The organism is Nocardia coubleae NBRC 108252 (genome assembly GCF_001612805.1).
GTDB lineage: Bacteria > Actinomycetota > Actinomycetes > Mycobacteriales > Mycobacteriaceae > Nocardia > Nocardia coubleae.
Window position 1 is genome coordinate 1 of sequence record NZ_BDBD01000022.1, and the last position, 47,773, is coordinate 47,773.

Consider the following 47,773-nt stretch of genomic DNA (forward strand, 5'->3'; position numbering starts at 1 on the left):
CCAATACCGTTTGGGTGCAAGACACCAAGCCCCCAACACAACCAGAGGCGAAGTCTTCGGTGGATGAGGGACACCGAAGACTTCGCCTCTACCGATGACTGTACCGGCGATTTTCGGGTGTTCCTCGGATACATAGCCAATTCTCAGATTCTTCCAAGCGGTGATCGGCGGCCGTTGTGAGTGTCTCCATCGACACGCGGAAACTGTTGTCCGACAGGCCGGTCGACGCGAACTCAGGGTGTTCACCGATTGCCGAATTGTCTGTTTTCCCGGATTCTGGAGAGGGTGACGCCTCCGCTCGATGCCAGCTCCCCTCCCGCCGATCGATCCGTGCCGTCCCGGACCGTCATTCCCGTCGCACTGCTGGACTTACGCGCGGACCACGTCGACGAATTGCGCTACCCTGCCACGGCGGTGCTGATTTTCGCCGGGGTGCCCGGCGCGGGGAAATCCACTGCGCTGCAGCGCCTTTTCGGCGCCGACCCGAACGCGGAGCTACCGGTGCGGACGGCAGCGGGTGCGCTGGTGCTCGATTCCAACCACGCCCGCAACCGATTGCGGCACCGCCTCGGCCGGGTGCCCTATCCCCTGTGGCGTCCGCTGGTGCACCTGGCGCATTACCGGGCGATCCGCGCGGCGCTGCTGGTCGCCGACGGACCGGTCGCCATCCACGACTGCGCGACGTTCGCCTGGAGCCGTCGCCTGATCGCGCGGTGGGCGCGCTCGGGTGAGCGCGAGGTGCACATGGTGCTGATCGATGTGCCCGCCACCCAGGCCAGGCGCGGTCAGGTCACTCGCGGCAGGCGGGTGAACATCGTCGCCTTCGGCGCGCACTGCCGCCGCTGGGAGCGCCTGATGCGCGACCTCGACGCCCGGCCGCTACCCGCGTCGTCGGTCGTCGTAGTCGACCGTCCCACCCTCACCGAGATCTCCCGGATCACCTTCGCGCCGCCCGCCTGATCGTGCTCGCCCGGTCGACGGTGCCGACCACAGGCATCGTCGACGGCATCGAACCGGGACCCGTCGTGCCTGATGGCGACACCGGTCACCGGGTGCCGACTCGCCAATCGTCCGCCGTCAGGGCACCAGCACCGTCAGTGCACCCGGCATCGCCTGCACGGTGACGGGAAGGGTGCCCGCCGGTTCACCGTCGGCGGTGGCATACCCACCCGACGCCGTGACGGTGATGCGGCGCGCGCGGTACCGCTTGGTGGAGGGGTGATCGATGCGCTTGCCCGCCGACAGGGCGGGCAGCAGGCGCGCCATCTCGAGTCGCGAGACCGCGCCGACCACCGTGATGTCGAGGTAGCCGTCGTCGGGCAGGGCGTCGGGGCACACCAGCATGCCGCCGCCGTAGGTGCGGGTGTTGCCGATGGGCGTCATCACGGCGTCGGTGTAGATCACCGCGTGCGCGTCGTCGGGGTTGTCGAGCGCGCCGGGCGCCAGACCGGACATCTCGATCTGGAACGGCAGCGTGTAGCCGCGCATGAGTTCGGCGGCGGCGGCGAAGGTGTAGCGCAGCGGTCCGCGCGGGCGGCGCATCGCGTTGGCGCGCAACGTGACTCGCGCGTCGAAACCAGCGCCGACGATGGTGGCGAACCAGGTGGGCGTGGCACCGGCGGATTCGATACGGCCCAGATCGATGGTCTTCGTGCGGCCGCGCAGCACGATCTCGGCGGCGGCGCGCGGGTCGCCGGTGGGGATGCCGAGTTCGCGGGCGAGGTCGTTGCCCGTGCCCGCGGGAACCAGCCCGAGCGGCACACCGGTGTGGGCGACGGCGGCGAGCAGCACGTTCATCAGACCGTCACCGCCCACACAGACGACCGCGTCGGGCCGCCTGGCCGGGTCGGCGATCGCGGCGGCCACCTGCTCCACCGATTCCGCCGCGCTCGGCGCCCGCACCTGTGCGACCTCGACGCCACCGGCCAGGGCTACCGCCAGGACCGCCTCGGCGACACCGTCACCGCGACCGGCACCGGAGTGCGGGTTGGTGACGAGCAATAATCGCTGTACCGAATGCTGTTTCACGGCACCAGCTTTCCAGGATTCAGCACGCCTGCGGGGTCGAGTTCGTGTTTCACCGCCCGCAGCACCTGTACGCCCAGGTCACCGACCTCGGCGCCCATCCACGGACGGTGGTCGGCGCCGACGGCGTGATGGTGGGTGATGGTGGCACCGGCCGCCATGATGGCGTCGCCCGCGGCGGTCTTGGCGACGCGCCACTGCGCGATCGGATCCTCGAGCTGCTTGGCGACGACGGTGAAGTACAGCGACGCACCGGTCGGGTAGGTGTGCGAGATGTGACACATCACCAGCGCGGGCGTGCCCTGGCCGGTGAGCGAATCCGACAGCGCGGCCGTCACTTTCGCCTTCAGGTTCGCCAGGTTCGACCAGCTGGTCGCGGTTTCCAGCGTCTCGCACAGCACCCCGACATCGAGCAGGGCGTCACGCAGGTAGGGCGCGGCGAAACGGCCGTGTTCCCACTGTTCGGCCGGGGCGGTCCCGAGCGCGGTTCCGCCGGCGGAGCTGAGCAGTTCGCTCGCTTCGGCGCTGCGGGCCGCGACGTGGGCGGCGGTGCCCTCAAAGGTCGTCACCGCAAGGCAGCCGGAGACCGGCGCACCGCCGATATCGCTCGAGCGGGCCAGGTTCAGGCCGGTCTCGGCCTCGTCGGACAGGCGAAGCACCGTCGGCGCCGCACCCGTCTGCACGACGGTGCGCAGGGCGGCCGCGCCGGTGGCGAAGTCGGGGAACGACCAGGCCTGGTAGGCGGTGGTTTCGGGGATCGGGTGCACCCGCACGGTGACCGAGGTGATCACGCCGAGCGTCCCCTCGGACCCGACGAACAGTTCGCGCAGGTCGGGCCCGGCCGCCGAGGCGGGCGCGCGGCCGAGATCGAGGGTGCCCCTCGGAGTGGCGACCACCAGTCGCTGGACCATGTCGTCGAAGCGGCCGTAGCCCGCCGACGCCTGCCCCGACGACCTGGTCGCGGCGAACCCGCCGATGGTGGCGAATTCGAAACTCTGCGGGAAATGCCCGAGCGAAAGACCGTGTGCCGCAAGTAGTTTCTCCGCCTGCGGGCCGGTGAGCCCGGCACCGAGGGTGGCGGTGCCACTCACCGCGTCCACGTCGGTGAGGGTGTCGAGCCTGCGCAGGTCGAGCGCGATCACGGTGGGGAATCGGCCGCGCACCGGGTCGACGCCGCCGACCACACTGGTGCCGCCACCGAAGGGCACCACCGCGATGCCGTGCGCGGAGCAGTACCGCAGTACGGCCAGCACCGCGTTGTGGTCGGCGGGCGCGACGATCGCGTCGGGCGCGTCCTGCGGGCGGGTGTCGCGGCGGCGCAGCAGGTCGAGGGTGCTCTTCCCGCCGGCATGCCGCAGCCGGTCGATGTCGTCGGTGCTGACGTGCTCGGCACCGACCAGGGCAGCGAGGTCCGCGCGGGTGCTGGCGGTGAGCGTGCTCGCGACCAGCGGCACGTCGCCCTCGTCGCGTCGTGCCGCCGGCTCACCCGAGATCCCGAAGACCTGGGTGAGCAGGCCGCGGATCTGCGCCGACAGGGGTTGATGTCCGGCGGGCACACCCCAGGCGTCCCACACCATACTCGGCCGTTCGGCCGTCGATCCGGACATTTCGCTGTTCAACTCGACCATGCGTTACATCCTGACATATAGTGTCAAGCAGTAACTACACGAGATCTCCTCGAGTCGGCCTCTACCCAGTTGTCGGATGTCACTGCCGCGAATTCGCGGCGACGAACCCACCGGCGCGCTCGATACCCTTGGGCGTTCCGGCCAGACCACGGCGCTCACCACGGCGTCGTCGACACCATGGGGGTGTACAGGATGATCGACCTCGCGGCTCGAGCCGACCAGCGGCTTTCGCCTACCGATATGGCGATTCTCGATGCCGCGCGGGCCTGCGTCGTCGATTTCGGGGTGCGCCGCACCACGCTCACCGAAGTGGCACGCCGCGCCGGTGTGAGCAGGCCGACGGTGTACCGGCGGTGGCCGGACACCGGCTCGCTCATCGCGGAACTGCTGGTGCGCGAGCTGCGCACCATCGTCGCCGAGACCATGCCCGACACCGGCCTCGGCCTCGACCGGCTGGTGCGCGGCATCGTGGCGGGTGCGGCGGCGGTGCGGGCGAACGCGGTGTTCGCCAAGATCTTCCGCACCGACACCGACCTCATGCTCACCTACGTGTTCGGCAGGCTCGGGCGCAATCAGCGCACGCTCATCGAACTGTTCGCCACCGCGATCCGGATCGGCCAGGAGGACGGGTCGATCCGGGCGGGCGAGCCCGAGCAGCTGGCCGCCATGCTGCTGCTCATCGCCCAGTCGGCGGTGCAGTCGGCGGGCACGATGGCGCCGTTGCTCGAGGGTGCGCAGTTCGACACCGAGCTGGCGAGGGCGATCGAGGGTTACCTGCTTCCCTGAACCCCGACAAGGATTGTGATGACTGCTGATTCACCCACCGCGCTCGACGCGGCTCGCCGCACCGCCGACCTCGCCGCGCTCGGCGACCACCCGGAGGTGGATGTGGTGGTGATCGGCGCGGGTGTCACCGGTGCCGGTGCCGCGCTCGACGCCGCCGCGCGCGGCCTGCGCACCCTGCTGGTGGAGCGCAACGACTTCGCCTTCGGCACGAGCCGCTGGAGTTCCAAGCTCGTGCACGGCGGGTTGCGCTACCTGGCGAGCGGGCGGGTCGGCATCGCCCACGAGAGCGCGGTCGAACGCGGCATCCTGCTGCGCACCACGGCACCCCATCTGGTGCGCCCGCTCCCCCAGCTCGTTCCGTTGCTGCCCGGTATGGGTGCGGCTCAGAGTTCGCTGATCCGGGCTGGTTTCGCCGCCGGTGACGCGCTGCGGGTGGCGGCACGCACCCGGGCCGCGATCCTGCCGCGATCGCGAAAGGTCGCCGCCGCAGAGGCATTGCGGCTGGCGCCGACCGTGCGCCGTGACGGCCTGCGCGGCGGATTGCAGGCGTGGGACGGGCAGCTCGTCGACGACGCCCGCCTCGTCGTCGCCCTGGCTCGCACGGCGGCCGGTGAGGGCGCGACCGTGCTCACGCGCATGGAAGCCGTTGCAGCCGACGGCAATTCGGTGCGACTACGCGATACGCGAACCGGCGAGGAGCTGACCGTTCAGGCCCGCGCCGTCGTCAACGCGACCGGCGTGTGGGCGGGCGAGGTCGACAGCAGCATCGAACTGCGCCCGAGCCGCGGCACCCACCTGGTGTTCGACGCCGCCGCCTTCGGCGGGCTCAGCGCGGCACTGACCGTGCCCGTGCCCGGCAGCATCAGCCGCTTCGTGTTCGCCCTGCCCGCCGCCCACGGCCGCGTCTACCTCGGCCTCACCGACGAGGACGCCCCCGGCCCGATCCCCGACGAGCCCCAGCCCACCGAAGCCGAGGTCGACTTCCTGCTCGACACCATCAACACCGCGCTGCGGGAGCCGCTGACGCGCAAGGACATCCGTGGCCGCTTCGCCGGGCTGCGGCCCCTGCTGAAGACCGCCGACGACAGCACCGCCGACATCTCCCGCGAGCACGCCGTGCTCACCGCACCCGACGGGCTCATCACCGTCGTCGGCGGCAAGCTCACCACCTACCGGCGCATGGCGCAGGACGTGGTCGACGCCGCGATCGCTCAGGCGGGCCTATCGGCCGCGCCCTGCCGCACCACCCGACTCCCCCTGGTCGGCGCGGTGTCCGGCGCTGCCCGCGACCGCATCGACGCCCCACCGGTCCTGATCGAGCGTTACGGGCACGAAGCGGGCGCCATCGTCTCGGCTTGGCTGGCCGACCCGGCCCTCGCCGAACCCGTCGCCCCCGGAATCGACGTCACCGCCGCCGAATTCGACTTCGCCATCACCCATGAGGGCGCCGAAACGGTCGACGATCTCCTCGACCGCCGCACCCGCATCGGCCTGGTCCCCACCGACCACGCCGCCGCGACCCCGGCCGCCGAAGCCGCCCTCGCCCGCAACGCCGCGATCATCGGACGTCGCTCGTAAGCCGCCCGACTCCGGAAGCGGCCTTCGACCGCGTAGCCCTGCACGAAGCGGCCACAGGCAGCCGGCCGCCTCGGGGCCGCAGGTGCTGCGTGGCCAATTCGGCTCGGCGTGCGAACGCTGATCCGCAACCGCGCCCGGCACCGGCACTTCGGAGACTCGGCCCCGCGCGGTGTAAGCCTTCGGATGAGTCGCAGTCGGCCGTAGGGACACGTCGGCACCCCAGCGCGGCCTGTGCCTTCGACCGCTACACCGACTCGAGGAGCCAGGGCCGGCGCAAGGCCACGCATTGCGAATAGGGCGCAGGACAGTCGCACACCCGCCGCCTGGACGCAGCGCCGGCGGACGGGTGGCGACTGGTGATGCGGGCCGGCACCACCGACTCGGACCCCCAACGACGGGTCAGTCGTACACCCAGCCCCTCAGATCGACGCGCATGCACGCGCGCGGCCATTCGTCGAGGCCGTTGGCGGATTCCTCGGCGCGGACAGCGCGCAGGCCAGGTGGTTCGTCGTCGACCGGGATGTAGGTGAAGCCGAGCCGCTCGTAGTAGGGACCGTTCCAGGGGACCTCGGTGAAGGTGGTGAGGGTGAGTTCGTGCAGGCCCTGGGATTTCGCCCAGGTGACGGCGTGGTCGATCAGGCTCTTGCCGATCCGCAGACCGGCGTAGGCGGGGTCTACCGACACCTGGTCGATGTGCGGTTGCCCGTCGACGATGCCGAGCAGCAGGTAACCGATCGGTTCGTCCTGCGCATCGGGCCACACCCAGGCGCGTTCGCCGACGAGGAACTCGCGCAGCAGTTCCGCCGACGGCGGCTCGTCCTCGGCGACGGCGACCATGCCGATCTCGGCGAACGGCGCACCGGCGCGACGTTCGATCTCCTGCAGCGTGGCGATATCGCGTTCGCGGGCCGGCCGGATCGGTCCGCCCGGCCGGACGAGCTCGCCGACCCGGATCGGTTCACGTCGCTGAACGGGGCCGCCCGGTGCGATGGGATAGCCGGTAACCAGCGCGGGTACGTGCTCGAGGCCGGTCATCGCACCTCCACGGGGGTGGCGAGGATGCCGTTGAGCAGCGCGTTCAGTGCCCACCGGGTGCGGGCGGCGGCGTCGCCCGCCAGGTGCTCGCGGGCGGCGGTGATGTTCGGGTAGCTCCGGGCGGGCAGGCCGGCGAGACGGCGCGAGACGGTCGTGTCGTCGTAGACGGCCCGCTCGGCGGCCGCGGCGGTGATGTGCGGGTACAGCAGGTCGACGGCCCAGGCGGCCCTGGCCGGGTCGAGCCCGCCCTCGCGCAGCAGGCCGAGCAACTGCTCGACCAGCCCGAGCGCGCGACCGGTGGACCGGGCGAACGCGACGAGCGCGAGACCTTCGTGGCGGCCGAGCGCGTCGACGGCCGAGGTGACGAGGGCTTCCAGGCGCTCGCGCCAGTCGCCGTGGGTAGGTGTCGGCACGGCGGCCAGGACGTGGTCGAGCATGCCCGTCATCAGGTCGTCGCGATTGGCGACGTAGACGTAGAGCGAGGCGGCACCGGTATCGAGTTCCTGCGCCACCCGGCGCATGGTGAGCGCGGCCGATCCCTCGGAGTCGAGGATGCGCAATCCGGTCTCGATGACGATGTCACGACTCAGTGGAGCTTTCGCCGGTCTGGCCCGGCGACTGACGGGTGCGGCATTCATGGCAGGTAATCCTACTCGCCACCCGAACGTCGTTTGCGACGAACAATGTTCGCGAGACCGTCCGGTCAGTTTGCGAAGCCTGCGACAACCCGCTTCCGAGCCCGCCGTGTCCCTCTATGCTGGCAGTGACCCCGTCCGACAAGGAGGCGTTGATGCGCGCGCATTCGTCCACCGTGGCAATCGTGCCCGGTACCGGAATCGTCGCTCGGTTCGGCGATGTCGTGGTCTATCTGGCCGGCGAGACACCGTCGACCGACCGGTTACTCGGTGCGGTCGAGACCGTCGCGCTCAACACCACAGCCTCGGCACCCGGTGCGGCACTCGCCCAGCGGCTGGCCGGGGTGGTGTTCGGCGGCGCGTCGGCGCCACCGCCGTTCGGTGTTCTCGCTCCCACCGCCGACGGGATCCTGATCTTGTTGCGCGGCACCGTGATCGCGGAGGTCTCCGGCGCCGAGGGCAACCGCCGCCTGGCCGGGGATCGCGCCTTCACCTGGGTCGACGAGATCATTCGCGAACCGGTCCGCCGCATCGCCATCGGCGCCGAGATGGCCGACCCGACCAGCGCCAACCCGCGAACGGATCTGCGCGCGGGCATCGTCAACGGCAACGGTTTCGTGCTCAACCTGGGCCGTCGGCGCGGTCCCGCACCGCGCCGGGTGGAGGCGATCGACGAACCACCACCCACCGAGGCCACCGGTTTCCAGGCGGTGCGCCCGCGCAGCGAGGGCGAGCCCGCCGCGGCTCAGCCGTCGACCAGTGGTTTCGCCGTGGCCGACGAACCGGTGACGAGCATTCCGGACGGTGAGACCGTGAGTGTGGGTGCTCGGCCCGATTCCGGCGAGGGCGCCACCGTGAGCACCGGTCCGCGCAATTCCCCCGCCGCGCATGCACCGCTGGCCTGGTCACAGGCGATCGACGCCGCCAAGCGTGCCGAGCCGGTGGGGCTGCGCAAAAACCAAGAGCACCTGGGCAATTCGACCAGTCCGCGGGGCGCCTTGGTCACCGAGGACGGTCTGAGCTATCCCCTCGACCGGCCATATGTACTGGGCCGCAACCCCTCTGGCGACAATTCCGTTCGCCAGTCCGCTGCCACGCCGATCCTGATCGAACGCGATCGGCTGGTCTCGCGGGTTCACGCCTTCGTCGACCCCGACCGGGGCAAGGTGTTCGTCCGCGAAGCGCCCGCCACCTCAGGCACCTATTTCGCCGCCCCCGACAGCGACCGGTGGTCGCGGGTCGGCACCCTCCCGATCGAACTGCAGCCGGGCTGGCGCCTGCGTATCAATGATTTCCTGCTGACCTACTGCGTCTGAGCTCCGCGAGCCCGAGACCATCCCGACGCCCGTGCGTGGTGCACCACGGGCGCCGGATCACGATCCGGCTCAGGCCTCGAGGGCGTCGAGCAGTGCCGCGCGCTGGCGTGCACCGAGACCACCGATACGACGATCCTCGGGGATCTCGGCCTGATCCATCAGCTTGGCCGCCTTCACCGGGCCAACGCCCGGCAGCGCCTTGATCACGGCCGCGACCTTGGTCTTCTTGACCAGGTCGTCGCTGTCGGCCTTCTTGAGCAGATCGGCGACGGTGACCTTGCCCTCCTTCACCTTGCCGATCAGTTCCGAGCGCGCCTTGCGCACGGCAGCCGCTTTGGCCAACGCCTCGGTGCGCTGTTCGGCGGTCATCGTAGGCAGTGCCATGTCTCCTCCGCTTCCACTCGTCACTCGAACATCTGATTGACGGACCGAGTAAACAGCACGAAATCAGCAGCATCAGTCCGACACACCGCGAGGATACGCCGATGAGTTTTGCGAGGTGAGCACGTCTTAATGGGTGAACGCCCTGCAAGGCGGACGAAAAGGACGAAACGAAAGTTTCCTAACACCAGGTAACACGCTGATGACCGGCAGCGACATCATCAACAGAAGCACCGAACGGGACAAAGGTTCAACGGCGAACCACGGAGGATCAACGAAGCTCCTCGGCAACCGGGCGCGAACGATGCGAATCGTTCGTCACCGTGTCCACGACGGCCGCTGAAACAGCTACACAGTTGTGCGCCAGAAGTTTCCGGCATCCGCATGTTCGATCGACCCGGACCTCGGATGTGCCTCGGGCGCCTCGATGCGCAACAATGACGCGACCAGGCGAACCCTTTTGCACACTGGAGTTGCGATGCGCGAGGAACACCCGCTCGATGACGAAGTCCTCGCGTTGCCCGTCCGGGTGGAACGTGCCCGGCAACGCATCACCTATCAATCCGACCCGGCCCTGACCGACGCGCTCTCGGAAGACGAACTGCGCGCCGAACGCGAGCTGGCCGAGAAGATCCGCACCTACGAGCGCGATCAGCGCTGGAAGCAGATCAAAGCCGCCTCGACGCACGCCGACCGCCTGCGCGAGACGACCGCCGAGCTCGAACGAGCCGAGATGGCCGACCTCATGCTCGCCCGCAAGGCCATCGCCGCGCAGCGCCGCGAATCCAACCCGCGCGCCCGGCTGGCCTCCCTCTACCAGCACCGAACCTGGTCGTTGCGCGCGCTGGCGGGCGTGGTGATCGCGGGCATGCTGTGGTCGGCGGTGAACGTGCAGCACAACATCGCCCCCGGCGGCCCGAGCGACCCGCTGTTCTGGGCGAGTTTCGGCCTGGAGGCGATGATCAGCGTCTGCCTGGTCATCATCATGATCGGCACCACCCGGGTCTCGGAGTGGGGCGTGATGGGCAACCGCACCCAGGTGTTCGTCGCCGAGGGTTTCCTGCTCGCGCTCACCATCGCCCTCAACACCTACCCGCATCTGAGCGCGGGCAACTGGTACGACGCCGCGGTGCACGCGGTGGCCCCGGTGATGATCGGTGTGGCCCTGCTCATCCACAATGCCGCCAGCGCGCGCTACAGCACCGCCATCGCCCGCGCCTCGGCCGAGATCCCCGCCGAGGACGACGAGGACATCGTGTCGGCGGCGCCGTCGTTCCGCGACAACTGACCCACCGCGACAACCCACCACACAGCACAGCGCCCGCCGGATCGGATCCGGCGGGCGCTGTGGTGTTCGGGGGACGGCCTAGGCCGACTTGTCGCGACGCTCCGTGCGCTGGGCCTTGCGCGGCACGATGGTCGGCAGAACGTTCTCGGTGACGGTGTCGGCGTTCACGACCACCTTGGCGACGTCGTCGCGGCCCGGGATGTCGTACATCACCGGCAGCAGGACTTCCTCCATGATCGCCCGCAGACCACGCGCACCGGTGCCGCGCAGGATGGCCTGATCGGCGACCGCTTCGAGGGCGTCGGGGGTGAACTCGAGGTCGACACCGTCCATCTCGAACAGGCGAACGTACTGCTTGACCAGCGCGTTCTTCGGCTCCGAGAGAATCTTGACCAGCGATTCCTTGTCCAGGTTCGTCACCGAGGCGACGATCGGCAGCCGGCCGATGAACTCGGGGATCAGACCGAACTTGATCAGGTCCTCGGGCATCACGTCGGCGAAGTGGTCGTCGGTGTCGACCTCGGCCTTGGAGCGCACCTCGGCGCCGAAACCGATACCGCGGTGGCCGGTGCGATCGGAGATGATCTTCTCCAGGCCCGCGAACGCGCCCGCCACGATGAACAGCACGTTGGTGGTGTCGATCTGGATGAATTCCTGGTGCGGGTGCTTGCGTCCGCCCTGCGGCGGCACACTCGCCTGCGTGCCTTCCAGAATCTTCAGCAGCGCCTGCTGCACACCCTCACCGGAGACATCGCGGGTGATCGACGGGTTCTCGCTCTTGCGAGCGATCTTGTCGACCTCGTCGATGTAGATGATGCCGGTCTCGGCGCGCTTCACGTCGTAGTCGGCGGCCTGGATGAGCTTGAGCAGGATGTTCTCGACGTCCTCACCGACGTAACCGGCTTCGGTGAGCGCGGTGGCGTCGGCGATGGCGAACGGCACGTTCAGCATCTTGGCCAGCGTCTGCGCGAGATAGGTCTTGCCGCAACCCGTGGGGCCGAGCATCAAGATGTTCGACTTCATCAGCTCGACGGCCTCACCCCGGCTGTCGCGACCCTTGTCGCCCGCCTGGATGCGCTTGTAGTGGTTGTAGACCGCGACGGCGAGGGTCCGCTTGGCGGTGTCCTGGCCGATCACGTAGTTCTCGAGGAAATCACGGATCTCCGAGGGCTTGGGCAGCTCGTCGAGCTTGACCTCGCTCGACTCGGCCAGCTCTTCCTCGATGATCTCGTTGCAGAGATCGATGCACTCGTCGCAGATATAGACCCCAGGGCCCGCAATGAGCTTCTTGACCTGCTTCTGGCTCTTTCCGCAGAACGAGCACTTGAGCAGATCGCCGCCGTCTCCGATGCGCGCCATCTCGTAGGTCCCTACTTCCTATGTCCGAGTGCGACCCTCGTCCTCCGATTGGGCCGGAATACGTTTCGGTGCCGACAATCAGAGCAATGGTCCCTGAGTCGACCGTACCTGCTGTGCGCGAGCCAGGTCGACAACTCGCGCATGTTCGATGTGTTGGGTTGTAGCAGAAAACCGGGTCCGCCGCCGGGTAGCAGGCGACGGACCCGGGCGTGTCACTTCTGTCCGCTGAGCTTGCGGTAGTCGAAGACCTGGTCGACGATGCCGTATTCCTTGGCTTCCTCGGCGGTCAGGATCTTGTCACGGTCGGTGTCCTTGCGGACCTGCTCCTCGGACTTGCCGGTGTGCCGCGAAATCGTGACCTCCATGAGACGGCGCATCCGCTCGATCTCGGCGGCGGCGATCTCGAGGTCGGACACCTGACCCTGCACGCCGCCCGAGGACGGCTGGTGGATCAGGATGCGCGCGTTGGGCAGCGCGGCACGCTTGCCGGGCGCACCGGCGGCCAGCAGCACAGCGGCGGCCGAGGCCGCCTGGCCGAGGCACACCGTCACCACGTCGGGGCGCACGTACTGCATGGTGTCGTAGATCGCCATCAGCGCGGTGAACGAGCCACCGGGCGAGTTGATGTACATGGTGATGTCACGATCGGGATCCTGCGACTCCAGCACGAGCAGCTGGGCCATGATGTCGTTGGCCGAGACATCGTCGACCTGGTTGCCCAGGAAGATGATGCGCTCCTCGAACAGCTTGTTGTACGGGTCGGAGGTCTTGACGCCGAACGAGGTCTGCTCGGTGAACTGCGGCAGGATGTAGCGCGACTGCGGGTTGGCGGCGGCAGCGCCACCCAAGCCTGCGCGCGGGTCGATCAGATTGGCCATGGTTGTCTCCAGGGTCGAGTCGAGTGTGTCGGTGCGCGGCGTGGGTTACTTCGTCTGGTTCGCGTGGCTGACCACGTGGTCGATGAAGCCGTATTCGAGGGCTTCCTTCGCCGTGAACCAGCGGTCGCGGTCCGCGTCCTCGGTCACCTGCTCGACCGACTTGCCGGTGTGCAGCGCCTGCAGCTCGTTGAGCTCGCGCTTGGTGTGCGCGAACTGCTCGGCCATGATCGCGATGTCGGCGGCCGAACCACCGATACCGGCCGACGGCTGGTGCATCATGATCCGGGTGTGCGGCAGCGCGAAACGCTTGCCCTTGGTTCCCGCGGTGAGCAGGAACTGACCCATCGACGCGGCCAGGCCCATCGCGACGGTCCTGATGTCACACTCGGCGAACTGCATCGTGTCGTAGATCGCCATGCCCGCGGTGACCGAACCACCAGGGGAGTTGATGTAGAGGGAGATGTCCTTGGTCGAGTCCTCGGCCGAGAGCAGCAGGATCTGCGCGCAGATCTTGTTGGCGATCTCGTCGTCGACCTGGGTGCCAAGGAAGATGATGCGCTCGCGCAGCAGCCGCTCGTACACGGAATCACTGAGGTTGAGACCAGCAGTAGCGGCTGTCATGACCCCTGCCTGGTTGATTGTCACGGATACCTGCCTTCTCTTCTCACCGATTGCAAACGGCCTACGGTTCGTCGTCGTCTCAAACACTAACGAAACAGGGCGGCACCGAACTCCCGGTACCGCCCTTCTTCGCTCAGAGCGCAATCTCGCTGCGCTCGATTCCCCTCTGCGCGAGGCGCGCTGCACCGTTGGTTCGGTCGCTGCGCTCCCTCACGTGCGCAATCAAATCACGCCGGGAAAACTTACTCAGCAGCGGCTTCGCCCTGCTCGGTCTCGGCGGAATCCGCAGCGTCACCGAACATTTCGGTGGTGTCGACCTCGTTGCCGTCGGTGTCGGTGACCTTGACCTGACCGACAACTCCGGCCAGCGCCTTGCCGCGGCGCACGTCGGCGAACACCGCACCCAGCTGACCGGCCTGCTGCACCTGCTGGATGAACTGCTCCGGCGACATACCGTAGCGCTGAGCCTGGAACAGGATGCGCTCGGTGAGCTCCTGCTGGCCCACCTGGGTGCCCTCGGCCTCGGCGATGGCATCCAGCAGCAGCTGGGTCTTCACCGACTTCTCGGCGGCTTCCAAGGTGTCCTTGTCGAACTCCTCGCGGGAGGAGCCCTGCGCCTCGAGCGCCTCGGCCAGCTTGGCCTCGTCGTGGTCGAAGCCGTGCACGGCGTCGTGCAGCACCGCGTCGACCTCGGCCTTGACGACGGCCTCGGGCAGCGGAACCTCGACGGTCTCGAGCAGGGTGTCGAGCACCTTGTCGCGGATCTGACCGGCCTGCTCGATCTTCTTGGTGCGCTCGACGCGGCCCTTCAGGTCTTCCTTGAGCTCGTCGATGGTGTCGAATTCGCTGGCCAGCTGGGCGAATTCGTCGTCGGCCTCGGGCAGCTCGCGCTCCTTGACCGACTGCACGGTCACGGTGATCACGGCTTCCTTACCGGCGTGCTCGCCCGCCACCAGGGTGGAGGTGAACTCAGCGGACTCGCCGGCCTTCAGGCCGATGACGGCCTCGTCGAGGCCCTCGATGAGCTGACCCGAACCGACCTCGTGCGACAGGCCGGTGGTGGCGGCCTCGGGCACGTCCTCGCCGTCGACGGTGGCCGACAGGTCGATCGAGACGAAGTCGCCGTCCTGCACGGCCCGCTCGACACCGGTCAGGGTGCCGAAGCGCTGACGCAGCGAGGTGAGCTGCTGCTCGATGTCCTCGTCGCCGATGGTGAAGGAATCGACGGTGACCTCGATGCCCGAGTAGTCGGGCAGGGCGATCTCCGGGCGCACGTCGACCTCGGCGGTGAAGGCCAGCTCGTCGCCGTCCTCGATCTTGGTGATCTCGATCTCGGGCTGGCCGATGACCTTCACCTCGCCGGCCTGCACGGCCTCGGCGTACTTGTTCGGCAGCGCGTCGTTGACGACCTGCTCGAGCACGGCGCCACGGCCGACGCGGGTCTCGATCAGCTTGGCCGGGGCCTTGCCGGGACGGAAGCCGGGGATCTTCACCTGCTGGGCCAGCGCCTTGTACGCCTTGTCGAAGTCGGGCTTCAGCTCCTCGAAGGGCACCTCGACGTTGATCCGGACCCGGGTCGGGCTCAGCTGCTCGACGGTGCTCTTCACGGACATGCTCCTTGGTTCGTAGTTCATGGTGGTGGCCCCCGCATGGGGCGTCGCGCCCTGAGTCGGTGCGGACGCACGCATCCCGACCAGGGTAGTTGACCGCACGCGCGGTCGTGCAATCGGCGGTTGGTTGCGGTGGCGGCTAGCTGCCGACCTGCACCGCGTCGGTGACGAAGACCAGTGTCTCGTTGGGCGCGACGCCGTTGCCGCCTTCGCCGTAGCCGAGATCCGGCGGCACGATGAGCAGCCTGCGCGCACCCTGCTGCACACCGAGCAGGCCCTTGTCCCAGCCTTCGATGACCTGGCCCGCGCCGAGCGTCAGGTCGAAGGGCGCACCGCGCTTGAACGAGCTGTCGAGGGTCTGCTTGTCCGACCAGGTGACCAGCGCGTAGTTCATGGTGAGTGGCTGCATGGCCACCGCGCCGGGTCCGGTGCCGGGCACCAGGTCCTTGACGAGCAGCGACTTGGGCGGGGTGCAGTCGTCGGGGATGGTGATCTCCGGCGGGTCACCGAAACCGCCCGCCACCTTGATGTCCTCGGCGATGCATTCGCGCGTCGGTGCCGCCTTGGATTCGGCCGATCCGCTGTCGGACCCGCATGCCGCGCTGACGAGGGCGGCGAGGGCGACCAGTCCGGTCCCGATGATCCTGGGGAGAGAAGCCATGGCCCGCACAGTAGTGGAGCGCGGGTCCGGCGGTGCGAACCGGCACGACCGGTAGGCTCGGCACTGCGTTTCTCCACCGGCGCCGCCGGGTGTCCTCCGGCGCGCCGACCAGTCCGGCGGCGGGCGACGCCGCAGCTCAGGCGAGTGCGAGGAGAGTCTGCGATGACCCGGCTCAGCAACAGCGAGGGCGATACCGCCGCCGACAATGTGGGCGGCGGAGGCGAAGGCGAATCCATTGCCCCCCACCCCTATTCACTCACCACAACCCCAGGTCCGCTGACCAGCGAGGAGTTGATCGCGGTCGACACGTGGTGGCGGGCCGCGAACTATCTCGCGGTCGGCCAGATCTACCTGATGCGCAACCCGTTGCTGCGCGAGCCGCTGCGTTCCACCGACATCAAGCCGCGCCTGCTCGGCCATTTCGGCACGGTGCCCGGCCTGAATCTGGTGTGGGCGCACGCGAATCGGGTGATCCGCGCACGCGACCTGAACGCCGTCTTCGTCGCGGGCCCCGGCCACGGCGGGCCCGGTCCGAACGCCTGCGCGTGGCTCGAGGGCGCCTACGCCGAGCTCTACCGCGACATCCCCCGCGACGCCGACGGTATGCGCCGGTTGTTCCATCAGTTCTCGTTTCCCGGCGGCGTCCCGAGCCATTGCGCCCCCGAGACCCCCGGCTCCTTCCACGAGGGCGGTGAGCTCGGCTATTCGCTGCTGCACGCCTACGGCGCCGCGCTGGACAACCCCGATCTCACGGTGTTCTGTGTGATCGGTGACGGCGAGGCCGAGACCGGGCCGCTGGCGGGCAGCTGGCACGCGAACAAATTCCTCAACGCGGCCCGCGACGGCGCGGTGGTGCCGATCCTGGCGCTCAACGAGTACAAGATCGCCAATCCGACCATCCTCGCGCGCATCCCCCGTGATGAGCTCATCGAACTGCTGCGCGGGTACGGCTACGAACCGCTGATCGTGTCGGGCAACGATCCGTCGCGGGTGCATCAGAAGATGGCCGCCGCCATGGACGCCTGTCTCGACCGGATCGCCGGGTTCCAGCGGGCCGCGCGCGAGGACGGCGACACCACCCGCCCGCGCTGGCCGATGATCGTGCTGCACACGCCGAAGGGCTGGACCTGTCCCCCGGTGGTCGACGGCGAGCGGGTCGAGGGCACCTTCCGCGCCCACCAGGTCCCGTTGCCCGCGGCGCGCACCGACCCGGAACACCGGCGGGTGCTCGAGGAATGGTTGCGGTCGTATCGGCCCGAGGAACTCTTCGACGAAGCGGGCAGGCCGGTTCGCGCCCTGCTCGACCGGATTCCCGATCGGCCGATGAGCCTCAATCCGGTGGCCAACGGCGGGCTGTTGGTCCGCGATCTCGACCTGCCCGACTGGCGCGAATACGGCGTGCCGGTGGAGCGGCCGGGGGCGAGCAGACACGAACCGACCAGGGTGCTCGGCGGCTGGCTGCGTGACGTCACCGCCCGCAACCCACACAACTTCCTGACCTTCGCGCCCGACGAACTCGCCAGCAACCGGTTGCAGGACATCCTCGAGGTGACCGGCCGCGATTGGCAGGCCGAGGTCGGTCGCTGGGATGTGGCGTTGTCACCGACCGGCCGCGCGGTCGAGGTGCTGTCCGAACACATGTGCCAGGGGTTGCTCGAGGGCTATCTGCTCACCGGCCGCCACGGCGTGTTCACCTGCTACGAGGCGTTCATCCACATCGTCGACGCCATGTTCAACCAGCACGCCAAGTGGCTCGACGCCAGCCTCGCCGTGCCGTGGCGACGCCGCATCCCGAGCCTGAACTACCTGCTGAGTTCGCACGTGTGGCGCCAGGACCACAACGGCTTCACCCATCAGGACCCGGGTTTCCTCGATGTGGTGGTGAACAAGAGCCCCGAGATCGTCCGGGTGTATCTGCCGCCCGATGCCAACACCCTGCTGTCCACCTACGACCACTGCCTGCGTTCGCTGCATTACGCGAACGTGGTGGTCGCGGGCAAACAGCCCGGGCCGGACTGGCTTTCGGCGCCGGAAGCCGCCGTGCACTGCGCGCGCGGCGTCGGCATCTGGGAGTGGGCCGGGCACAACGACGACCAGGGCACCACCCCGGATGTGGTGCTTGCCTGCGCGGGCGACGTCCCCACGCTGGAGACGCTCGCCGCCGCCGCGATCCTGCGCGACCGCCTACCCGACCTGCGGGTGCGCGTCGTCAATGTCGTTGACCTGATGCGGCTGCTGCCGGCCGAGGAGCATCCGCACGGCCTGTCGGACGCCCACTTCGACACCCTGTTCACCACCGACCGGCCGGTGATCTTCGCCTTCCACGGCTACCCGTGGCTGGTGCACCGGCTCACCTACCGCAGGCGCAATCACGCGGGCCTGCACGTGCGCGGATACAAGGAGAAGGGCACGACGACCACCCCGTTCGACATGGTGATGCTCAACGACCTGGACCGTTTCCATCTGGTACTCGACGTGATCGACCGGGTGCCCGGGCTGCGCACGCGGGCGGCGGGTCTGCGCCAGGAGATGGTCGACGCCCGGCTCGCGGCGCGCAGCTGGACCAGGGAGCACGGCGAGGACATTCCGGCCGTCGCGAACTGGACCTGGCCGGAGGCCTCGATCCCCACTGTGACGTAACGCGGTTGCGGCACGGGTCGCGGCTGGCCGACGATGGAGGCGATGACCGAGCAACGCCGTATCGACATACTCCCGCGTGACCGCCGCGACCTCCGCGGTCCCTTCGACGTGATCGGGGATGTGCACGGCTGCCGCGCCGAACTCGAGGCACTGCTCGGGAAGCTGGGCTACGTCGTCGAGCGCGACGACAGGGGCAGGCCGGTCACGGCCGCGCACCCCGAGCGTCGCACTGCGGTGTTCGTCGGTGATCTCGTCGACCGTGGCCCCGACACGCCCGGTGTGCTGCGGCTGGTGATGGGCATGGTCGCGGCCCGTACGGCGCTGTGCGTGGCGGGTAATCACGACTACAAACTGGTGCGCGCCCTCGACGGCCGCAATGTGCGCATCGCGCACGGGCTGGAGCAGTCCCTGGCCCAGCTGGCCGACGAGGACAACGAATTCCGCGCCGCCGCACAGGCTTTCCTGCGCGAGCTGCCCGGGCACTACCTGCTCGACCGGGGCAGGCTGGTGGTCGCCCACGCGGGACTACCGGAAAGCCTGCACGGCAGCACATCCGGGCGGGCCCGCTCCTTCGCGCTCTACGGTGCGCCCACCGGTGAGGTGGACGTGCACGGTCTGCCGATCCGCTACGACTGGGCGCAGGACTATCGGGGAGCGCCGGTGGTCGTCTACGGGCACACACCCGTCACGGCGTTGCGGTGGGTCAACAACACGCTGTGCCTGGACACCGGCGTGGTGTTCGGCGGCACGCTGTCGGCCCTGCGCTACCCGGAGCTGGACACCGTCTCGGTGCCCGCCGAACAGGTCTGGTACGAACGCGCGGGTATCACACCGGTGCCCGACTAGCGCCTACCATCAGCAGCGGACGACCCGACTCATCGACGAGGAGAGGTTCATGCGCCGTAGTCTGCTCGCACTGTCCGTTCTTGCTCCACTGATGATCGCCGGTGTGGCGAGCGCCGATCCGGCGCCGCCGGGAACCGGGACACTCACCGTCCGCGCGATCACCGGTTCCGAACCGATGCCGGTCAACCGGGCCGATATCGAGGTCCGCGCCTGCGGCGCCGAGGAGGTCGTCACCACGCTGGTGAGCGGCGCCGACGGCAGCGCGAGCGTCGCGCTGCCGGACGGCTGCTACGAGGCGCGGGTGGCGACGGTGCCGGGCGGCTGCGGCCTCGCCGACACCGAACCCGTGCGGCTCACGGTCACCGCGAGCACCGAGGCACGCGCGGACTTCCGTTTCCGCTGCGCGTGAGCGTCAGTCCTTGGGACCGCCCGCCACATAGATGACCTGACCGGACACGAAGCCCGCGCCTTCGCTCACCAGGAACGAGGCGGTGTGGGCGATGTCGTCGGGCGTACCCACCCGGTTCACCGGAATCTGTGCCGCCGCAGCCTGTTTGAAGGCCTCGAAGTCGACGCCGACGCGGGCCGCGGTGGCCGCGGTCATCTCGGTCTCGATGAAACCGGGAGCGATCGCGTTGGCGGTGACACCGAATTTGCCGAGCTCGAACGCGAGGGTCTTGGTGAAGCCCTGCATGCCCGCTTTGGCCGCGGAGTAGTTGGCCTGGCCACGGTTGCCCAGCGCCGAGGTGCTCGACAGGTTGACCACGCGCCCGAACTTCGCCTCCACCATGTACTTCTGCACGGCGCGCGTCATCAGGAAGGCGCCGCGCAGGTGCACGTTCATGACGATGTCCCAGTCCTGCACCGACATCTTGAACAGCAGGTTGTCGCGCAGCACGCCCGCGTTGTTCACCAACACGGTCGGCGCGCCCAGTTCGCCGGCGATCCGTTCGACGGCCGCGGCGACGGCGTCTTCGTCGGACACATCGGCACCGACGGCCAGCGCGGTTCCCCCGGCGGCTTCGATGGCCGACACGGTGTCGGCGCAGGCGGCTTCGTCGAGGTCGAGAACGGCGACGGCGTGACCGTCGGCGGCGAGCTTCTTCGCGACAGCGGCACCGATTCCGCGTGCGGCACCGGTGACGATCGCGACCCGTGAGGTAGTGGACATGCGCGCCACCCTATCGGGGCGCGTTCGTCGTGATGGTCGGGGTGACAGGATTTGAACCTGCGACCCTCCGCTCCCAAAGCGGATGCGCTACCAAGCTGCGCTACACCCCGATACCTCGGGGCGGTTCACGCCGTCGAGGGAAGTCATGTTTGAGCGGGTGACGGGAATCGAACCCGCACCATCAGCTTGGAAGGCTGAGGTTCTACCATTGAACTACACCCGCAGGCATACGACATCGATGGGATCGCCACGATGTCGTGTGCGCCACGACTGTACCGAATCCCGCGCGCCGAACGCCAATCCGGCCCCGCGAAACGTCTCGGCGCTGCGGTGAATCCCCCTCTTTCCACGCCCGATTAGGGCCCTTAGGCCCTATTGCGGGACCACGGGTACCGGACACGATGGTGGTTGCGTCTCAGGGGACCGACGCCTGCTCCACCCGGGGGAATATAAAGGAGAATTTTCCTCGAAAACCTGGCACGGGGGCGGCGGGTAGGCCACCATAAAAGAGCGCGCGGCGGCCCGACCGGTCGGCGCGACACCTTTGCCAGGAGGGACCATGGCGACAACACGCCCACCGCCCGAAATCGGGCAACACGCTGCACGTTTCGGTGTTTCCAAAGTTTTTTCGCGAAGTGTGTAACGCCCGGGCGGCTGTAGCGATGTCATAGCCGATCGCCATTCGCGAGAGACTGCAACGCGTTCTAGAACGCGGCTTTTGAGTCTCGAGTGGCTTGCTAGGATCCTTTTTGCCGGACGGGGGTATCTGGAAAGGGGGCGGTGAGCGTGTGCCGAACTCGGCGGACCCAACCGCGTAGCAGTGCGAACGATCGAGGTGGCAAGACCGTCGCCACCTTCCGCCGGTGATGTCGATGTCCGCACACATCGAGCCACCGGTCGCCGCGATGGCCCGCGCCTGGGCCCGCGCGGTGTGTGCCGAACCGGGATCGTCCGTGGCACCGCATCAGCTGGAGCCTGTGCTCATCGAGATCGTCGAGCGCCTGCTGCACCTGGCGAGGACAGAACCGTTCCCGGTACCGCAGGCGCGCAAGCTCGGCGCACGACTGGCCGAGGCGCCGTTCGAACGGACGAGAATGCTGGCCCATGCCACCCGCTGGTTGCTCGGTTTCCCCTCGGGGGTCCCGGGTTCCCTGGTGGCGACCCGCTGGCCGCTGGTGGCCAGCCAGGCCATCGACAGCTACGCCCAGGCACTACAGGAGCGCGCACTGGCGCAACAGGAACAGAACATCTCGGCGAAGGTGTCGCTGCGCGTGCAGGAGATCGCCGCGCTGCAGCACCGCTTGCGCCACGAGGCCACCCACGACGCCCTGACCGACCTGGCGAACCGCACACTCCTGCAGGAACGGGTGCGTGCCTTCGCCGCCGACCCGACCCGTGGGGTCGGGGTGCTTGTGGTGGACCTGGACCGCTTCAAACAGATCAACGACGGCTACGGACATGCGATCGGTGACGAGGTGCTCGTGGAGCTGGCCAACCGGCTGCGCGAGGTGTGCCCGCCCGACACCGTGATCTGCCGGTACGGCGGCGACGAGTTCGTCGTGGCGGCCAATCCGCGCCGCGACACCCTGAGCGAGCTGGCGCACCGTGTGGTCGCGGCCCTGCGCGACCCGGTGTGGTCGAGCGCGGGCCCGGTGCCGGTGTCGGCCAGCGTGGGCACCGCGTTCTGCCCACCGGGAAAGACGTGCGATTTCACCGACCTGCTGCGTCGCGCCGACCGCGCGATGTATTCGGCGAAATCGGCGGGCGGGCGGCGTTTCGCCCTCGCCGAATCGGGCGACCCCGAACTGGGAACGGCGGTCGCCGGCTGAGTCCGGATCGCGAAGCCTGCACTTCGCGGCCCGGACTCGGTCGACCTTCTCTGCGCACCTCGGCCACGGTTTCGACCGTGGCCGAGGTGTTTTCGTCAGCGGGGCTGACAGACGTTGCACCAGAACAGGTTTCGGGCTTCCATCGTGCCGTGGGAGACCGGGGTGCCACAGACGCGGCACGGCTCTCCCTGGCGGCGGTAGACATAGGTGCGTGGGCGATCCTTGGCGTAGGACGGTGCGCCGCTGTCGTGTTCGGGGCGAACCACATGCATGCGGCCGGTTTCCACGCCGGTCGGCATGAGTACGACGAGATCGGCCCACAGCGCGTCCCATTCGGCCGCGGTGAGTGAGGTGCCCGGCCGGAACGGTGAAATGCCGTGCCGGAACAGCACTTCGGCGCGGTAGACGTTGCCCACGCCGGCGATCACCGACTGGTCCATCAGTAGCGCCCCGATCGCTCTGCGGGAGCGACGGATTCGTTCCCCCGCACGCTCGTGGTCGGCGTCCGGACGCAGCGGATCGGCCCCCAGGCGGGCGGTGAGCGCCTCAACCTCCGGCGGGTGCAGCACCTCGCACGCGGTCGGCCCGCGCAGGTCGGTACCGAATCCCGTCGCGGCACCGACCATCCGCATCCGCACCTGCCCCACCGGCGCGGGCATCGGCAATTCCACCTCACTGAACGTGCCGTACAACCCGAGATGCACATGCACCGTCAGCCCGGACGCATAGTGGTGCAGAAGATGCTTCCCGTAGGCCTCGGCCCGCTCCAGCACCTGCCCGTCCACCAGCGCGGCTCCATCGGCGAATCGGCCTTGCGGGCTCGAAACCCGCACCGCCGCACCAGCAAAACGCTCCTGATGCAGTCGCGCAATGCGATGAAGGGTGTGTCCTTCAGGCACTCTCTCAGTAAGCGGGGACTGCCGGGGCCTCGCCGGACTTCTCGTAGTCGGCGAGGATGTCGATGCGGCGCTGGTGGCGGGGTTCCTCCGACCAGGGCTGGGCGATGAAGGCGTCGACGATGGCGAGGGCTTCCTCGGTGGTGTGCATGCGGCCGCCGATGCCGATGAGCTGGGCGTTGTTGTGTTCGCGAGCCAGCTTGGCGGTTTCGACGCTCCAGGCGAGGGCGCAGCGGGCACCGGGGACCTTGTTGGCGGCGATCTGCTCGCCGTTGCCGCTGCCACCGAAGACCAGGCCGAGCGAGCCCGGGTCGGCGACGGTGCGCCGCGCCGCTTCGATGCAGAAGGCGGGGTAGTCGTCGAGAGCGTCGTATTCGAGGGCGCCACAGTCGACGACCTCGTGTCCGGCCTCGAGCAGATGGGCCTTGACGTGATTCTTCAGTTCGAAACCGGCATGGTCGGCACCCAGGTAAACGCGCATGGCTGCGATTGTCGCAGGCGCGCTTAGAGTCGTTTCATGCACCCGCACGAACCGCATTCACCGCATTCGGCAGGTCCCCCACCGGAGCGTTCCGGCCAACCCGCCGACCGGCCGAGCGACGCCACCCCCGCCGACCAACCCGCACCGCGGCCGGGCGAATATCCGCCGCCCCCGTGGCCGCAGGGGCAGCCGGGGTTCGCCGGGTCGTCGCCGTGGCAGCAGCCCAGCCCACCGACCGGCGCGTTTCCCGCGCCGCCCACGGGTGCGTATCCGTCTGCGCCGCAAGGCTTCTACCCGCCGGGCGGCCCGCCGGGGACGACGCAGCCGATGCCGCGTGGACTGTCGCCGTTCGGGATGCCCGCGCGGCATCCGTGGGAGATTCCGCTGCTCGTGGTGGTCATCATGATCACCGGCGTGGCCTACCTGCTGGCGATCCTGATGTTGCTGGTGGAGCTGGTCGCCGAGCCCGTGGTCGACGCGCAGGGACAACCCGAGGCCCAGGGTTCGCTGCTGACCAGCCCGTACGTGCTGATTCTGTTGTTCGCGCCGGTGCTGCTGTGGGCCGGACGTGGCATGAATTTCGCCCGAATGCGGATCAACGGCGTGAAGATGTCACCCACCCAGTTCCCCGAGGGGTACCGGATGGTGCAGGAGGCGGCCGCGCGGTTCGGGATGTCGAAGGCGCCCGACGCGTACGTGATCCTCGGCAACGGCCAGATCAACGCCTTCGCCTCCGGTCACGGGTTCCGCCGGTTCGTCGTGGTCTACAGCGACCTGTTCGAGATCGGTGGCGCCGCCCGCGAGCCCGACGCGCTCGCCTTCATCATCGGCCACGAGGTGGGCCATATCGCCGCTGGTCACGTGTCGTATTGGCGCCAGCTCGGCATGTTCGTCGCACCGTACCTGCCGATTCTCGGGTCGTCGCTGATCCGCGCGCAGGAGTACACCGCCGACAATCACGGCTTCTGCAACCGCCACCAGGGCGCGGCCGGTGCCATGGCCACCCTCGCCGCGGGCAAGTACCTCAATACGGAGGTCGGTTTCGACGAGATGGCAGACCGGGCCGCCACCGAGAAGGGCGGCTTCGTCCTGCTGGTGAACGCCATGTCCAGCCACCCGGTCCTCACCTGGCGAATGTGGGCACTGCGCGACCGCAGCAAACCGGGCCCCATGTTCTGGCACCCGACCCCACCACACCCCGGACTGGTCCCACCCCTAGGCGGCTACCCCGTCCAAACCGCACCCCCAGCCCTCCCCCCGAAAACCCTCTGAGCCCTAGCGCAACCACCACGGGTTTTCGGCCCCCTCGGATCCGAGGGGCGAGACGTAACGGCGAAGCCGCAGTATCGCCCCTCGGATTCGAGGCCTTCCGGGCCGAAAACCCCGCGGCGCCAGCCGCTAAATAAACACAGGCTCTTCGGTGCGGGTGCGCTTGAGTTCGAAGAAGTGGGGGTAGGAGGCGAGGGCGACGACACCGTCCCACACCCGGCCCGCGTCCTCGCCGCGTGGGATCCGCGAGAGCACCGGACCGAAGAACGCGACCCCGTTGACGTGGATGGTCGGTGTGCCAACATCGGGCCCGACCTTGTCCATGCCCGCGTGGTGGCTCGCCCGCAGCGCCTCGTCGTAGTCGGTGCTGTCGGCGGCCTCGGCCAGTTCGGCGGGCAGGTCGAGTTCGGCGAGGGCGTCGGCGATCACGGCGGTCAGGGTTTCCTGCGTGGTCGCGCGTTCGAACTCGGCCTTGCGGTCGTGGATGCGGGTGCCGAGGGCGGTGTAGAGCGGGGCCAGGATCTCCTCGCCGTGCTTCTGGGCGGCGGCGATGGCGACGCGCACCGGGCCCCAGCCCGCGGCCATCAGTTCGACGTACTGCGGCGGCAGGTCCCTGCCTTCGTTGAGCACGGCCAGGCTCATCACATGGAAACGGACCTCGATGTCGCGTACCTGCTGGACTTCCAGGATCCAGCGCGAGGTGATCCAGCACCACGGGCACAGCGGGTCGAACCAGAATTCGGCGAGATCCTTGGTGGCCTGATCGCTCACGGGTCTTCCTCTCGGGTCAGCTGGGGGCGGGCAGGGCGGCGGCCCGCTGGTTGGTGCAACCGTGCCGGCGCCGGATTCGTTCCCCTGATCGCCGCCCGCGGCTAGGCTCGACGGCGAGGGAAACCGGAACGTCCGTGAGAAGGAGTCCGTGTATGAGCTCGAATCAGCATTTCGTGATCGTCGGTGGTGAGCTGGCCGGCGCCAAACTGGCCGAAGCCTTGCGCGCCAACGATTTCGACGGCCAGGTGACGTTGCTGGCGGCCGAGGACGATCTACCGTACGAGCGCCCGCCGCTGTCGAAACAGCACCTGGCCGGTGATCAGCAGCTGCCGGATTTCACGGTGGATTCGCCGGCCTGGTACCGCGACCACCACATCGACCTGCGCTTGGGTACCACGGTCGAGGCGTTCGATCCGGCCGCGAGAACGGTGTCGTTGCCGGACGGTTCGACCCTGTCCTACGACAAGCTGGCGCTTGCCACCGGGTCGCGTCCGCGCACACTCGACGTTCCCGGCGCCGAGGCGGGCAATGTGTACACCCTGCGCACCATCGGTGACTCCGATCGGCTGCTCGAGGTGCTGCGTTCGAAGCATCGGCTGGTGATCATCGGCGCGGGCTGGATCGGGCTCGAGGTCGCCGCGCAGGCGCGGGCGAGGCAGCTGGAGGTGACGGTACTCGAGGCGGCGGAGCTGCCGCTGGTGTCGGTGCTCGGTCCGCAGATGGGCACCGTGTTCGCCGAATTGCATCGCGGCAACGGTGTGGACCTGCGTACCGGTGTCGTCGTCGACATGATCCTCACCGAGGACGGCGTGGCCACGGGCGTGCAGCTCGACGACGGCCAGGTGGTGCCCGCCGACGCGGTGCTGGTCGCGGTGGGCGCACAGCCGAATATCGAGATCGCCGAAGCCGCCGGGCTGGCCACCGGCACCGGCGTCCTGGTCGACGAGTCCCTGCGCACCAGCGACCCGGATGTGGTGGCGGTCGGCGATATCGCCGAGGAGCTGCATCCGCTGCTGGACAAGCGGGTACGCGTGGAGCACTGGGCCAATGCCCTGAATCAGCCTGCGGTGGCCGCGCTGACGATGCTCGGCAAGCCCGCCACCTACGACCGCCTCCCCTATTTCTTCACCGACCAGTTCAACCTCGGCATGGAGTACACCGGCTATGTCGGTCGCGACGACGACGTGCGGGTTGTCGTCCGCGGCGACGTGGCGAAACCGGAATTCGTCGCCTTCTGGCTGGACCGGGACAACCGCGTGCGCGCGGGCATGAACGTCAATGTCTGGGATGTCACCGATCGCATCAAGGAACTGGTGACCTCGGGCGAACCGGTCGACCCGGAGCGTCTGGCGGACCCGAACACCGAATTGTGAGCGTGCGGCTCAGCTCGCCGACTCGAGGTTTGCGATCATGCGTTCGAGAGTCGCTGTGCAGACGGTGAATTCGTCCGCGTCGATGCCGTCGGCCATGCGGCGCCGGATGGTCCCCACGGAATCGGTCGCCGACTCGTAGGCGCGACGACCTGCCGACGTGAGTTCCCAGCGGCCCGTCGATGCACCGGTGATCCAGCCGCGCTCGGTCAAGCCCTGGATCACCGCATCGACGGATTCGCCGTTGTGCTCCCAGAACGGACGAAGCGCGCGCACCAATTCCGCACGATCGGGGTGGTCCCGCTCGATCGTCGAGAGCAGCTGCCACTCGCGGCGCGTCATGCCGACGGCCTCCACGGCACGGTCGAACGCTGCCTCGATGAGCTGGTCCAGTCGCTTGACCTGGTACCCGATGAGCCGACGCTCAGCCATGAGAAACCTCCACACTCATGTACATGTCAAAAGACATGTACATGCAAAAAGCTATCATGATGGCGTGAACGAGGTCGAGCACATCGAACGAGCCATGATCGGTATCCGGCGCCGCCAAACCCGGCGGACGCTGTCGCCGGACGCGCCGACCGGGCAGGTGTTCGACGTACTCGACGTCATCGAGGCACACCAGAACCCCACTGTCTCCACCGTCGCCGCCGCCCTCGCCGTCGACCAACCGCGCGCGAGCAAGCTGGTGGCCGCCGCCGTGGCCGACGGCTCGGTGCGCCGCGTGGCCGATCAGACCGACGGCAGACGGTCACTCCTGGAGCTCACCGACCGGGGCACCGACATCCTCGCCGCGGCCCATCGACGCCGCCAGAGCGCTTTCGACCGCGCCATGTCCGGCTGGACCTCCACCGAGCGCACCGAATTCGCCCGCCTGCTCACCCGTTTCGTCGACGCCCTCGACTGAGCCGCCACCGCGTTTCCCGCACCTGGCAGACTCGACGGCGTGGATGTCTACAGCGCGGGTGTACTGGTGTTCCGGCGTGGCGAGGCCGGGATCGAGGTGTTGATCGGGCACATGGGCGGACCGTTGTTCGCGAAGAAGGACGAGTCGGCGTGGTCGATTCCCAAGGGCGAGTACGAGATCGGCGTCGAATCGGCGGAGGTCGCCGCCGCACGTGAGTTCACCGAGGAACTCGGATTGCCGGTGCCGGACGGGCGGTGGATCGCACTCGGTGACGTGCAGTACGGCAGCGGATCGCGCCGCAAGACGGTCACGGTGTGGGCCGTGGAGGGCGACCTCGATCCGGACGCGATCGTCCCGGGCACCTTCACCATGGAGTGGCCGCCGCGCTCGGGCCGCCTCGGCGAGTTCCCCGAGATCGACCGGGTCGGCTGGTTCGCCCCGGCGATCGCCGAACCCAAGCTGGTCAAGGGTCAGCGTCCGCTGTTGCAGCGCCTGGCCGAGCACCTCGCGGGTACCGCCCCGACGCCGTGACTCACGCCCGCGCGAGGGCAGGCTGACGCAGCGTGGAGCGGAATTCCGAAGGGCTCTGTCCGCGAAGACGTTTGAAGGCGGCACTGAACCCGAACGCATCGGAGTAGCCGACGGTGGTCGCCACCTGGGCGACGCTGCGATTCGGGTCGGCGAGCAGTTCCTCGGCCTCGGCCATCCGCCATTCGGTGAGATAGGCCAGCGGCGTCTCGCCCATCACCTCACTGAACCGGCGCGCGAAGAGGGCACGCGACACCGCCGCCTCGGCCGCGAGATCGGCCACCGTCCAGCGCCGGAACGGATCGTTGTGGATGGCCTCGAGCGCCGGCCCCACGACCGGGTCGGCCATGCCGCGATACCAGGCGGGCGCGCAATGTTGCTGTGCCGCAAGCCAGGTGCGCAGCGTGCACACCAACGCCCAGTCCAGGAGCCGGTCCATCAATGCCTGTGAGCCCGCGCTGAGCCGGACCGCGTCGGCGGCGGACTGCTCCAGCCACGCGCAGACCTCCGGATCGTCGCTGACGACCATCACCGGCGGCAGCGCGCGCAGCAGACGCTCGTGCCGCCGCCCGGACGCCCGATAGGCGCCCACGATGAGCGAGGTCTCCTCGGGCGCGCCGGTCGCGGTCTCGACGAGTTCCGGTGTGGCACAGGCGAGATCGGCCGGACCGAAACCACGGGGCACGAAACACGACAGCTCGTAGCCCATGTGCGGACGGTCGAGCGTGGCCCGGGTATCGGCCAGATGGAACGGCTCGCAGGCCTGGACGACGGCGGTGTCACCGGCCACCAGCCGGGTCGACGACCCGTCGGCGAGCACCAGAGTGCCGCCGCCACGCAGGACGGTGACCATGACCAGGGGCGCCCGGTCGGCGAAGCGGATGGTCCACGGCGACCGCAGCACGGCGTGGGTGACGACCGATCCTTCGGCACGAATGCCGCTCAACAGCGAACTCAACGGATCCACGCCACCAGCGTAGACGAATTCCTATCGACTGGAGATGATCACCCATAGATCGTCCACGCGATTCACGGTTGACTCGAAGCACAGGGCACACCGCCCGCACCACCGACGACCAGGGAGTCACCATGTCGCAGCCCTCCGCCACACCCGAATCCGCTCGCACCGCAACGCCTCCCGCGCCCACCGGCCTCGATCACGCCGCGAGCGCGGGCGAATCGGCGGTCGACCGGCGGGCCCTGGTGGTCCTGTCGCATCACCGCGCCGATTCGCTGTCGGCCCATGTGGCCGACCGCGCGGTCGCCCGGCTCACCGCCGCCGGGTACGCGATCGACTTCCTCGACCTGCACCGCGAGAACTTCGACCCCCGGATGACCGTGGCCGACCAGCCCGAATGGGGCAACCGCGACAAGGTGTACTCGGCGACCACCGAGGCGCACATGCGCCGGGTCCAGGCCGCCGACGTGATCGTCGTCGTGTTCCCCGTGTACTGGCAGAGCGTTCCCGCCATGCTCAAGGGCTGGATCGACAGCGTCTGGAACTACGGTTTCGCCTACGGCCGCAGCAAGCCGAAGCTGGCGGGCAAACGCATCCTGTGGCTGGGTCTGGCGGGCGCCACCGCGGGCGACGCGATCGTTCCCGGCATGCAGCAGCTACTCGAGGCCCAGCTCAGCGAGGGCCTGGCGTACTACAGCGGTTTCACCGATTCCCGCGTCGGCCTGCTGCCCGATGCCGAGGACCAGCCCCAATCCATCGACGCCGAAGGCAATCTGGTGATCGGCGACGCCATCGCGGGTGACGCGCGGGCCGCGCACTACGCCGCGTTCGACGCGCGCGCCGAGGGCTTCGTCGACGAACTCCTCGCAGCGGAGTTGGTGAACGCCTGACCCCGCGCGGTTGCCGGGCACACAGCGCGGTCCGATCGCGGAGCTTTCGCACGATCGGACCGCGTACTCGGGCTCAGATGCCGGGCACCGTCTTCAGGAGCACCTGAAGCAACTCCGAAGGCGTACCCGCCTCGTCCGCGGCGGTGTTGATGGTGGTGAGCGCGCCCGCGGTGAATTCGGCGCTCTGCTCGGGAACGTAGCTCGCCGGGTCGTCGATGCCGGGTGCGTACTGAGCGAACATCCCGGCCATCGCCTGCAGGAACGGGCCCATCAGGGTGGCCAGGTGGGCGGCCGAACCACCGGTGGTGCGCACCATCTTCCCGCCCTGCTGGAAGCCGGCGAACATCGAGTACATACCGCCGAGGATCGCCAGGTCGTACATGGCCGCGGCACCGTAGTCCGTACCGACCCATTCGGCGCGCCCGAACAGATCCAGGACGTGCCGGAACCGGTCGAACGCGGCGGTGATACCGCTGTAGAGCAGGAAGGCCGCGGGCCCGCCGATCATCGACGGCACCGCCATGATGCCGCCGTCGATGAGCTCCACACCGTTCGCCTCGGCCCAGCGCCCGAGCGAGCGCCCCTGTTCCGGAGTGGTGGTCGTCAGGTTCACCAGCACGCGGCCGCGCAACTGCTCGGCGGCGGGCTCCACGTGCTCACGCACCGCCGCGTCGTCGAGGACGCACAGGATCACCAGGTCCCCGGCCGCCATCGCCTCGGCCGAGGTGGACGCCACCGTCGCGCCTTCGGCGACCAGCGGTTCGGCCCGCGCGGCGGTGCGATTCCACACCGTCACCTCGTGACCACCCGCCAGCAGCGCCTTCGCGAGCGCGGCACCCATCGCGCCGAGACCGATCACCGAAACACGCTGTACCGCAGTCGAGTTGCTCATTACTCCCCTAGTCCGAAAGGTTGTCGCCGTCGCTCGGCGATGCACTCCCAGATTCGCCCGTTGCGTTAGACTTCACAAGTACCGACTGTGAAGTGCAATACCTACAAAAAAGTAAGTAAGGCGGAGATGAAGCAGCGACAGCATCCGTATTCGTGCGGCATCGATGCCGCCCTCGACGTGGTGGGCGGCAAATGGAAGGCCCTGATCCTGTGGGCCCTGTCCACCGGCACCCAGCGCTTCGGCGACCTGAAACGCCTCGTCCCCGGTGTCACCGAGAAGATGCTGATCCAGCAGCTCCGCGAGCTGGAGCACGACGGCATCATCAGCCGTGAGATCTACGCGCAGGTCCCACCGAAAGTGGAGTACTCCCTCACCGAGCGCGGGGTGTCGCTCAACGCCGCGCTGGTGACTCTCGGCGAATGGGGAAACGAGCAGATGGACCACATCTGCGCGGTGAAAGGTGTTGCCGCACCCGTGCACTGACGGGCGCGGCGACGACTATCCCCGGGTACCCGTCCAGCTCTCACCGGTGATGCGCTCGTAGGCTTCTTCGTACTTGCGCCGGGTCGCCTCGACCACGTCGGCGGGGATCTCCGGACCGGGGTATTCCTTGTTCCAGCCGGTGGAGGTGGACCAGTCGCGGACGAACTGCTTGTCGAACGAGCGCTGGGGGCGGCCGGGCTCCCATTCGTCGGCGGGCCAGAAACGCGAGGAGTCCGAGGTGAGCACCTCGTCACCGAGGGTGAGAACCTCACCGTCCCAGCCGAATTCGACCTTCGTGTCGGCGACGATCACCCCTGCCTTCGCCGCGTGCTCGGCACCGCGCGTGTAGATCTCGAGGGTCAGGTCACGCAGTTTCTCGGCGACCTCGCGGCCCTCCTGGTTCACCACGTCGGCGAAGCTGATCGCCTCATCGTGGCCTTCGGCGGCCTTGGTGGAGGGGGTGAAGATGGGCTCGGGCAGTTTGTCGCCGTCGCGCAGGCCGGCGGGCAGCGCGATACCGGAGACGGTGCCCGACTGCTGGTACTCCTTGAGTCCCGACCCGGTCAGGTACCCGCGCGCGATGCACTCGACCTGCAGCATCTTCAGCGGCTTCACCCGGATACCGCGACCGGCGAACTCGGCGGGCACATCGGTGGCCGACACCACGTGGTTGGGAATGTCGGTGAAGTACTCGAACCACCAGTTCGACAGCTGGGTCAGCAGCGCGCCCTTGCCGGGGATCGGCGTCGGCAGCACCACGTCGTAGACCGAGACACGATCCGACGCGACGAGCAGCAGGGTGTCGCCGTCCTCGTAGAGGTCACGGACTTTCCCGGCGTGCACATGCTTCAACGTCGAGCCTCCTGGTAGGTGCGAACTTTTCCGTAGGCACTGTACCGAGGGGGCCGAAACTCGTGAGCGGGTGTCGGCGGCAAGTGGCATTGTGGACGCTGATGTGCGCGCGGCCGAGGCCGCAGCGCGCGAGGCGTGCCGTGTTCGTCGACGACGAAGGAGATCAATGTCTGCCCCGAATCTCACCCGCGACCAGGCGGTCGAACGCGCGGCCGTGGTGGCCGTGGACAACTACCGGATCGAGCTCGACCTCACGGATCAGCCGCGCGGGGCGGATTCGGCGGTGTCGGACACCTTCGGTTCGACGACGACCGTCACCTTCACCGCGAAGCCGGGGGCGAGCACCTTCATCGATCTGGTCGCGGCGCGGGTGCGCTCGGCGGTGCTCAACGGCCGGGAGCTCGATGTGAGTTCCTACGCCGAGGAGACCGGTATCGCCCTGTCGGACCTGGCCGAGAACAACGAGCTCGTGGTGGTGGCCGACTGCGAGTACTCGCACACCGGTGAGGGCCTGCACCGCTTCGTCGACCCGGCCGACAGCAAGGTGTACCTGTACTCGCAGTTCGAGACCGCCGACGCCAAGCGGATGTTCGCCTGCTTCGACCAGCCCGACCTCAAGGCCACCTTCGACGTCGTCGCGACGGCACCGAGCGACTGGGTTGTCGTCTCCAACGGTGCCGATATCGACCGGCACGAGATCGGCGCGGTCGTGCGCCACACGTTCGCGACCACGCCGCGGATGAGCACCTACCTGGTCGCCATGATCGCCGGTCCCTACGCCACCTGGACCGACACCTATTCCGACACCCACGGCGAGATCCCCCTCGGCCTGTTCTGCCGGGCCTCGCTGGCCGAGCACATGGACCACGAGCGGCTGTTCACCGAGACCAAGCAGGGTTTCGACTTCTACCACAAGAACTTCGGTGTGCCGTACGCCTTCGGCAAGTACGACCAGCTGTTCGTGCCGGAGTTCAACGCGGGCGCGATGGAGAACGCGGGCGCGGTCACCTTCCTCGAGGACTACGTGTTCCGGTCCAAGGTGACCCGCGCGTCCTACGAGCGCCGCGCGGAGACGGTGCTGCACGAGATGGCGCACATGTGGTTCGGCGACCTGGTCACCATGAAGTGGTGGGACGATCTGTGGCTCAACGAGTCGTTCGCGACGTTCGCGTCGGTGCTGTGCCAGGCCGAGGCGACCGAATACACCAGTGCCTGGACCACTTTCGCGAATGTGGAGAAGTCCTGGGCCTACCGCCAGGACCAGCTGCCCTCGACCCACCCGATCGCGGCCGACATCCCCGACCTGCACGCGGTGGAGGTGAACTTCGACGGCATCACCTACGCCAAGGGCGCCTCGGTGCTCAAGCAGCTGGTCGCCTATGTCGGGTTGCAGCCGTTCCTGGCCGGTCTGCGCGACTACTTCGCCGAACACGCCTACGGCAACGCCACTTTCGACGATCTGCTGTCGGCGCTCGAGAAGGCGTCGGGGCGTGACCTGTCGGACTGGGGTGCCCAGTGGCTCAAGACCACCGGTCTCAATATCCTGCGGCCCGATTTCACTGTCGCGGCAGACGGCACCTTCTCGAGTTTCGCGGTGGTGCAGGAGGGCGCCGCACCGGGTGCGGGCGAGTACCGCGTGCACCGGATCGCGATCGGTGTCTACGACGATGTCGACGGAAAGCTGGTGCGTGCCAAGCGCGTCGAGCTCGACCTCGACGCTGCCGCGCGGACCGACGTGCCGGAGCTGGTCGGGGTGCCGCGCGGGGCCCTGGTGCTGGTCAACGACGACGACCTCACCTACTGCTCGCTGCGCCTTGACCCCGACTCGCTCGCGGTGGTCGTGGACCGCGTCGGTGACATCGCCGAATCCCTGCCGCGCACACTGGCCTGGTCGGCGGCCTGGGAGATGACCCGGCAGGCCGAGATGAAGGCCCGCGATTTCGTCGCGCTCGTGCAGCGCGGGATCGGTGCCGAGTCCGAGATCGGAGTGGTGCAGCGGTTGCTCATGCAGGCCGCGACCGCCATCTCGAGCTACGCGGAGCCCGGGTGGGCCGAGCAGGAGGGCTGGCCCGGTTTCGCCGATCGGCTGCTGGAACTGGCTCGCGGCGCCGAGGCGGGTTCGGATCATCAGCTGGCGTTCGTCAACGCGCTCACCGGCGCCGAGCTCGACACCCGGCACACCGATGTGCTCGCCCAGCTGCTCGACAGCGATCCGGCGGAGGTCGGCCTGGGCGGGCTCACGGTCGACACCGACCTGCGCTGGCGCGTCGTCACCGCGCTGGCCGCCGCGGGACGCATCGACGCCGACGGGCTCGAATCTCCGGTCATCGACGCCGAGCTGGACCGCGACCCGACCGCGGCGGGCAAGCGCCAGGCCGCCGCCGCCCGCGCGGCCCGCCCGCTGGCGGCGGTGAAGGAACAGGCCTGGAACACGGTGATGGGCGACGACACGGTGCCCAACATCACCGCCCGCGCCATCGTCGGCGGTTTCGCCCCCGCGGGCCAGGGCGAGCTGCTGGCCCCGTATGTCGACCGCTACTTCGCCGAGGTTCCCGCCGTTTGGGAACGCCGCTCGAGCGAGGTGGCCCAGACCGTCGTCGTCGGCCTGTACCCGCACTGGGCGATCACCGAGGAAGCGATGGCCAAGGCCGACGAGTTCCTCGCGGGTGACCACCCGCCCGCCCTGCACCGCCTGGTCTCGGAAGGCCGTGCCGGGATCGAACGATCGCTGCGTGCAAGGGAGTTCGACGCCAAGTAGCACACGGACCCGATGGCCCCGATCTCACCGGATCGGGGCCATCGGCCGTTCCGGCACCGGCCAGCTCGACGCATTTCGCCACGGTGGAACTACTACCGAGAGTAGTATTCGGTTCGGGGGATTTCCTCCATGTCGATCTTCGAAGGAGAAGCGGGATGGAAACCATTGCGGCCGAGCGCTTTATCGCGGCGCCGATCGAGCAGGTCTTCGAATGGTGTGCCGACACCAGGAATTACGGGCGTTCGTTCTGGGTGCTACGTAATCGTTGGGTCCGGCCAGGGACAGACGCGCCATACGGCGTCGGCGCGGTCCGCCGGCACCTGTGGATGATCGGCCGGTTCACCGAGCGGATCACCCGCTACGACCCGCCGCACGCCTTCGACTACCTCGTCGAACGCAGTTTTCCGCCGTCCCGGCATGACGGCGGGACCATGACGTTCACGTCGGAACCGGGCGGAACACGGGTGCGCTGGACGAGCGTCGGCGAGGTGAAAGCCCCGTTCGCCGCCGCGACCATCACCCGGCTCACCACACCTATCGCCGCGATGGTCTTCGGGAAGATCCTTGACGCGTGCGCGAAAGACCTCGGAGTCTCCGCCCGCCGCTGAAGCACCCTTCGTGGGCTGCGGCCGCGTTCGCCTCGCCGTCCGGCACGGAAACGCGTACCGGGCCAGGCGCCGCCGCGTTCCGGTCTCGCGGTGTTCGCTGCTGTGAGCAGATCTGCTGGGGGCAGCATCGGCGGCGAATCATGGTGTGCGCGAGGCACCGTTGACTCATGGCACACGACGACAAAGCACCGATGTTCAGTTGGCGGATGCGTGAGCAGTTGTTCGGGCGGCGGATTCTCGTGCTCGACGGTGCGCTCGACGACGACAACGGGACCCTGCTCATCACCCAGATGCTCACCCTCGCCGCCCAGGCACCCGAAGCGGGAATCTCGCTGTGGATCCACTCCCCCGGCGGCTCGGTCCCGTCGATGCTCGCCATCCGCGACGTGATGCGGCTGGTGCCGTGCGAGGTGTCCACCCTGGCACTCGGATTGGCCTGCAGCGCAGGGCAATTCCTGCTGTCCTCCGGGACGCCGGGTAAGCGGTACGCGATGCCGCACGCCCGCATCCTCATGCACCAGGGCTCGGCGGGCATCGGCGGCAGCGCCGTCGAGGTCGAGGTGCAGGCCGACGACCTGCGCTACACCGTCGACACCGTGCTCGGACTCATCGCCGAGGACACCGGCCAACCGTTCGACCGCGTCTACGAGGACTCCCTGCACGACCGCTGGTTCACCGCCACCCAGGCCCTCGAGTACGGCTTCATCGACCACGTGGTGGAGTCCTTCGACCAGGTCGTCCCCAACCGCCGCCGCATCGGCATCACGGCCTAGGAGCTGCCATGACCAGTTACACGATCCCGAATGTGGTTTCCCAGCATCGCGGCGGGGAACGCATCACCGACATCTACTCGCACCTGCTCAGCGAACGTATCGTCTACCTGGGCACACCCATCGACTCGGGTGTCGCCAATGCGCTCATCGCGCAGCTGCTGCACCTGGAATCCGACAGCCCCGGTCAGGCGATCAGCCTCTACATCAACTGCGAGGGTGGCGACCTGTCGGCCATGCTCGCCGTGTACGACACCATGCGCTTCATCAAGGCGCCCGTGCACACCACCTGTGTCGGTCAGGCCATCGCGGTCGGTGCGGTACTGCTCGCCGGTGGCGAGGCGGGACACCGGGCGATGCTCCCGCACACCCGAATCGTGCTGCACCAACCCGCGACTCGTGGCCAGGGCACGATCCCCGATCTGATCCTGCAAGCCGACGAGATCGTGCGCATGCGGGCGGCGATCGAGGCGATCCTGTCCAAGCACACCGGTCAGAGCCCGGAGACCTTGCGTCGCGATACCGATCGCGACCGGGTGTTCACCGCCGAGACCGCCCTGGAGTACGGGCTGGTCGACCAGGTTCTGCACGAACGGCAGTGAGCCGTGCGCTACTGCTTCTCGATGCGATCGAGGTAGACCCGGCGCACGTCGTCGTCGACCCGGTTGATCGCGGCGTCGTCGTGAGCGGCCTTGCGCACCAACCGGATCAGCGATTCCGGCAGCAGCGTCGCGGCGTTCGCGGCGACACCGACATACGACGGGACCGACGTCTCGGCGGCCCGGGTCTGCACCGTGCGGACCACGGCGGCGGCGATGTCTTCGGGCTCGACGGTCGGCAGGATGCCCACGTCGATACCGGAGCTGAGTTCGGTGCGCACGGCCGAGGGCAGGACGGTACTCACGCTCACCCCGGTGCCGTCCATCTCGAGCCGGGTCGCCGCAGTGAGCCCGACCACCGCGAACTTGCTCGCGTTGTACACCGCCAGCCCCTTGAGCGGGAACTTGCCCGCCAGCGATGCCACGTTCACCACGTGGCCGTAACCGCGTTCCACCATGGCGGGTAGCGCCAGCCGCATGCCGTGGATGACACCGTAGACGTTGACGTCCATGGTGAGCCGGTCGATGCGATCGGACTGTTCGAGGAACGGCGCGTTGGGCATGACGCCCGCGTTGTTGACCAGCACGTCGAGCGGGCGACCGTGCCAGTCGACGGCGGCGTCGAGAAACCGTGCGTAGGAATCCTTGTCGGTGACATCGAGCGCGTGCCCCATGGCCCGGTCGCCGAATTCGGCCGCGGCCTGCACGACCAGCGCCTCGTCGAGATCGCCGAGCGCCACCCGCGCACCCGCCGCCACGAAGGCGCGCGCGGTGGCCAGGCCGATGCCACGCGCCGCGCCGGTGATGGCAACGAGCGCGCCGTCGAGTTCGATCTTCGGATAGCTCATGACGGCACCTTGCTCTCGGTGACGGTGAAATCGGAAGGATCGAACGAACTGACCCGGCTCGTCAGCGCCCCGGTCGACCACGGCCAGCTGAAGCTGTTGCGCCCGTTCACATCCAGGTAGTAACTGCGGCAGCCACCGGAGTTGTAGACGGTGCCCGGCAGCGCGGCCTGCACCTCGTCGACATACCGGGCCTGCACCTCCGGGCGCACGTCCAGCACGGGCCAGCCCTCGCGGCGGGCCCGGGTGACCGCCGATACCAGGAAGGTGATCTGCGCTTCGAGAACGGCGAACGCCGAGGAGTGTCCGGTGCCGAGACTCGGCCCGAGGACGGAGAACATGTTGGGGAAGCCGGTGGTGACGGTGCCGAGGTAAGCCTCGGGCGAACCCTTCCAGTGGTCGGCCAGGGAGCGGCCGTCGGCGTCGCGCACGATCTCGCCCAGTGGGGAGTCCAGGATGTGGAAGCCGGTGCCGAGGATGATCGCGTCTACCTCGGCGCTGCTGCCGTCGGCGCCCATCACCGTATTGCCCCGGATCTCGGTGACGGCGGTGGCGTGCACGTCGACATTGGTTTTGGTGAGCGACTGTAGGTAGTTGTTGGAGAACAGGATCCGCTTGCAGCCGAGCAGGTAGTCGGGAGTGAGCTTGGCCCGCAGCACCGGATCACGCACCACCGCACGCAGATACGCCGAACCGATCCCCTGCACCGCCTGCATCAGGGGGCGCGGATGCCGGAAGGCCACACCGAGGCCCTCCATCATGGCGTACTCGATGCCACGTAAAGCCTTGTGGGCGAACGGCACACGCCGCATCACCTGCTTCTCGATGCCCGGCACCGGATGGTCCGGCTTCGGCAGCACCCACTGCGCGGTGCGCTGGAACAGGTGCAGCGCGGCCACCTCGGGCTGGATCTGTGGCACGAACTGCACCGCCGACGCACCGGTTCCGATCACCGCCACCCGCTTCCCGCGCAGGTCGTAGTCGTGATTCCAGCGCGCCGAATGGAAGACCTCGCCATCGAACTCGTCCAGACCGGTGATGTCGGGGAAGCGCGGTTCGTTCCACGGGCCCGCCGCCGAGACGACGAAACGCGCGGTGAATTCGCCGGAAGTGGTGTCCAGGCGCCACAATTCGGCTGCCGCGTCCCACTGGGCGCCGGTCATCGTCACCCCGAAACGGGTGCGCTCGGCGAGGCCGTGCTCGCGTGCCACCCGGTCGATGTAGGCGAGGATCTCCGGCTGGGTCGCGAACAGTCGCGACCACTCCGGGTTCGGCGCGAACGAGAACGAGTACAACCCCGAGGGCACATCACACGCGCACCCCGGATAGGTATTGGCCCGCCACGTCCCCCCGAACGTCTCGGCCTTCTCGACGATGACCACATCGTCGACCCCCGCCTCCCGCAACTTGATGGCGGCGCCGACCCCGGACACCCCCGCCCCGATCACGATCACCTCATGGTGCTGAGTCATCCGGCTCTCCTTCTCAGAATCTCGGGTCGCTGTGCGCTCGTCGTGCGCATGGGCTCATGGGCCGGGTGCCGCACGCCGGTGAACGCGACCCGCAGACGACCGGGCGCCTTCCGGCGGTCGGGGCCTGCCACGCACCGAGTGCACGCTCTGATCTGCGAGTTCATCGCGCGAGACTCGCGGTGCGCAGTGCTTCGTGCACGCGGGCGTGGGCATTGGCGCGGGCGGCGGCGAGGGTCGCCGGGCGGCGGCGGGAATCCATGAAGTTGGGGCCCATCGCGGCCAATTCGGCGGGGCCCGGTTCGACGCGGATCACGCGAACGCCGTTGTCGCGCAGGAGCTTCACCTCGCGGTCCAGGCCGCGAGTCATCTGGGCGCGCAGGAAGCGTTCGATGCGGTCGAAGCCGGTGGCCGGGACACCGCCCGCGGAGGTCATCGGGGCGATCACCACCACCTCGTCCAGGTCGAGTGGGAGCAGCAGGTCGGCCGAGACCGAGGAGACCGCGCCGCCGTCGACGTAATCCCGGCCGCCGATCCGCACCGGCGGGAACCAGCCGGGGATCGCCCAGGATGCGGCGATCGCGTCGCCGAGGTCGACGGGTTCTCGAGCGGCTGCCTCGACAGGTGACGCGCCAGCCTCGATCGCTGATCTACCAGTACGGTCGGCGGCAAGCACGTGCTCCACGCTGCCGCGCGATGCCTGCGGGCCTGCAGGCATCGCCGCCGAGCCGTGGCGGCCGTCCTTCCGATACGGCGTGTCGGCCTTGAAATCATTGGCGCCGAAGGTGATTCGTTCGCCGGTCGCGGCGTCGGCGGCCACCAACCAGGTCGCGGGGTGATCCACCCAGCCGTCGGCGTCGGCCAGCGCACGGCCGAACGAGCGGAGCCAGCTCGCGTCACCGCGCCCGCGTGGCAGCATCCCGGCCAGGGCGCTGTAGGCCGAGCCCGCGCGGAGTCCGGCACCGATCAGGCCGAGGTTCGGCAGGCCGATACCGGGCAGCGGCGGGAACTTGCCGGGGTCCACGGCGATGTGCGCCGCGAGTACCGGGTCGGCGTCGGGCTCGGCGTCGAGGGCGGCCAGGAGATCGGCGGGTGTGCGGCCGGAACCGAGGGCGGCCACGATCTCCGCGCCGGCCGACGTCCCGATCAGCACGTCGGCCGATCGAACATCCCAGTCCAGTGCGCTTTCGACCGCGTCGAGGGCCACGGCGGTCCAGGCGAACCCGAGGACACCACCGCAACCGATGGCAAGGCCACGTCGAGTGCTCATCATCCAGATACTAACGGTATTCGAATTCCACCGGTACCCCTTCTTGCTAAACTGCCGCATATGACCAGGCTGACGCGCAAAGAGTCCCACGCACGGACGCGCGAAAGTCTCGTCGAGACCGCCAAACGCCTGTTCCTGGCCGACGGCTACAACGTGACCTCCCTGGAGAAGGTGGCCGCCGAGGCCGGCTACTCCAAGGGCGCGGTCTACTCGAATTTCGCCACCAAACACGAACTCGGCCTCGCGGTGCTCGACGTGGTGCACGTGGAGCGGGCCGAATCGCTGTCGGCCGCGATTCTCGGACCCGACACCATGGCCGAACGGATCGAGGGCTTCGCCCGCTGGGCCGACGAGAACATCGGCGACGTCGGCTGGACAGCCCTGGAAGTCGAGTTCGCCACCAGCACCCGCCACCTCCCCGATATCCGCACCGAACTGGCAGAACGCCGCCGCTCCCTCACCGCCGTCCTGGCCTCCCTCATCGAAATCCAGACCGCCCAACTCGGCATCGCCCTCCCCCTCCCCGCCGACGAAGCGGCCCTCCGCATGCTCGCCCTCGGCATCGGCCTCGGCGTCCAACGCGCCATCGACCCGGAAATGCCCGTAACCGCCCTCGTCGACATGCTCCGCGAACTGACCGTCGTCCGAGCCACCTGAACCGCTCTACTACCGGGCATCGAGCTCGAGCGGCGCCACGTCGGTCCAGTGGGGCTGCGGTCAGCGAAAATCGGTGGACAGCGGTGTCGACTCGAAGGATCATCAACGGCGACCCCGAGGACTCAGCCGTGCCTGCCGCACATCAGTCCGGTTGTGGGAGAACAGGATCAGGAAGATCGCACCATGATCAGCTACGAGCAGGCCCGCGAGATCGTCCTCGCCCGTTACCAGCACGGTCGCCACGACGGCTTCGGCACACGCTGCCTGGATGACCGAGAGATCTTGGAGAGCGACGAGTTCTTCGCCTTCTCCGTCGGCTACCGGGAGTATCTGGTGGACGGTGACTTCTCCTATGCCATCGCCGGTGGCGTGCCGGTCGTCTACAAGGCGGATGGGCGATTTGGCTCGCTTCCGTCCCCCGAGGTTGCGATGGATGACACTATTCGCATCCGACCGAATCCACAGCCGCTCCTGAAGGTCTAGTCGGCACGGTTTTTGGCTCGGATCGGGGGCAAGTGGTCTACGAATCTGCTCAACGAGTCGGGTGCTGCGACCAGTGTGGTGCGGAGGCGTTGAGCGTTGTCAGTGAAACTGTTCACGCTGGAACGTTCGGGTGGGCCATCGAAGGCTCTTGTAGCGAATGCGAACACATTCGGCATGCCAGCGGGGAAGGTATTTCGACGGAGGTTCGCGCCGCGATCATCGCCGACAACGGTTCGAGTGGACTGCGGATTGTGGATCCGGATCCCCCGGTGGGCGCGATGATGCGGGTGATTCGCAGCCGGGAATCATTGCCGCTCCATGAGCTGAGGGATGCGGCCGGGGATCTGGTGGCAAACGGACGTTTGGGGACGCTCGCGGAGATGTCACTGCTACGAGAGCGATTGGAAGATCACGGCGTCCGGGCCGAAGTCGTCTTCGCGACGCCGCGACCATCCGGACGCACGATCAGCCTCGTCAAGCGCGTAGTCCATCTCAGTCCGCCTAAACGGCTCGGTGACCCGGACACCCGGACGGCACTGGTTCCCCACAGCTTGACCGAAGCAGAGGCCGAGCTCCTGGCCGAATACCTGGAATCGGCGACCGCGCTGGCAATAGCTGCGAGCAGAGTTCCGGATCGAATGACCGGGCGCCTGCTGGTGCGGCCGGGCGTCATGACCGATGGGGAGTGGGTCTGGAATCTCGACTGGGCAGACTATGTCCGGGCCTATCGCGTGGACCCGTCCCAACAATTCCGTGACCACGCCCGCCGCCGCGATTACGTCCCGGTCGAGCTCCACGAGGACCGTGTCCAAGAGGTCGCACGTGCCCTTCACATTCCGGGGTAACGCGAAAACCCTGTCGATCAAACGAGGGCGGCATAGCTACGCCATCATCAGCCACGCGTTCGGAGCGATTGACCGACCCGATCCGGACAGCCTGATAGTCGGTTCAGCACAAGGGCTTGTCGGTGTGCAGGATTTGTTCGGCGAACCATTGATACCTTCAACGCCGGATCCGCCAACCACTTCTATGAGCAGCCCGTCACCAATCTCGCCCGGCTAGCAGCTCCTCCGAATCCGCATTCGAGAAGCCATAGGCCGCCGCGATCACACAGAAGTCCTCGGCGATCACTTCGCGTGCGACCGTCTCGATTTCGCTGTCGGCTGCCTCGAACTCCGCCTCGAGGTCGTTGAACTCCGCCGTGGCAGCTTGGGTGAGGACGTACAGGGCCGCCAGATCCGATGGCCGTTCCGACTCGATGGTCTCGCACAGGCGCAGCAGGACCGCCTTGCACCGGTCGAGCACGGCGTCGGGATAGTACGGGTCCTCGTACATCTCTCGCAGGAACGGATGCTCTGCGATCTGACGGTTCTGGAGCGGCATGGGTCGATGATGCATGGCACCACCGACAGCTACGCGGGCTCGGCGACGAGGAGCCCGCCGGATACTCCGGGGTGTGCAGCGGAAGCCGGCTCGCGCGGTGGCCGATGCGATCTACAACCACCGCCGAGCGGATCAGGTTGGCGTCAAGCCGCCATCAGCAGTGCGTTGGGTGCGATCATCGTGGTGCGTGGCATGGCCGGGGCGGTGATGCGGCGGTCGCCGCCGACGACGACGGCTGTGCGGCGGCGCATCATTTCTGCCACTTGGCCGACGAGGTCGCCCACGCTGGTGCCCAAGGCACCGGCCAGGGCGGCGATCATTTCGCTCGAGGGTTCCTTGCGGCCGCGTTCCACCTCGGAGAGGTACTGCGGGGAGATGCCCGCGCGGCCTGCGGTGTCGACCAGTGTCGAGCGCTGCTCTTGGCGCAGCGTGCGCAGGCGTTCGCCGAGGGCCTCGCGCCACAGCGGTTCGGGGCGTGCCCGTCGCTCCTCGCGCCCGCCCGGAATCACCCGCAAACCCTTGTGCTCGCCCATGGTCCGAGCGTAAAGACTGCCGGCGCGACACACCCGGTTCTTCTGCTGTGGGCGTAACTCAACGGCAGTGCCGGGACAGCACGACGACGCCTTCAGCCAGGTGGCAGCTCGCGTCGATGCGAGGGCGTACGCCTCAACGGGTGATGCCGAAGCGGGTGTCGACCCAGCCGAGGGCGTCGGTGAACGACGCGGAGATGATCTCGCTGTGGTCGACGCCGTCGTATTTGCGGTAGTCCACCGCTTGACCGCGCATCTGCTGTTGGGCCACCATCGCGTCGGTCGACTTCAGCGGAACGGTGTGATCGTCGCGGCCCTGGAGCACCAGCACCGGTTCGGTGAAGCTCAGCCCGCTCGGGTCGTTGTCGTCGAGGACGCGCAGCAGCCCGGACAGGTCCCCATCGCGCTCGAGAACGTCCTTGACCGACAGCCCACCCCATTTGCCCGATTCACTCAGCGCCGCCGCGCAGTCGGTGTCGGCGAGCGGCAGCATCGACACCGCACGCTCGGTGAGGAACCGGGCCGGGTCCAGCTCGGTGACGGTCTGCGCGCCGCGAACCAGCATCGGCAGATACACCGCCAGCCCACCGGTCCCGACCGAGCCGAGCGGGTTCGACACCGCCCACTTGGCCATCCGCACCTGCTCCGCCAGATGGGACGCGGGTGCGAGCGCCACCGCACCGAGCAGATCGACCGCGGGAGCCCAACCGCCGGACGCGCTCGCGGCGAACAGGGCCGCGTGCCCACCCTGGGAGTGCCCCATCGCCACCCAGCGGGCACCGATATCACGGTTGAATTCCCTTGCCGCGACGACGATGTCGGCGACGGCGCGCTGCTCGGTCTCCCCGATGAGGTAGCCGTGGCCGCCGGGTGTGCCGAGCCCCTGGTAGTCGGTGCGGGCCACCGCGTACCCGGCGGCGACCCAGCGGGCCAGCTCGTCCCTCGTCGGTGACGCACCGTCGGCCCGCGAGGGCGCGCACACGTCGGCGACGCCGTTGGTGCCCGGCGCGAAGGAGATCAGCGGCCAGCCGCCCACCGGCGGCGTCCCCGGCGGCACCGATACCGTTCCCGAGACGGCGACCGTCGCCCCGTGCGCGTCGATCGAGCGGTAGAGGATCAGCTCGGTGCGGGCACCCGGTACGGCGTCGGGCAGTGACCGGGTGCGGATCACCGAACCCCGTGCGCCCGGGAGGGTTTCGCCGTCGGCGGTGTAGAAGTCCGAGGTCGGCGCACCGGCGGCGGGTTCGGTGTCGCGGAACGAGTCGTCGGCGCAACCGACGGTCGACAAGCAGGTCACCGCTACCGCGGCGACGATCCGAGCCAGTGCTGTGCGCATGATCCCCCTTCACCGGCGACCGGCCGTGCCGGCCGCGAAAGCCGCCGCTCAGGGTACTCGATCACGCGCGGACGGCCGGGCGGGTGCCCGGCCGTCCGCGGGTGGCTCAGCGCAGGACCCGGCCGAGGAAATCACGGATCAGCGCGGCGATCTCGGGGCCGTGCGTCTCGAGCGCGAAGTGCCCCGCGTCGAGCAGGTGCAGTTCGGCGTCGGGCAGATCGCGCAGGTAGGCGCGGGCGCCGTCGGCTCCGAAGATCTCGTCGTGCTCGCCCCAAGCGATGAGCGTCGGGGGACGGTGCTCGGCGAAGTACTTCTGGAATTCGGGGTAGCCGTCGAGGTTGTTCTTGTAGTCGGCGAACAGGTCGAGCTGGATCTCCCTGTTGCCTGGACGGTCCAGGTAGGCCTGGTCGAGAGTCCAGGTGTCCGGGCTGACCAGGGACAACCGGTCGGCCGGAACGCCATGGGTGTACTGCCATTTCGTCGCGTCGGCCGCGAGCAGCTTGCGCACCTCCGGTTCGTGGGCGGCGCGGTCGTTCGCGTGCGCGAACAGCGGCTCCCAGAACGGTGTGAAGCCCTCCAGATAGGCGTTGCCACTCTGGGTGATGAGGGCGCTGACGCGCTGCGGGTTGCGTGCGGCGATACGCAAGCCGATGGGGGCGCCGTAGTCCTGGATGTAGAGCGCGAACCGGTCGATGCCGAGGGTGTCGAGCAGTTCGAGGGTGAGGGCGGTGAGGTTGTCGAAGGTGTAGTCGAACTCGTCGGCCTTCGGCATCCCGGACTGCCCGAAGCCCAGATGGTCGGGCGCGATCACGTGATAATCGGCGGCGAGGACCGGAATCAGGTTCCGGAACATCGCCGAGCTCGTCGGGAATCCGTGCAGCAGAACAACAGTCGGTGCCGACGGGTCACCAGCCTCGCGATAGAAGATGGACTGGCCCTGGATCTGCACGGTGTTGTGACGGACCTGGCTCATGATGGATCTCTCTTTCTCGATGGGTTTTTGCGGAGGTTCAGACGGTGACCGGTTCGCGACGGCGAACCGGTGCGACGAGGACAGCGGCGGCCACGGTGAACACGACCGTGAGCGCGAAATAGCCGCGGTAGCTGTCGGTGAGGGTGTGGATCAGGGCGGCGACACCCAGCCCGGCGGCGGCCGACAGCTGGTGAATCACCCAGGCCGGGGCCAGGGTTCGGCCCATCCGCGCCGGATCGAGTCCACGCGACACGATGGCCATGGTGAGCGGGATGACAGGGAAGGAGGCGATGCCGAACAGCACCGCGACCAGCACCAGCGACCCCGGCACGAATACCGCGAGCAGCAGCGCGGACAGCCGCACCACGAACAGGATTCGCAGCAGATCTTCGGGCCGGTGACGGCGCAACAGCGGGACCAGCGCGGCGGAGGTCACGCCGGCCGCGAGCGCCGCGACGGCGACCAGCCTGCCCGCACCGGTGACCGACCACCCCAGTTCCACCGCGTGCTTGGGCAACATCAGCACAACCACATAGAGGGTCGCAGAGTGTAATCCGAACGCCACCAGGACCTTCCACCGATCGGCCAGCGACTCCCCCGCCCCCGCCACACCGGTGGCCCGCCGATCGTTGGGCAGCAGCAGCCACAACACGGCCGTGACGGCCAAGCCGACCGCACCGAGCAGGGCGAAGGTGGCGCGCACACCGATCGGCTCGAACAACGAGGTCGCCGCCCACGGAGTGACGAGCTGACCCAGATTGATGCCGATCGCCGCCCGCGCCATCGCAGGTCCCGCCTGCGCCCCGTGCGCCCGTCCGAGCAGCGTGGTGACGGTGAGCGTGGATGCCGAGGCGAACCCGAGCCCGCCCAGCACCATGTAGGCGGCGACGAACTGCCAGGTCTGGGTCACCGTGGCGAGCACGAGATAACTGCCCGAGATCAGGCTGAGCCCACCGGTCAGCACCATCTTGGGCCCGAACCGATCGAGCAGTCGCCCGATCCCCTGCTGCGCCACCCCGGTCACCGCCGTCCCCAGCGCGGCGGCCACGGCAAGCGCCGTCGACGACACCCCGTACGACGCGGCGGTCGGCGCGAAGAACACCCCCATGGTGAAGTTCAGCCCGAACGACACGGTCATCGCCGCCAGTCCCGCCCAAGCAAGATTCTCTCGCCGCATGCTCGCCACTTCCTAACCGGTCAAAGTTGTTTCACTGGTTAGAAGTCGACAGTCGTCGGGTTGATTCCCGATGCGCGGAAATTTTTCGCGCCGAAACACGAACGGCGCGTTCACCTCTGCAGGTGAACGCGCCGGTGCGCGGCGAAAGGGACTAGCGGCCGATAGCGGCGGCCATCACCCGGACAGCCGAGATCAGCCCATCGATCAGGTTGCCCTGACGGAAGGAGGCCAGGGCGGCGGTGACGCCGAGCTGGCAGATGCGGTCGTTGGCGCGCTCGGCCACCGCGGCACCCGAGCGGACCTCGACGGCACCCTGGTTGGGCGAGACCGC

The 47,773-nt window shown here is 68.4% G+C and carries 48 protein-coding genes, 2 tRNA genes and 1 pseudogene; 22 read left to right on the forward strand and 29 right to left on the reverse strand.

Going from position 1 to position 47,773, the window contains the following annotated elements:
• Positions 1-330: 330 nt before the first annotated feature.
• Positions 331-960, forward strand: a complete 630-nt coding sequence (locus tag NCO8_RS24140) for an AAA family ATPase (protein ID WP_245655478.1) — start codon at positions 331-333, stop codon at positions 958-960.
• 117 nt (positions 961-1,077) lie between these two features.
• Here the strand turns inward: NCO8_RS24140 and NCO8_RS24145 are convergent, their stop codons facing one another.
• A complete protein-coding gene (locus NCO8_RS24145) occupies positions 1,078-2,028 on the reverse strand; it encodes a diacylglycerol kinase family protein (protein ID WP_067642396.1) in 951 nt (316 codons plus the stop codon).
• Complete coding sequence (locus tag NCO8_RS24150) at positions 2,025-3,602, reverse strand: FAD-binding oxidoreductase (RefSeq protein ID WP_157105075.1); 1,578 nt, start codon at positions 3,600-3,602, stop codon at positions 2,025-2,027. Before NCO8_RS24150 ends, NCO8_RS24145 begins: the two co-directional genes overlap by 4 nt.
• A gap of 243 nt (positions 3,603-3,845) precedes the next feature.
• Here NCO8_RS24150 and NCO8_RS24155 point away from each other — a divergent pair, with 243 nt between their 5' ends.
• Complete coding sequence (locus NCO8_RS24155; RefSeq protein ID WP_067642397.1) at positions 3,846-4,439, forward strand: TetR/AcrR family transcriptional regulator; 594 nt, start codon at positions 3,846-3,848, stop codon at positions 4,437-4,439.
• A gap of 18 nt (positions 4,440-4,457) precedes the next feature.
• Complete coding sequence (locus tag NCO8_RS24160) at positions 4,458-6,017, forward strand: glycerol-3-phosphate dehydrogenase/oxidase (RefSeq protein WP_067642425.1); 1,560 nt, start codon at positions 4,458-4,460, stop codon at positions 6,015-6,017.
• A 399-nt stretch (positions 6,018-6,416) separates the two neighbouring features.
• Here the strand turns inward: NCO8_RS24160 and NCO8_RS24165 are convergent, their stop codons facing one another.
• The gene (locus NCO8_RS24165) at positions 6,417-7,052 is read right to left on the reverse strand and encodes a GNAT family N-acetyltransferase (RefSeq protein ID WP_084457430.1); all 636 of its coding nucleotides are present in this window, start codon (positions 7,050-7,052) and stop codon (positions 6,417-6,419) included.
• Positions 7,049-7,690, reverse strand: coding sequence for a TetR/AcrR family transcriptional regulator (locus NCO8_RS24170; RefSeq protein WP_067486218.1), 642 nt, complete (start codon positions 7,688-7,690; stop codon positions 7,049-7,051). Before NCO8_RS24170 ends, NCO8_RS24165 begins: the two co-directional genes overlap by 4 nt.
• A gap of 116 nt (positions 7,691-7,806) precedes the next feature.
• Here NCO8_RS24170 and NCO8_RS24175 point away from each other — a divergent pair, with 116 nt between their 5' ends.
• On the forward strand, positions 7,807-9,003 hold the full coding sequence (locus NCO8_RS24175) for an FHA domain-containing protein (protein WP_067642398.1): 1,197 nt from the start codon (positions 7,807-7,809) through the stop codon (positions 9,001-9,003).
• 69 nt (positions 9,004-9,072) lie between these two features.
• Here the strand turns inward: NCO8_RS24175 and mihF are convergent, their stop codons facing one another.
• Positions 9,073-9,387 carry an integration host factor, actinobacterial type gene (mihF, locus tag NCO8_RS24180; RefSeq protein ID WP_019045768.1) on the reverse strand — a complete coding sequence of 105 codons (315 nt, stop codon included), beginning with the start codon at positions 9,385-9,387 and terminating at the stop codon, positions 9,073-9,075.
• A 475-nt stretch (positions 9,388-9,862) separates the two neighbouring features.
• On the opposite strand from mihF, the gene NCO8_RS24185 reads away from it, so the two are divergent.
• The gene (locus NCO8_RS24185; protein ID WP_067486980.1) at positions 9,863-10,672 is read left to right on the forward strand and encodes a hypothetical protein; all 810 of its coding nucleotides are present in this window, start codon (positions 9,863-9,865) and stop codon (positions 10,670-10,672) included.
• A gap of 78 nt (positions 10,673-10,750) precedes the next feature.
• Here the strand turns inward: NCO8_RS24185 and clpX are convergent, their stop codons facing one another.
• The 5 genes from clpX to NCO8_RS24210 form a co-directional block, all read right to left on the reverse strand.
• Positions 10,751-12,031: an ATP-dependent Clp protease ATP-binding subunit ClpX gene (clpX, locus tag NCO8_RS24190; protein WP_067486214.1), complete on the reverse strand. Its 1,281-nt coding sequence runs from the start codon at positions 12,029-12,031 to the stop codon at positions 10,751-10,753.
• A gap of 212 nt (positions 12,032-12,243) precedes the next feature.
• On the reverse strand, positions 12,244-12,909 hold the full coding sequence (locus tag NCO8_RS24195; protein ID WP_067486212.1) for an ATP-dependent Clp protease proteolytic subunit: 666 nt from the start codon (positions 12,907-12,909) through the stop codon (positions 12,244-12,246).
• Positions 12,910-12,954: 45 nt separating this feature from the next.
• Positions 12,955-13,530 carry an ATP-dependent Clp protease proteolytic subunit gene (locus NCO8_RS24200; RefSeq protein WP_067486977.1) on the reverse strand — a complete coding sequence of 192 codons (576 nt, stop codon included), beginning with the start codon at positions 13,528-13,530 and terminating at the stop codon, positions 12,955-12,957.
• 242 nt (positions 13,531-13,772) lie between these two features.
• The gene (tig, locus tag NCO8_RS24205; protein ID WP_067642427.1) at positions 13,773-15,137 is read right to left on the reverse strand and encodes a trigger factor; all 1,365 of its coding nucleotides are present in this window, start codon (positions 15,135-15,137) and stop codon (positions 13,773-13,775) included.
• A gap of 142 nt (positions 15,138-15,279) precedes the next feature.
• The gene (locus tag NCO8_RS24210) at positions 15,280-15,801 is read right to left on the reverse strand and encodes an FKBP-type peptidyl-prolyl cis-trans isomerase (protein ID WP_067642399.1); all 522 of its coding nucleotides are present in this window, start codon (positions 15,799-15,801) and stop codon (positions 15,280-15,282) included.
• A gap of 162 nt (positions 15,802-15,963) precedes the next feature.
• On the opposite strand from NCO8_RS24210, the gene NCO8_RS24215 reads away from it, so the two are divergent.
• The 3 genes and pseudogenes from NCO8_RS24215 (at position 15,964) to NCO8_RS24225 (ending at position 19,696) form a co-directional block, all read left to right on the forward strand.
• On the forward strand, positions 15,964-18,441 hold the full coding sequence (locus NCO8_RS24215) for a phosphoketolase family protein (protein WP_084457431.1): 2,478 nt from the start codon (positions 15,964-15,966) through the stop codon (positions 18,439-18,441).
• 78 nt (positions 18,442-18,519) lie between these two features.
• A pseudogene (locus NCO8_RS24220) lies at positions 18,520-19,257 on the forward strand (metallophosphoesterase); the annotation flags it as partial.
• Between the two features lie 79 nt (positions 19,258-19,336).
• Positions 19,337-19,696 carry a hypothetical protein gene (locus NCO8_RS24225; RefSeq protein ID WP_157105071.1) on the forward strand — a complete coding sequence of 120 codons (360 nt, stop codon included), beginning with the start codon at positions 19,337-19,339 and terminating at the stop codon, positions 19,694-19,696.
• A 3-nt stretch (positions 19,697-19,699) separates the two neighbouring features.
• On the opposite strand, the gene fabG is transcribed toward NCO8_RS24225, so the two are convergent.
• From fabG to NCO8_RS24240, 3 genes are all read right to left on the reverse strand, one after another.
• Positions 19,700-20,458, reverse strand: coding sequence for a 3-oxoacyl-ACP reductase FabG (fabG, locus tag NCO8_RS24230; protein ID WP_067486204.1), 759 nt, complete (start codon positions 20,456-20,458; stop codon positions 19,700-19,702).
• A gap of 33 nt (positions 20,459-20,491) precedes the next feature.
• A tRNA-Pro gene (locus NCO8_RS24235) sits at positions 20,492-20,568 on the reverse strand.
• 42 nt (positions 20,569-20,610) lie between these two features.
• Positions 20,611-20,681, reverse strand: a tRNA-Gly gene (locus NCO8_RS24240).
• Between the two features lie 649 nt (positions 20,682-21,330).
• Here NCO8_RS24240 and NCO8_RS24245 point away from each other — a divergent pair.
• Positions 21,331-22,287, forward strand: coding sequence for a GGDEF domain-containing protein (locus NCO8_RS24245; RefSeq protein WP_067486965.1), 957 nt, complete (start codon positions 21,331-21,333; stop codon positions 22,285-22,287).
• Positions 22,288-22,382: 95 nt separating this feature from the next.
• Here the strand turns inward: NCO8_RS24245 and NCO8_RS24250 are convergent, their stop codons facing one another.
• Both NCO8_RS24250 and NCO8_RS24255 read right to left on the reverse strand, forming a co-directional pair.
• Positions 22,383-23,186, reverse strand: coding sequence for an Fpg/Nei family DNA glycosylase (locus tag NCO8_RS24250; RefSeq protein ID WP_067642402.1), 804 nt, complete (start codon positions 23,184-23,186; stop codon positions 22,383-22,385).
• 4 nt (positions 23,187-23,190) lie between these two features.
• The gene (locus NCO8_RS24255) at positions 23,191-23,664 is read right to left on the reverse strand and encodes a ribose-5-phosphate isomerase (protein WP_067486200.1); all 474 of its coding nucleotides are present in this window, start codon (positions 23,662-23,664) and stop codon (positions 23,191-23,193) included.
• 327 nt (positions 23,665-23,991) lie between these two features.
• On the opposite strand from NCO8_RS24255, the gene NCO8_RS24260 reads away from it, so the two are divergent.
• Complete coding sequence (locus tag NCO8_RS24260; RefSeq protein ID WP_067642403.1) at positions 23,992-24,936, forward strand: M48 family metallopeptidase; 945 nt, start codon at positions 23,992-23,994, stop codon at positions 24,934-24,936.
• Positions 24,937-25,062: 126 nt separating this feature from the next.
• On the opposite strand, the gene NCO8_RS24265 is transcribed toward NCO8_RS24260, so the two are convergent.
• Positions 25,063-25,704, reverse strand: a complete 642-nt coding sequence (locus NCO8_RS24265) for a mycothiol-dependent nitroreductase Rv2466c family protein (RefSeq protein WP_067642404.1) — start codon at positions 25,702-25,704, stop codon at positions 25,063-25,065.
• A 152-nt stretch (positions 25,705-25,856) separates the two neighbouring features.
• On the opposite strand from NCO8_RS24265, the gene NCO8_RS24270 reads away from it, so the two are divergent.
• The gene (locus NCO8_RS24270) at positions 25,857-27,077 is read left to right on the forward strand and encodes an NAD(P)/FAD-dependent oxidoreductase (protein ID WP_067642405.1); all 1,221 of its coding nucleotides are present in this window, start codon (positions 25,857-25,859) and stop codon (positions 27,075-27,077) included.
• A gap of 9 nt (positions 27,078-27,086) precedes the next feature.
• Here NCO8_RS24270 and NCO8_RS24275 read toward each other — a convergent pair whose 3' ends face one another.
• Positions 27,087-27,506 carry a MarR family winged helix-turn-helix transcriptional regulator gene (locus NCO8_RS24275; protein WP_067642406.1) on the reverse strand — a complete coding sequence of 140 codons (420 nt, stop codon included), beginning with the start codon at positions 27,504-27,506 and terminating at the stop codon, positions 27,087-27,089.
• Positions 27,507-27,570: 64 nt separating this feature from the next.
• Between NCO8_RS24275 and NCO8_RS24280 the strand changes: the two genes are divergently transcribed.
• Together NCO8_RS24280 and NCO8_RS24285 are read left to right on the forward strand one after the other, a co-directional pair.
• On the forward strand, positions 27,571-27,981 hold the full coding sequence (locus NCO8_RS24280) for a MarR family winged helix-turn-helix transcriptional regulator (protein WP_084457432.1): 411 nt from the start codon (positions 27,571-27,573) through the stop codon (positions 27,979-27,981).
• A 39-nt stretch (positions 27,982-28,020) separates the two neighbouring features.
• Positions 28,021-28,512, forward strand: coding sequence for an NUDIX hydrolase (locus tag NCO8_RS24285; protein WP_067642408.1), 492 nt, complete (start codon positions 28,021-28,023; stop codon positions 28,510-28,512).
• A gap of 1 nt (position 28,513) precedes the next feature.
• Here the strand turns inward: NCO8_RS24285 and NCO8_RS24290 are convergent, their stop codons facing one another.
• Positions 28,514-29,476 carry an AraC family transcriptional regulator gene (locus NCO8_RS24290; RefSeq protein WP_067642409.1) on the reverse strand — a complete coding sequence of 321 codons (963 nt, stop codon included), beginning with the start codon at positions 29,474-29,476 and terminating at the stop codon, positions 28,514-28,516.
• Positions 29,477-29,598: 122 nt separating this feature from the next.
• On the opposite strand from NCO8_RS24290, the gene NCO8_RS24295 reads away from it, so the two are divergent.
• On the forward strand, positions 29,599-30,357 hold the full coding sequence (locus NCO8_RS24295) for an NAD(P)H oxidoreductase (protein ID WP_084457435.1): 759 nt from the start codon (positions 29,599-29,601) through the stop codon (positions 30,355-30,357).
• A 73-nt stretch (positions 30,358-30,430) separates the two neighbouring features.
• On the opposite strand, the gene NCO8_RS24300 is transcribed toward NCO8_RS24295, so the two are convergent.
• Positions 30,431-31,249 carry an NAD(P)-dependent oxidoreductase gene (locus tag NCO8_RS24300; protein ID WP_067642410.1) on the reverse strand — a complete coding sequence of 273 codons (819 nt, stop codon included), beginning with the start codon at positions 31,247-31,249 and terminating at the stop codon, positions 30,431-30,433.
• 126 nt (positions 31,250-31,375) lie between these two features.
• On the opposite strand from NCO8_RS24300, the gene NCO8_RS24305 reads away from it, so the two are divergent.
• Complete coding sequence (locus NCO8_RS24305; RefSeq protein ID WP_067486184.1) at positions 31,376-31,732, forward strand: winged helix-turn-helix transcriptional regulator; 357 nt, start codon at positions 31,376-31,378, stop codon at positions 31,730-31,732.
• Between the two features lie 15 nt (positions 31,733-31,747).
• Here the strand turns inward: NCO8_RS24305 and NCO8_RS24310 are convergent, their stop codons facing one another.
• On the reverse strand, positions 31,748-32,584 hold the full coding sequence (locus NCO8_RS24310; RefSeq protein WP_067486182.1) for a phosphoribosylaminoimidazolesuccinocarboxamide synthase: 837 nt from the start codon (positions 32,582-32,584) through the stop codon (positions 31,748-31,750).
• Between the two features lie 166 nt (positions 32,585-32,750).
• Here NCO8_RS24310 and pepN point away from each other — a divergent pair, with 166 nt between their 5' ends.
• From pepN to NCO8_RS24330, 4 genes are all read left to right on the forward strand, one after another.
• A complete protein-coding gene (gene pepN, locus NCO8_RS24315) occupies positions 32,751-35,342 on the forward strand; it encodes an aminopeptidase N (RefSeq protein ID WP_067642411.1) in 2,592 nt (863 codons plus the stop codon).
• A 155-nt stretch (positions 35,343-35,497) separates the two neighbouring features.
• Positions 35,498-35,950, forward strand: coding sequence for an SRPBCC family protein (locus NCO8_RS24320; RefSeq protein ID WP_067642412.1), 453 nt, complete (start codon positions 35,498-35,500; stop codon positions 35,948-35,950).
• A gap of 167 nt (positions 35,951-36,117) precedes the next feature.
• Complete coding sequence (locus NCO8_RS24325) at positions 36,118-36,723, forward strand: ClpP family protease (protein WP_067486178.1); 606 nt, start codon at positions 36,118-36,120, stop codon at positions 36,721-36,723.
• Between the two features lie 8 nt (positions 36,724-36,731).
• Positions 36,732-37,322: a ClpP family protease gene (locus NCO8_RS24330; RefSeq protein WP_067486173.1), complete on the forward strand. Its 591-nt coding sequence runs from the start codon at positions 36,732-36,734 to the stop codon at positions 37,320-37,322.
• An 8-nt stretch (positions 37,323-37,330) separates the two neighbouring features.
• Here the strand turns inward: NCO8_RS24330 and NCO8_RS24335 are convergent, their stop codons facing one another.
• The 3 genes from NCO8_RS24335 to NCO8_RS24345 all read right to left on the reverse strand — a co-directional run bounded on the left by NCO8_RS24335 (position 37,331) and on the right by NCO8_RS24345 (position 40,903).
• Positions 37,331-38,167 (reverse strand): SDR family oxidoreductase, encoded by an 837-nt coding sequence (locus NCO8_RS24335; RefSeq protein ID WP_067642413.1) that lies wholly within the window; start codon positions 38,165-38,167, stop codon positions 37,331-37,333.
• Positions 38,164-39,636, reverse strand: a complete 1,473-nt coding sequence (locus tag NCO8_RS24340; protein ID WP_067642414.1) for a flavin-containing monooxygenase — start codon at positions 39,634-39,636, stop codon at positions 38,164-38,166. Before NCO8_RS24340 ends, NCO8_RS24335 begins: the two co-directional genes overlap by 4 nt.
• Before the next feature lie 160 nt (positions 39,637-39,796).
• Positions 39,797-40,903: a patatin-like phospholipase family protein gene (locus NCO8_RS24345; RefSeq protein ID WP_067642430.1), complete on the reverse strand. Its 1,107-nt coding sequence runs from the start codon at positions 40,901-40,903 to the stop codon at positions 39,797-39,799.
• Positions 40,904-40,963: 60 nt separating this feature from the next.
• Here NCO8_RS24345 and NCO8_RS24350 point away from each other — a divergent pair, with 60 nt between their 5' ends.
• From NCO8_RS24350 to NCO8_RS31545, 3 genes are all read left to right on the forward strand, one after another.
• Complete coding sequence (locus tag NCO8_RS24350; protein WP_067642415.1) at positions 40,964-41,560, forward strand: TetR/AcrR family transcriptional regulator; 597 nt, start codon at positions 40,964-40,966, stop codon at positions 41,558-41,560.
• Positions 41,561-41,743: 183 nt separating this feature from the next.
• On the forward strand, positions 41,744-42,043 hold the full coding sequence (locus tag NCO8_RS24355) for a hypothetical protein (protein WP_157105072.1): 300 nt from the start codon (positions 41,744-41,746) through the stop codon (positions 42,041-42,043).
• Positions 42,044-42,132: 89 nt separating this feature from the next.
• Positions 42,133-42,888 carry a hypothetical protein gene (locus NCO8_RS31545; RefSeq protein ID WP_157105073.1) on the forward strand — a complete coding sequence of 252 codons (756 nt, stop codon included), beginning with the start codon at positions 42,133-42,135 and terminating at the stop codon, positions 42,886-42,888.
• 196 nt (positions 42,889-43,084) lie between these two features.
• On the opposite strand, the gene NCO8_RS24365 is transcribed toward NCO8_RS31545, so the two are convergent.
• The 6 genes from NCO8_RS24365 to NCO8_RS24390 form a co-directional block, all read right to left on the reverse strand.
• Entirely contained in the window at positions 43,085-43,426 is a 342-nt protein-coding gene (locus NCO8_RS24365; RefSeq protein ID WP_067642418.1) for a DUF5713 family protein, read from the reverse strand.
• Positions 43,427-43,569: 143 nt separating this feature from the next.
• Positions 43,570-43,959 carry a helix-turn-helix domain-containing protein gene (locus tag NCO8_RS24370; protein WP_067642419.1) on the reverse strand — a complete coding sequence of 130 codons (390 nt, stop codon included), beginning with the start codon at positions 43,957-43,959 and terminating at the stop codon, positions 43,570-43,572.
• 133 nt (positions 43,960-44,092) lie between these two features.
• Positions 44,093-45,292 (reverse strand): alpha/beta hydrolase family protein, encoded by a 1,200-nt coding sequence (locus tag NCO8_RS24375; RefSeq protein WP_067642420.1) that lies wholly within the window; start codon positions 45,290-45,292, stop codon positions 44,093-44,095.
• A 106-nt stretch (positions 45,293-45,398) separates the two neighbouring features.
• Entirely contained in the window at positions 45,399-46,265 is an 867-nt protein-coding gene (locus NCO8_RS24380) for an alpha/beta fold hydrolase (protein WP_067642421.1), read from the reverse strand.
• 37 nt (positions 46,266-46,302) lie between these two features.
• Positions 46,303-47,442: an MFS transporter gene (locus NCO8_RS24385; protein ID WP_084457434.1), complete on the reverse strand. Its 1,140-nt coding sequence runs from the start codon at positions 47,440-47,442 to the stop codon at positions 46,303-46,305.
• Between the two features lie 151 nt (positions 47,443-47,593).
• The coding region (locus NCO8_RS24390) for a DUF5130 family protein (protein ID WP_157105074.1) at positions 47,594-47,773 on the reverse strand (180 nt) is incomplete at its 5' end.

What these genes read in the sequence shown, in the direction of transcription:
- NCO8_RS24150 (WP_157105075.1), bottom strand. Translation starts at nt 3,602, where the DNA reads ATGGTGTGGGACGCCTGGGGTGTGCCCGCCGGACATCAACCCCTGTCG.
- NCO8_RS24155 (WP_067642397.1), top strand. Translation starts at nt 3,846, where the DNA reads ATGATCGACCTCGCGGCTCGAGCCGACCAGCGGCTTTCGCCTACCGAT.
- NCO8_RS24160 (WP_067642425.1), top strand. Translation starts at nt 4,458, where the DNA reads ATGACTGCTGATTCACCCACCGCGCTCGACGCGGCTCGCCGCACCGCC.
- NCO8_RS24165 (WP_084457430.1), bottom strand. Translation starts at nt 7,052, where the DNA reads ATGACCGGCCTCGAGCACGTACCCGCGCTGGTTACCGGCTATCCCATC.
- NCO8_RS24170 (WP_067486218.1), bottom strand. Translation starts at nt 7,690, where the DNA reads ATGAATGCCGCACCCGTCAGTCGCCGGGCCAGACCGGCGAAAGCTCCA.
- NCO8_RS24175 (WP_067642398.1), top strand. Translation starts at nt 7,807, where the DNA reads ATGCTGGCAGTGACCCCGTCCGACAAGGAGGCGTTGATGCGCGCGCAT.
- mihF (WP_019045768.1), bottom strand. Translation starts at nt 9,387, where the DNA reads ATGGCACTGCCTACGATGACCGCCGAACAGCGCACCGAGGCGTTGGCC.
- NCO8_RS24185 (WP_067486980.1), top strand. Translation starts at nt 9,863, where the DNA reads ATGCGCGAGGAACACCCGCTCGATGACGAAGTCCTCGCGTTGCCCGTC.
- clpX (WP_067486214.1), bottom strand. Translation starts at nt 12,031, where the DNA reads ATGGCGCGCATCGGAGACGGCGGCGATCTGCTCAAGTGCTCGTTCTGC.
- NCO8_RS24195 (WP_067486212.1), bottom strand. Translation starts at nt 12,909, where the DNA reads ATGGCCAATCTGATCGACCCGCGCGCAGGCTTGGGTGGCGCTGCCGCC.
- NCO8_RS24200 (WP_067486977.1), bottom strand. Translation starts at nt 13,530, where the DNA reads ATGACAGCCGCTACTGCTGGTCTCAACCTCAGTGATTCCGTGTACGAG.
- NCO8_RS24210 (WP_067642399.1), bottom strand. Translation starts at nt 15,801, where the DNA reads ATGGCTTCTCTCCCCAGGATCATCGGGACCGGACTGGTCGCCCTCGCC.
- NCO8_RS24215 (WP_084457431.1), top strand. Translation starts at nt 15,964, where the DNA reads ATGACCCGGCTCAGCAACAGCGAGGGCGATACCGCCGCCGACAATGTG.
- NCO8_RS24225 (WP_157105071.1), top strand. Translation starts at nt 19,337, where the DNA reads ATGCGCCGTAGTCTGCTCGCACTGTCCGTTCTTGCTCCACTGATGATC.
- fabG (WP_067486204.1), bottom strand. Translation starts at nt 20,458, where the DNA reads ATGTCCACTACCTCACGGGTCGCGATCGTCACCGGTGCCGCACGCGGA.
- NCO8_RS24245 (WP_067486965.1), top strand. Translation starts at nt 21,331, where the DNA reads ATGTCCGCACACATCGAGCCACCGGTCGCCGCGATGGCCCGCGCCTGG.
- NCO8_RS24255 (WP_067486200.1), bottom strand. Translation starts at nt 23,664, where the DNA reads ATGCGCGTTTACCTGGGTGCCGACCATGCCGGTTTCGAACTGAAGAAT.
- NCO8_RS24260 (WP_067642403.1), top strand. Translation starts at nt 23,992, where the DNA reads ATGCCGCGTGGACTGTCGCCGTTCGGGATGCCCGCGCGGCATCCGTGG.
- NCO8_RS24270 (WP_067642405.1), top strand. Translation starts at nt 25,857, where the DNA reads ATGAGCTCGAATCAGCATTTCGTGATCGTCGGTGGTGAGCTGGCCGGC.
- NCO8_RS24275 (WP_067642406.1), bottom strand. Translation starts at nt 27,506, where the DNA reads ATGGCTGAGCGTCGGCTCATCGGGTACCAGGTCAAGCGACTGGACCAG.
- NCO8_RS24295 (WP_084457435.1), top strand. Translation starts at nt 29,599, where the DNA reads ATGTCGCAGCCCTCCGCCACACCCGAATCCGCTCGCACCGCAACGCCT.
- NCO8_RS24300 (WP_067642410.1), bottom strand. Translation starts at nt 31,249, where the DNA reads ATGAGCAACTCGACTGCGGTACAGCGTGTTTCGGTGATCGGTCTCGGC.
- NCO8_RS24305 (WP_067486184.1), top strand. Translation starts at nt 31,376, where the DNA reads ATGAAGCAGCGACAGCATCCGTATTCGTGCGGCATCGATGCCGCCCTC.
- pepN (WP_067642411.1), top strand. Translation starts at nt 32,751, where the DNA reads ATGTCTGCCCCGAATCTCACCCGCGACCAGGCGGTCGAACGCGCGGCC.
- NCO8_RS24320 (WP_067642412.1), top strand. Translation starts at nt 35,498, where the DNA reads ATGGAAACCATTGCGGCCGAGCGCTTTATCGCGGCGCCGATCGAGCAG.
- NCO8_RS24325 (WP_067486178.1), top strand. Translation starts at nt 36,118, where the DNA reads ATGGCACACGACGACAAAGCACCGATGTTCAGTTGGCGGATGCGTGAG.
- NCO8_RS24330 (WP_067486173.1), top strand. Translation starts at nt 36,732, where the DNA reads ATGACCAGTTACACGATCCCGAATGTGGTTTCCCAGCATCGCGGCGGG.
- NCO8_RS24335 (WP_067642413.1), bottom strand. Translation starts at nt 38,167, where the DNA reads ATGAGCTATCCGAAGATCGAACTCGACGGCGCGCTCGTTGCCATCACC.
- NCO8_RS24340 (WP_067642414.1), bottom strand. Translation starts at nt 39,636, where the DNA reads ATGACTCAGCACCATGAGGTGATCGTGATCGGGGCGGGGGTGTCCGGG.
- NCO8_RS24345 (WP_067642430.1), bottom strand. Translation starts at nt 40,903, where the DNA reads ATGAGCACTCGACGTGGCCTTGCCATCGGTTGCGGTGGTGTCCTCGGG.
- NCO8_RS24350 (WP_067642415.1), top strand. Translation starts at nt 40,964, where the DNA reads ATGACCAGGCTGACGCGCAAAGAGTCCCACGCACGGACGCGCGAAAGT.
- NCO8_RS24355 (WP_157105072.1), top strand. Translation starts at nt 41,744, where the DNA reads ATGATCAGCTACGAGCAGGCCCGCGAGATCGTCCTCGCCCGTTACCAG.
- NCO8_RS24365 (WP_067642418.1), bottom strand. Translation starts at nt 43,426, where the DNA reads ATGCCGCTCCAGAACCGTCAGATCGCAGAGCATCCGTTCCTGCGAGAG.
- NCO8_RS24370 (WP_067642419.1), bottom strand. Translation starts at nt 43,959, where the DNA reads ATGGGCGAGCACAAGGGTTTGCGGGTGATTCCGGGCGGGCGCGAGGAG.
- NCO8_RS24375 (WP_067642420.1), bottom strand. Translation starts at nt 45,292, where the DNA reads ATGCGCACAGCACTGGCTCGGATCGTCGCCGCGGTAGCGGTGACCTGC.
- NCO8_RS24380 (WP_067642421.1), bottom strand. Translation starts at nt 46,265, where the DNA reads ATGAGCCAGGTCCGTCACAACACCGTGCAGATCCAGGGCCAGTCCATC.
- NCO8_RS24385 (WP_084457434.1), bottom strand. Translation starts at nt 47,442, where the DNA reads ATGCGGCGAGAGAATCTTGCTTGGGCGGGACTGGCGGCGATGACCGTG.